The sequence below is a fragment of the Nonomuraea sp. KM90 genome (assembly GCF_052246675.1).
Lineage (GTDB): Bacteria > Actinomycetota > Actinomycetes > Streptosporangiales > Streptosporangiaceae > Nonomuraea.
In genome coordinates, this window is the sequence record NZ_JBQQCB010000080.1 from 1 (window position 1) to 51,196 (window position 51,196).

Annotated in this window: 37 protein-coding genes and 1 pseudogene; 29 read left to right on the forward strand and 9 right to left on the reverse strand. The window is 72.7% G+C overall.

What is annotated here, in order from left to right; translation table 11 throughout:
- The coding region (locus ACTWPW_RS44280; RefSeq protein ID WP_443172248.1) for a phosphoketolase family protein at positions 1-1,686 on the reverse strand (1,686 nt) is incomplete at its 3' end.
- Between the two features lie 53 nt (positions 1,687-1,739).
- On the opposite strand from ACTWPW_RS44280, the gene ACTWPW_RS44285 reads away from it, so the two are divergent.
- From ACTWPW_RS44285 to ACTWPW_RS44310, 6 genes are all read left to right on the forward strand, one after another.
- Entirely contained in the window at positions 1,740-3,446 is a 1,707-nt protein-coding gene (locus ACTWPW_RS44285; protein ID WP_443172249.1) for an IlvD/Edd family dehydratase, read from the forward strand.
- Positions 3,447-3,555: 109 nt separating this feature from the next.
- Positions 3,556-5,187 (forward strand): glucose-6-phosphate isomerase, encoded by a 1,632-nt coding sequence (gene pgi / locus ACTWPW_RS44290; RefSeq protein ID WP_375108529.1) that lies wholly within the window; start codon positions 3,556-3,558, stop codon positions 5,185-5,187.
- Between the two features lies 1 nt (position 5,188).
- Positions 5,189-6,568: a glucose-6-phosphate dehydrogenase gene (zwf, locus tag ACTWPW_RS44295; protein WP_443172250.1), complete on the forward strand. Its 1,380-nt coding sequence runs from the start codon at positions 5,189-5,191 to the stop codon at positions 6,566-6,568.
- A 199-nt stretch (positions 6,569-6,767) separates the two neighbouring features.
- The gene (locus ACTWPW_RS44300; protein ID WP_443172251.1) at positions 6,768-7,112 is read left to right on the forward strand and encodes a spore germination protein GerW family protein; all 345 of its coding nucleotides are present in this window, start codon (positions 6,768-6,770) and stop codon (positions 7,110-7,112) included.
- Between the two features lie 18 nt (positions 7,113-7,130).
- Positions 7,131-7,670, forward strand: coding sequence for a hypothetical protein (locus ACTWPW_RS44305; protein WP_375108527.1), 540 nt, complete (start codon positions 7,131-7,133; stop codon positions 7,668-7,670).
- On the forward strand, positions 7,667-8,293 hold the full coding sequence (locus ACTWPW_RS44310) for a LysE family translocator (RefSeq protein WP_375108526.1): 627 nt from the start codon (positions 7,667-7,669) through the stop codon (positions 8,291-8,293). The genes ACTWPW_RS44305 and ACTWPW_RS44310 overlap by 4 nt, the downstream gene beginning before the upstream one ends.
- Before the next feature lie 164 nt (positions 8,294-8,457).
- Here the strand turns inward: ACTWPW_RS44310 and ACTWPW_RS44315 are convergent, their stop codons facing one another.
- Entirely contained in the window at positions 8,458-9,180 is a 723-nt protein-coding gene (locus ACTWPW_RS44315; protein WP_375108525.1) for a VIT1/CCC1 transporter family protein, read from the reverse strand.
- A gap of 292 nt (positions 9,181-9,472) precedes the next feature.
- On the opposite strand from ACTWPW_RS44315, the gene ACTWPW_RS44320 reads away from it, so the two are divergent.
- From ACTWPW_RS44320 to ACTWPW_RS44330, 3 genes are all read left to right on the forward strand, one after another.
- Entirely contained in the window at positions 9,473-10,378 is a 906-nt protein-coding gene (locus ACTWPW_RS44320; protein ID WP_443172252.1) for a Gfo/Idh/MocA family protein, read from the forward strand.
- Between the two features lie 223 nt (positions 10,379-10,601).
- Positions 10,602-11,609: an NAD-dependent epimerase/dehydratase family protein gene (locus ACTWPW_RS44325; protein ID WP_443172253.1), complete on the forward strand. Its 1,008-nt coding sequence runs from the start codon at positions 10,602-10,604 to the stop codon at positions 11,607-11,609.
- 38 nt (positions 11,610-11,647) lie between these two features.
- Positions 11,648-12,703: a dihydrodipicolinate synthase family protein gene (locus tag ACTWPW_RS44330; protein WP_364126354.1), complete on the forward strand. Its 1,056-nt coding sequence runs from the start codon at positions 11,648-11,650 to the stop codon at positions 12,701-12,703.
- 155 nt (positions 12,704-12,858) lie between these two features.
- Here the strand turns inward: ACTWPW_RS44330 and ACTWPW_RS44335 are convergent, their stop codons facing one another.
- A complete protein-coding gene (locus ACTWPW_RS44335; protein ID WP_375108521.1) occupies positions 12,859-14,064 on the reverse strand; it encodes a hypothetical protein in 1,206 nt (401 codons plus the stop codon).
- A gap of 46 nt (positions 14,065-14,110) precedes the next feature.
- On the opposite strand from ACTWPW_RS44335, the gene ACTWPW_RS44340 reads away from it, so the two are divergent.
- The 5 genes from ACTWPW_RS44340 (at position 14,111) to ACTWPW_RS44360 (ending at position 19,504) form a co-directional block, all read left to right on the forward strand.
- Complete coding sequence (locus tag ACTWPW_RS44340; protein WP_443172254.1) at positions 14,111-15,412, forward strand: DegT/DnrJ/EryC1/StrS family aminotransferase; 1,302 nt, start codon at positions 14,111-14,113, stop codon at positions 15,410-15,412.
- Positions 15,413-15,498: 86 nt separating this feature from the next.
- Positions 15,499-16,749, forward strand: a complete 1,251-nt coding sequence (locus tag ACTWPW_RS44345; protein WP_375108519.1) for an ABC transporter substrate-binding protein — start codon at positions 15,499-15,501, stop codon at positions 16,747-16,749.
- A 56-nt stretch (positions 16,750-16,805) separates the two neighbouring features.
- Positions 16,806-17,672, forward strand: coding sequence for a carbohydrate ABC transporter permease (locus ACTWPW_RS44350; RefSeq protein WP_364136503.1), 867 nt, complete (start codon positions 16,806-16,808; stop codon positions 17,670-17,672).
- A gap of 2 nt (positions 17,673-17,674) precedes the next feature.
- On the forward strand, positions 17,675-18,535 hold the full coding sequence (locus ACTWPW_RS44355) for a carbohydrate ABC transporter permease (protein ID WP_375108862.1): 861 nt from the start codon (positions 17,675-17,677) through the stop codon (positions 18,533-18,535).
- 69 nt (positions 18,536-18,604) lie between these two features.
- Positions 18,605-19,504 carry a dihydrodipicolinate synthase family protein gene (locus tag ACTWPW_RS44360; RefSeq protein ID WP_443172255.1) on the forward strand — a complete coding sequence of 300 codons (900 nt, stop codon included), beginning with the start codon at positions 18,605-18,607 and terminating at the stop codon, positions 19,502-19,504.
- Between the two features lie 56 nt (positions 19,505-19,560).
- Here the strand turns inward: ACTWPW_RS44360 and ACTWPW_RS44365 are convergent, their stop codons facing one another.
- Genes ACTWPW_RS44365 through ACTWPW_RS44375 form a run of 3 tightly spaced genes read right to left on the reverse strand, consistent with a single transcriptional unit; the run spans position 19,561 to position 23,091 of the window.
- A complete protein-coding gene (locus ACTWPW_RS44365) occupies positions 19,561-21,540 on the reverse strand; it encodes a PQQ-binding-like beta-propeller repeat protein (protein ID WP_443172256.1) in 1,980 nt (659 codons plus the stop codon).
- Between the two features lie 43 nt (positions 21,541-21,583).
- Positions 21,584-22,312: an amidohydrolase family protein gene (locus ACTWPW_RS44370; RefSeq protein ID WP_375108516.1), complete on the reverse strand. Its 729-nt coding sequence runs from the start codon at positions 22,310-22,312 to the stop codon at positions 21,584-21,586.
- Positions 22,309-23,091, reverse strand: a complete 783-nt coding sequence (locus ACTWPW_RS44375; protein ID WP_443172257.1) for an amidohydrolase family protein — start codon at positions 23,089-23,091, stop codon at positions 22,309-22,311. The genes ACTWPW_RS44370 and ACTWPW_RS44375 overlap by 4 nt, the downstream gene beginning before the upstream one ends.
- A gap of 79 nt (positions 23,092-23,170) precedes the next feature.
- Between ACTWPW_RS44375 and ACTWPW_RS44380 the strand changes: the two genes are divergently transcribed.
- The 4 genes from ACTWPW_RS44380 to ACTWPW_RS44395 are packed head-to-tail and all read left to right on the forward strand — an operon-like array spanning position 23,171 to position 27,890.
- Positions 23,171-25,246 (forward strand): PQQ-binding-like beta-propeller repeat protein, encoded by a 2,076-nt coding sequence (locus ACTWPW_RS44380; protein ID WP_443172258.1) that lies wholly within the window; start codon positions 23,171-23,173, stop codon positions 25,244-25,246.
- Positions 25,247-25,255: 9 nt separating this feature from the next.
- Positions 25,256-25,942, forward strand: coding sequence for an amidohydrolase family protein (locus ACTWPW_RS44385; RefSeq protein WP_375108513.1), 687 nt, complete (start codon positions 25,256-25,258; stop codon positions 25,940-25,942).
- Positions 25,939-26,655 carry an amidohydrolase family protein gene (locus ACTWPW_RS44390; protein ID WP_375108512.1) on the forward strand — a complete coding sequence of 239 codons (717 nt, stop codon included), beginning with the start codon at positions 25,939-25,941 and terminating at the stop codon, positions 26,653-26,655. Before ACTWPW_RS44385 ends, ACTWPW_RS44390 begins: the two co-directional genes overlap by 4 nt.
- A 35-nt stretch (positions 26,656-26,690) precedes the next feature.
- The gene (locus ACTWPW_RS44395; protein ID WP_375108511.1) at positions 26,691-27,890 is read left to right on the forward strand and encodes a DegT/DnrJ/EryC1/StrS family aminotransferase; all 1,200 of its coding nucleotides are present in this window, start codon (positions 26,691-26,693) and stop codon (positions 27,888-27,890) included.
- A gap of 33 nt (positions 27,891-27,923) precedes the next feature.
- On the opposite strand, the gene ACTWPW_RS44400 is transcribed toward ACTWPW_RS44395, so the two are convergent.
- Both ACTWPW_RS44400 and pulA read right to left on the reverse strand, forming a co-directional pair.
- Positions 27,924-28,568 carry a hypothetical protein gene (locus ACTWPW_RS44400; RefSeq protein WP_375108510.1) on the reverse strand — a complete coding sequence of 215 codons (645 nt, stop codon included), beginning with the start codon at positions 28,566-28,568 and terminating at the stop codon, positions 27,924-27,926.
- A 157-nt stretch (positions 28,569-28,725) separates the two neighbouring features.
- The gene (pulA, locus tag ACTWPW_RS44405; RefSeq protein WP_443172259.1) at positions 28,726-31,464 is read right to left on the reverse strand and encodes a pullulanase-type alpha-1,6-glucosidase; all 2,739 of its coding nucleotides are present in this window, start codon (positions 31,462-31,464) and stop codon (positions 28,726-28,728) included.
- Positions 31,465-31,823: 359 nt separating this feature from the next.
- Here pulA and ACTWPW_RS44410 point away from each other — a divergent pair, with 359 nt between their 5' ends.
- From ACTWPW_RS44410 to ACTWPW_RS44455, 10 genes are all read left to right on the forward strand, one after another.
- The gene (locus ACTWPW_RS44410) at positions 31,824-33,110 is read left to right on the forward strand and encodes an extracellular solute-binding protein (RefSeq protein ID WP_443172260.1); all 1,287 of its coding nucleotides are present in this window, start codon (positions 31,824-31,826) and stop codon (positions 33,108-33,110) included.
- A gap of 3 nt (positions 33,111-33,113) precedes the next feature.
- Complete coding sequence (locus tag ACTWPW_RS44415; protein ID WP_375108507.1) at positions 33,114-34,118, forward strand: carbohydrate ABC transporter permease; 1,005 nt, start codon at positions 33,114-33,116, stop codon at positions 34,116-34,118.
- Positions 34,112-34,966 carry a sugar ABC transporter permease gene (locus ACTWPW_RS44420; protein WP_443172261.1) on the forward strand — a complete coding sequence of 285 codons (855 nt, stop codon included), beginning with the start codon at positions 34,112-34,114 and terminating at the stop codon, positions 34,964-34,966. The genes ACTWPW_RS44415 and ACTWPW_RS44420 overlap by 7 nt, the downstream gene beginning before the upstream one ends.
- 104 nt (positions 34,967-35,070) lie before the next feature.
- Complete coding sequence (locus ACTWPW_RS44425; RefSeq protein WP_443172262.1) at positions 35,071-37,332, forward strand: hypothetical protein; 2,262 nt, start codon at positions 35,071-35,073, stop codon at positions 37,330-37,332.
- Positions 37,333-37,396: 64 nt separating this feature from the next.
- On the forward strand, positions 37,397-39,553 hold the full coding sequence (locus ACTWPW_RS44430; RefSeq protein WP_443172263.1) for a hypothetical protein: 2,157 nt from the start codon (positions 37,397-37,399) through the stop codon (positions 39,551-39,553).
- A gap of 49 nt (positions 39,554-39,602) precedes the next feature.
- Positions 39,603-42,998, forward strand: a complete 3,396-nt coding sequence (locus ACTWPW_RS44435; protein ID WP_443172264.1) for a phosphodiester glycosidase family protein — start codon at positions 39,603-39,605, stop codon at positions 42,996-42,998.
- Between the two features lie 153 nt (positions 42,999-43,151).
- Positions 43,152-44,048 carry an amidohydrolase family protein gene (locus tag ACTWPW_RS44440; protein ID WP_443172265.1) on the forward strand — a complete coding sequence of 299 codons (897 nt, stop codon included), beginning with the start codon at positions 43,152-43,154 and terminating at the stop codon, positions 44,046-44,048.
- Positions 44,049-44,072: 24 nt separating this feature from the next.
- A complete protein-coding gene (locus tag ACTWPW_RS44445) occupies positions 44,073-44,306 on the forward strand; it encodes a hypothetical protein (RefSeq protein WP_443172266.1) in 234 nt (77 codons plus the stop codon).
- A 42-nt stretch (positions 44,307-44,348) separates the two neighbouring features.
- Positions 44,349-45,698 carry a M20 metallopeptidase family protein gene (locus ACTWPW_RS44450; RefSeq protein ID WP_443172267.1) on the forward strand — a complete coding sequence of 450 codons (1,350 nt, stop codon included), beginning with the start codon at positions 44,349-44,351 and terminating at the stop codon, positions 45,696-45,698.
- A gap of 33 nt (positions 45,699-45,731) precedes the next feature.
- Positions 45,732-48,506: a glycoside hydrolase family 2 TIM barrel-domain containing protein gene (locus ACTWPW_RS44455; protein WP_443172268.1), complete on the forward strand. Its 2,775-nt coding sequence runs from the start codon at positions 45,732-45,734 to the stop codon at positions 48,504-48,506.
- Between the two features lie 98 nt (positions 48,507-48,604).
- On the opposite strand, the gene tuf is transcribed toward ACTWPW_RS44455, so the two are convergent.
- The gene (tuf, locus tag ACTWPW_RS44460) at positions 48,605-49,777 is read right to left on the reverse strand and encodes an elongation factor Tu (protein WP_443172269.1); all 1,173 of its coding nucleotides are present in this window, start codon (positions 49,775-49,777) and stop codon (positions 48,605-48,607) included.
- A gap of 321 nt (positions 49,778-50,098) precedes the next feature.
- On the opposite strand from tuf, the pseudogene ACTWPW_RS44465 reads away from it, so the two are divergent.
- A pseudogene (locus ACTWPW_RS44465) lies at positions 50,099-51,196 on the forward strand (hypothetical protein); the annotation flags it as partial.

The following is a 51,196-nucleotide window of genomic DNA, read 5'->3' on the forward strand; positions in this document are numbered from 1 at the left end:
CGGCTGCTTGCCGGCGACGATCACGTTGACGTAGTCGCGCGAGCGCAGGCAGTGGTCGCCGACCGAGAGCAGGGTGTTGGCGTCCGGCGGCAGGTAGACCCGCACCACCGACGCCTTCTTGTTCGCCACGACGTCGAGGAAGCCGGGGTCCTGGTGGCTGAAGCCGTTGTGGTCCTGCCGCCACACGTGCGAGGACAGCAGGTACGTCAGCGACGCCACCGGCCGCCGCCACGGGATCTTCTGCGACGACTCCAGCCACTTGGCGTGCTGGTTGAACATCGCGTCCACGATGTGGATGAACGCCTCGTAGCAGTTGAACAGCCCGTGCCGCCCGGTCAGCAGGTAGCCCTCCAGCCAGCCCTGGCACAGGTGCTCGCTCAGCACCTCCATGACCCGCCCGCCGGCCCCCAGGTTCTCGTCCGTCGGCAGCAGCTCGGCGTCCCAGGCCCGGTCGGTGACCTCGAACACCTCGGACAGCCGGTTGGACGCCGTCTCGTCCGGGCCCATCAGCCGGAACGTGCTCGGATTGGCGGCGATCACGTCGCGCAGGAACCCGCCGAGCACCCGCGTGGGCTCGCTCGACTGCTCCGCCGGGGCCTTGACCTCGACCGCGAGCCGCCGGAAGTCCGGCAGCCGCAGCGGCTCCAGCAGCTCGCCGCCGTTGGTGTGGGGGTTGGCGCTCATCCTGCGCGGGCCGCTCGGCACCGTGTCCAGGATCCCGGCGACCGGCCGGCCGTCGGAGCCGAACAGCTCCTCCGGCCGGTACGAGCGCATCCACTCCTCGAGCATGCCCAGGTGGGTGGGGTTCTCGCGGACCTTGGCCAGCGGCACCTGGTGCGCGCGCCACGTGCCCTCGACCGGCAGGCCGTCCACCTCGCGGGGCCCGGTCCAGCCCTTGGGCGTGCGCAGGATGATCATCGGCAGTCGGGCCGCGTCGCCCGCCTTGTAGGCGGCCATCTCCTCGAACGCCAGGTCCAGCGTGCCGGCCATCTCCTCGTGGTCGGCGCCGACGAGGTGGGGGCGGTAGCCGTAGCCCTCCATGAGCTTGATCAGCTCCGGCTCCGGGATGCGGGCCAGGACGGTCGGGTTGGCGATCTTGTAGCCGTTGAGGTGCAGGATGGGCAGGACCATCCCGTCGCGGCGGCGGTCCAGGAACTTGTTGGAGTGCCAGCTCGCGGCCAGCGGGCCGGTCTCGGCCTCGCCGTCGCCGATGATGCAGGCCACCACCAGGTCGGGGTTGTCGAAGGCGGCGCCGTACGCGTGCGCGAGCGCGTACCCCAGCTCGCCGCCCTCGTGGATCGAACCGGGCGTCTCCGGCGCGACGTGGCTCGGGATGCCGCCGGGGAAGGAGAACTGGCGGAACAGCCGCCGCATGCCCTCCACGTCCTGCGACACGTCCGGATACCGCTCGGAGTACGACCCCTCCAGCCACGCGTGCGCCACCGCCGCCGGGCCGCCGTGGCCGGGGCCGGCGATGTAGATCATGTCCTGGTCCCGCTCGCGGATCACCCGGTTGAGGTGCGCGAAGCAGAAGTTGAGGCCGGGCGTCGTGCCCCAGTGGCCGAGCAGGCGCGGCTTGATGTGCTCCGGCCGCAGCGGCTCCGTCAGCAGCGGATTGTCCAGCAGGTAGATCTGCCCCACGGACAGGTAGTTGGCCGCCCGCCAGTACGCGTCTATATGGTCCATGCCCCTGCTGATTCCTCGACAGGGCGGAATGAATCCCCGATAAGGTGCCGAACATGGAGTTCAGGAGCTCGCGCTGGTATTCAGGCAACGACCGGAACTCCTACATACACCGGGCATGGATGCGGCGCGGCCTGCCGCAGGAGGCGTTCGAGGGCGGCAAGCCGCACATCGCGATCGCCAACACCGCCTCCGATCTCACGTCCTGCAACTCCCACCTGAACGAGGTCGCCCGGAGCGTCATGAACGGCGTGTGGGAGGCCGGCGGCGTGCCGCTCAACCTGCCCGTCGTCTCCCTCGGCGAGACGAACGTCCGCCCCACCGCGATGCTGTGGCGCAACCTGGCCGCCATGGCCACCGAGGAGATGCTGCGCGCCAACCCCATCGACGGCGTGGTGCTGCTCGGCGGCTGCGACAAGACGATCCCGTCGCTGCTGATGGCCGCCGCCTCCGTCGACCTGCCCGCCCTCGTGGTGCCCGGCGGGCCCATGCTGACCGGGCACTTCCGCGGGGCGCCGCTCGGCTGCGGCACCGACGTGTGGCGGCTCAGCGAGGAGGTGCGCGCGGGCACGCTCTCCCGCGAGGCGTTCCTCCGGTCCGAGTCGTCCATGATCCGCAGCCGCGGCCACTGCAACACGATGGGCACCGCCTCCACCATGGCCTGCATGGCCGAGGCGCTCGGCATGACCCTGCCCGGCACCGCCGGCACCCCGGCCCCCGACAGCCGCCTGCTCGAACGCTCCCACGAGAGCGGCCGCCTGGCCGTCGAGCTGGTCAAGGAGGGCCGCCGCCCGAGCCAGGTGATGACCAGGGCTTCCTTCCTCAACGCCATCGTCACGCTGGCCGCCGTCGGCGGCTCCACCAACGCCGTCGTGCACCTGCTCGCCATCGCCGGCCGGCTCGGCGTCCAGCTGGACCTGGACGACTTCGACCGCACCGGCTCCGGCGTGCCGCTGCTGGTCGACCTGCAGCCGGCCGGGCGGCACCTGATGGACGACCTGTTCAGGGCCGGGGGCCTGGCGGCCGTGCTGAAGGAGGTCGAGGACCTGCTCGACCCGGCCGCGATCACCGTCACCGGGCACCCGCTGGTCGAGCACCTCGCCGGGGCCGAGATCTGGGACGAGGACGTCATACGGCGGCGCTCGGCCCCGCTGCTGCCCGACGCGGGCATCGCCGTCCTGCGCGGCAACCTCGCGCCGGGCGGGGCGGTGATCAAGCCCGCCGCCGCCTCGCCCGAGCTGCTGCGCCACCGCGGCCGGGCCGTCGTCTTCGACAGCGTCGAGGACGTCCACGCCCGCCTCGACTCGCCCGACCTCGACGTGGACGAGACCTCGGTGCTGGTGCTGCGCGGCTGCGGGCCCAAGGGCTATCCGGGCATGCCGGAGGTCGGCAACCTGCCGCTGCCGGCCAAGCTGCTGGAGAAGGGCGTGCGCGACATGGTACGCATCAGCGACGCCCGCATGAGCGGCACCGCGTACGGCACGGTCGTGCTGCACGCCGCGCCCGAGGCCGCCGCCGGCGGGCCCCTGTCCCGGGTGCGCACCGGCGACCCGATCGTGCTCGACGTGGCCGCCCGCCGCCTCGACGTGGACGTCCCCGACGCGGAGCTGGCCGCCAGGGAGCCGGTCATGACCGGGCACGCCCGGCCCGTACGCGGCTGGGAGCGCCTCTACGTCGAGCACGTCACCCAGGCCGACCGCGGCGCCGACCTCGACTTCCTGGTCGGCTCCGGCGGCGACCACGTGGGCCGCGAATCTCACTGAGGGGCTTAAAGACTCCGCTCCGCCATGCGCGGAATCAACCGCGGGGGGTACGGGGTTACGGGACGATGGAACCAGGCATGATCGGGTTGGCGACGCGAGGAGGAAGAGCGTGAACGGCGACATCACCCAGAGCCAGGAGTGGGCGGCCCTGGGCAAGCACCACGAGGAGCTGGCGGGCAGGCATCTGCGCGAGCTGTTCGCGGACGACCCGGGGCGGGCCGGGCGCATGACGGTGACCGCCGGCGACCTCTACCTCGACTACGCCAAGCACCGCGCCACGCAGGAGACCATCGACCTGCTCACGGCCCTGGCCGAGCGGGCGGGGCTGCGCGAGCGCATCGCGGCCATGTTCGGCGGCGAGCACATCAACGTCAGCGAGGACCGCGCGGTCCTGCACGTCGCGCTGCGCATGCCGCGCGAGGCGAAGCTCGTCGTGGACGGGCAGGACGTCGTGGCCGACGTGCACGCCGTGCTCGACAAGATGAGCGCCTTCGCCGACCGGGTCAGGTCCAAGGAGTGGAAGGGCGCCACCGGCAAGCCGATCGAGACCGTCGTCAACATCGGCATCGGCGGCTCCGATCTCGGCCCCGCCATGGCCTACGAGGCGCTGCGCGACTACGCCGACGCCGGCATCTCGGCCAGGTTCGTCTCCAACATCGACCCGGCCGACATCACCGGCAACCTCGCCGGCCTCGACCCGGCGACCACGCTGGTCGTGGTCAGCTCCAAGACCTTCACCACGCTGGAGACGCTCACCAACGCCAGGGTCGCGCGCCGCTGGCTGGTCGAGGCGCTCGGCGAGGACGCGGTCTCCAAGCACTTCGTCGCCGTCTCCACCAACGCCGCCAAGGTCGCGGAGTTCGGCATCGACACCGACAACATGTTCGGTTTCTGGGACTGGGTCGGCGGCCGCTACTCCTACGACGGCGCCATCGGCCTGTCCCTGATGATCGCGGTCGGGCCCGAGCGGTTCCGCGAGATGCTGGCCGGCTTCCACACCATGGACCAGCACTTCCGCACGACCCCGTTCGAGGCCAACATGCCGGTCCTGATGGCCCTGCTCGGGGTGTGGTATACCGACTTCTTCGACGCCGAGACCCGCGCCGTCCTGCCCTACAGCCAGCGGCTGCACCGCTTCCCGGCCTACCTGCAGCAGCTCACGATGGAGTCCAACGGCAAGTCCGTGCGCGCCGACGGCACCCCCGTCACCGCCCGCACCGGCGAGATCTTCTGGGGTGAGCCGGGCACCAACGGCCAGCACGCCTTCTACCAGCTCCTGCACCAGGGCACCCGGCTCGTGCCGGCCGACTTCATCGGCTTCGCCGAGCCCCACGAGGACCGCGAGGGCATGCACGACCAGCTCGCCGCCAACCTCTTCGCCCAGACCACCGCGCTGGCGTTCGGCAAGACGGCCGACGAGATCGCCGCCGAGGGCACCGCGCCGGAGATCGTGCCGCACAAGGTGATGCCGGGCAACCGCCCCACCTCCACGATCCTCGCCCCCAAGCTCACCCCCTCCACGCTGGGCCAGCTCGTCGCCCTCTACGAGCACATCGTGTTCGTCGAGGGCACGATCTGGGGCGTCGACTCCTTCGACCAGTGGGGCGTCGAGCTGGGCAAGAAGATGGCGCTCGACCTGGCGCCCGCGCTCACCTCCGACGAGCCGCCCACCGCCTTCCCCGACGCCTCCACCGAACAGCTGATCCGCAAATACCGGGAGCTGCGCGGAAGGCGCGCCTGAGATGGCGCACGACAAGGAGCAGGCGGGCGCGCTGGTCCTGTTCGGGGTCACCGGTGACCTCGCCCGCAAGATGCTCCTGCCCGCGCTCTACCACCTGACCGCCGACAGCCGGCTCGACCTGCCGGTCATCGGCGTGGCCAAGACCGACCTCGACCTCGACGGGCTGCGCGAGCACGCCCGCGAGGCCTGCGGCGGCGTCCGCGACGCGGCGTTCGAGAAGCTGGCGGGCAACCTGCGGCTGGTCGCCGGCGACTACCGCGACCCCGGCACGTTCGCCCGGCTGCGCGACGAGGTGGCGGGCAAGGGCTTCCTGGTCCACTACCTGGCGGTGCCGCCGTCGCTGTTCGCGCCGGTCGCCGAGGGCCTTTCGGGGGTGGGCCTCAACCGTGACTCGCGGCTCGTGGTGGAGAAGCCGTTCGGGCACGACCTCGACTCGGCCCGCAGCCTCAACGACGAGCTGCTCAAGCACTTCGACGAGGACCACCTGCGCCGGGTCGACCACTTCCTGGGCAAGGAGCCGGTCGAGGACCTCATGGTCTTCCGGTTCGCCAACACGCTGCTGGAGCCCATCTGGAACCGCTCCCACATCCGCAGCGTGCAGATCACCATGGCGGAAGACTTCGACGTACGCGACCGGGGCGCCTTCTACGACGCCAACGGCACCATCCGGGACGTGGTGCAGAATCACCTGCTCCAGCTCCTGGCCATCCTCGCGATGGACCCGCCGCCGTCCACCGACGCCCGGGCCCAGCTCGACGAGAAGTGGCGGGTGCTGCGCGCCGTCCAGGCCATCGCGCCCGCCGACGTCGTACGCGGCCAGTACTCCGGCTACCTCGACACCGACGGCGTGCGCCCCGGCTCCACCACCGAGACCTACGTCGCCCTGCGCGCCTACATCGACAACTGGCGCTGGGCCGGGGTGCCGTGGTGCATCCGCTCCGGCAAGGGCCTGCCCACCACCGACCTGGAGATCGTCGCCGAGCTGCGCAGGCCGCCGGTGACGATGTTCGGCAACGGCGGCGCCCCCGACAGCCCCAACCTCGTCAGGTTCCGGCTCCAGCCCGACGCCGGGGTGACGTTCGACCTGCTGGCCAAGGAGCCGGGCAAGCAGCACACCCGGCCGGTGCCGGTCAGCGTCGACTTCACCAAGGTGCTCGGGCCGATGGAGGCCGCCTACGAGCGCATCCTGGCCGACGCCGTCAGCGGCGACCCGCGCAGGTTCGCCAGGTTCGACCTGGTGGAGGAGTCGTGGCGGATCGTGCAGCCGGTGCTCGACCTGACGGACGCGCCGCTGCCGTACGCGAAGGGGTCCTGGGGGCCGGATCGGGCGGCGGAGATCCCGCCGGACGGCTGGCACGAGATCTCCACGACGTTCGACTGACCGCCTCCCACGCCCCTTCTCCCGCGTGCCCGGCGCCTCCCCTTCGCCCCCTACCTGATCGTCGCTCCCGGAGAAGACCTTCACCGGAGTGCGGTGGGTAGGAGGAGAGGGCGGGAGGTCCGGGAGGCCCGTGAGCAGGCGACGACCAGCGGCGTTCGACGGGGCGGCGTCCCGGGGTGACGATGGGGGGATGGACATCATGGAGTTGGTGGAACAGTCGAAGGACGCCGCGACCGTCAAACGCGTCTTCGGCGAGCCGATCCAACACGGCGACGTCGTCGTCATCCCGGTCGCCAGGGTCGCCCAGGGCGGCGGCGGGGGCCAGGGCCAGAACCGGGGCGAGAAGGGCGAGGAGGGCGGAGGCAGCGGCGGCGGCTTCGGCTTCGGGGCCACCCCGGCGGGGGTGTTCGTGCTCAAGGACGGCGACGCCCTGTGGCGGCCGGCCGTCGACGTCAACCGCATCGTCATCGGCGGGCAGCTCGTCGCGGTCGTGCTGCTGCTGACGCTGCGGGCCATCTTCACGAAGCGGCGCCGCAAGCGCTGACGAGCCGAGACGGCACACGTGCTGACCGACCTGCTCGACGACGCGGAGCTGCCCGGCCATGCCTTCCTGATGCCCGGGTCGAACCTGCCGGTCCGGGTGGCCCGGCTGGACGGCTCCGCGACGCTCGTACGCTTCCCGCCCGGCTGGGCCCGGCCCGAGCACGGCCACTACCTGGCCGGGGAGGAGTTCGTGCTGCTGGCGGGCGAGCTGCACGTCTCCGGCATCACCTACCTGCCGGGCCAGCACGGCTGGCTGCCCGCCGGCGCCCTGCGCCACTCCGGGGCCGCGCCGCGTGGCGCGCTGGCGTTCATGGCCTTCTCCGGCCCGGCCACCTGGGTGCGCAGCGAGCTCGACGAGCCGGACGGGCCCTCCCAGCGCACGCCGCTGGAGACCGTCGTCATCCCGAGCGGCGGCCTGCCGCTCACGCCGCACTCCGCCCTGCTCGACATTCCCATCCCGCTCGACCGGCCCGCCGAGATGATCACCGTGCCGACGTGGACGTGGGAGCGGTCCGCCTTGATCCCCGAGGGGAGGGTGCTCGTAAGGTGGACGCCATGACCTCTATGGCGCAGATCGCGGCTTTCGGTGGAGTGGTGCTGCTCGGGGCGATGTCGCCCGGCCCGGACTTCGCGGTGGTGGTACGCCGCTCGGCCGTCTCGGGGCGCGGGCCCGGCATGGCGGCCGCGGCGGGGATCGCCGTGGGCGTCTTCGCCTGGGTCGTGGCGGCCGCCACCGGCATCGCGGCCCTGCTTGCCGCCTCGGCCCTGGCGTTCACCGTGGTCAAGGTGGCCGGCGCCGCCTACCTGCTCTACCTCGGGGTCAGGGCGCTGCGCTCGGCCTGGCGCGGGGGCGGGGAGCTGCGGCTCGACGTCCCCGACCCGGGCGGGCGCGGCTCGTGGGCGGCGTTCGCCGAAGGGCTGCTGACCAACGTCCTCAACCCGAAGGCGGCGCTGTTCTTCGTGGCCCTGGTGCCCCAGTTCCTCAGCTCGGGAGCGTCCGCGCTGATGCTCTCGGGGGTGGCGCTGGCGGGCACGGTCGCCTGGTTCCTGGTGGTGGCCAACGTGGTGGGGACGCTGCGCAGGGTGTTCGCCCGGCAGGCCGTACGCAGGGCGGTGGACGGACTCACGGGCGCCGCCCTCATCGGCCTCGGCATCAAACTGGCCGCCTCCAGCCGCCCCTGACCTCCGGCTGCCCATGACCTCCGGCTACCCCTGACCTCCGGCCGCCCATGACCTCCGGCTGCCCCTGACCGCCTGCCGTTCCTTAGTGTCGGCCGTTCCTGACCGCTGACCGCTCCTGAGCGCCGGCCCGCGCGCACTATGCGGCGCGCGTTATTCGGCGCGCGTCATGCGATGGTCACGCCGAGCAGGTGGCCCAGCGCGAAGGTGACGGTGGCCGCCCCCACGCCCAGGGCGAGCTGGCGCAGGCCGCCCCGCCACCACGGCCGCGCGGTCATCACCGCCACGGCCGACCCGAACCCGAACAGCGCCACCACGCTCAACACCAGCGCCACCACCAGCCCGGACGCCCCGAACAGGAACGGCACCAGCGGCACCAGCGCCCCGACCGAGAACGCGCAGAACGACGAGCCGGCCGCCAGCAAGGGGGAGGGCAGGTCATCCGGGTCGACGCCGAGCTCCTCCCGGACGTGCACCCGCAACGCCTGCTCCGGATCGGCCGACAACCCGTCGGCCACCCGCTCGGCCAGCTCGGCGTCGAGCCCGCGCGCCCGGTAGAGCGCCGCCAGCTCGGCCCGCTCGCCGACGGGGTTACGGGCCAGCTCGCGCCGCTCGACGGCGATCTCGGCGCGCATCAGCTCGGTCTGGGACTTCACCGACGTGTACTCCCCGGCCGCCATGGAACAGGCCCCGGCCAGCAGCCCGGCACACCCGGCCAGCACCGCCCCCTGCCCGGCCCCCGCCGCGCCGACGACCCCGGCGATCAACGCGAAGTTGGACACGAGCCCGTCCATCGCCCCGAACACCGCCGGCCGCAGCCAGCCGCCGGTAACGTCCCGGTGGCTGTGGTGCTGCTCGGGGGGATGCGGGCGGGCGAGCTCGATGGTCATGCAATTCCTCCGTATATATACCCCTCTTTCTAGAAATGTGGCATATGCGGCCAAGATCCGCAACGAAGGAGAGGCTTCCCTGACCTGCGGAAACCCGGCCACAGGACCGCAGAGTGCCGTGCGGGCCAGGGCCGGCTCGCTGCCGGTCGTGCCGCTCCGGGAGGCGATCTGCCCAGCCGACTATAACGGTCCTGACCGTAAATAGGCGATTGTCGTACCGTCAGGACCCTTGCCGTTCGGCCGGAGGGGCGCTGCGATGATGGCCTCCCTTCCTGACAGATCGGAGACGACCGTGCGCATCGCCCTCGCCGGGCTGGCCACCAGCCATCCCTTCACCGACGCCCGCACCCTGGCCCGCCACGCCGAGCTCGTCGTGTGGGAGCCGGATCCCGAGCGGCTGCGGCGCTTCACCGCGGAGAATCCCGCGGCGAAGGTGGCGGGCAGCCTGGAGGAGGCGCTGGCGGGCGGGATCGACGGGGTGGTGCTGACCGTGCCCAACCCGCAGGTGCCGCTGGCGCTGGCCAGGGTCCTGGAGACGGGCGTGGCCTGCTTCGTCAACAAGCCCGCCGCCGCGGCCCGGGCCCAGCTGGACGAGCTCGACCGGCTGCCCATCCACGACCGCGTGCTGTCCGGCTCGGTGCTGCGCTTTGCCCCGGCCTTCGCGGGCGCGCGGGCCGAGCGGAGCGAGGTGCTGGCCGTGCGCGCCACCGTACGGCACGACGTGGGGATCTGGGCGACCGGCTACAACGCCTGGCAGGACACGCCGGGCGAGGGCGGCGGGACGATGGTGACCATGGGGATCCACGGCGTGGAGCTGCTGGTGGCCCTGCTGGGTCCCGCCGTCCGGCTGGTGGGGGCGGCCGGGGCGAGGCGGCACTACGCGTCGCTGCGCTCGGAGGACACCGGGGTGATGGCGTTGCGCTGGGACGACGGCATCACCGGCACGGTCGAGATCCTCGGCGTCTCGGAGTCCGAGTCGTACGCCGTCACCCTGCACAAGCGGGACTCCACCGAGACCATCGTGATCGAGGGCGGGGACGATCCGGTGAGGGGGCTCGGGTACGAGGGAACGATCGAGGCATTCCTCGCCATGGTGGGCGGGGCGCCCAGCCCGGTGCCGTGGCAGGAGACCAGGGCCGTGCTCGACGTGATCGTTTCGGCTCGCGAAAGCGCGCTCCCCGCCCGCGAGAGCGCCTGACCCGCTCCCAGGAAGCACCCCTGGCCGGGGCCGTCGCGGCGCCTGGCCCGAGCCCTTGGCCGGGCCGCAACGGCGCCTGGCCCAAGCCCCTGTCCGGGCCGTAACGCGCCTGGCCCGAGCCCCCGGCCGGGCCGTAACGGTGCCTGACCAGGTCGTGCCCGTTGACAGCCGGAGCTCCATCCGGTTACGGTCTGGACCGTAAATAAGGGATGGAGGAGACCGCGTGCGGACGACAGCGGAACTCGAGGAGCGGCTGGCACGGCCGAGTGCCGGGCTCATCGACGATCTGGGCAGGCTCGACGGCGACATCATGATCCTGGGCGCCGGTGGCAAGCTCGGCCCGAGCCTGGTGCGGCTGGCCCTGAACGCCGGCCGGGGAGACCGGCGGATCATCGCGGTGTCGCGCTTCTCCGAGCCAGGGCTGGCCCGGACACTCCAGGACGCGGGCGCCACCGTGGTGGCCGCCGACGTCGCCGACGACCGCGCCCTGCGCGAGCTCCCCGACGCGCCCAACGTCGTGTTCCTGGTGGGAGCCAAGTTCGGTACGCAGGGCCGCGAGCACGCCACCTGGTTCACCAACGCCTACCTGCCCGGCCGGGTGGCCGACCGCTTCGCCGGCGCCAGGATCGCGGCACTGTCCACCGGGAACGTCTACCCCCTCGTCCCCGTGGGCGGTGGCGGCAGCACGGAAGACTCGCCCGTCGGCCCCGTTGGCGACTACGCGATGAGCTGCCTGGGCAGGGAACGCGTGCTGACGCACTTCGCCGAGACGAACGGCACCCGCCTGTCGTTGATCCGCCTCAACTACGCGGTCGAGCTCCGCTACGGGGTGCTCGTGGACCTGGCCCAGAAGGTGCTCGCCGGCGAGCCCATCGACCTGGCAACGGGGCAGGTGAACGTGGTCTGGCAGGGCTACGCCAACGAGGTCGCGCTCCGGTCCCTGCTGCTGGCCGACGTACCGCCGTACGTGCTCAACGTCACCGGGCCCGAGCTCGTCTCGGTGCGCAGGGCGGCGCTGGACCTTGGCGCCGCGCTCGGCAAGGAGCCGGTGTTCACCGGCGAGGAGGCGCCGACGGCGCTGCTCTCGAACGCCTCCAGATGCCACCGCCTGTTCGGCTACCCCGAGCTGACCCCCGCCGAACTCATCGAGCACACGGCGCGCTGGGTCGCGGACGGCGGCCCGCTGCTCGGCAAGCCCACCAAGTTCGAACGCCGCGACGGGCGTTTCTGATCCGCGTGCTCACTTCAGCAGAAAAGAGGGGGACCCACGTGCTCAGCACGGCTCCAGAGGCGCAGACGTCCGTGCGCGACCTGTTCAGGCGTGGCCTGGTGATCCCGGCTCATCCCCTTGCCCTGACCGGGGACAGGCGGCTGGACGAGCGCCGCCAGCGTGCTTTGACGCGTTACTACGTGGAGGCCGGGGCCGGCGGGCTGGCGGTGGGCGTGCACACCACGCAGTTCGCCATTCACGGCACCGACCTGCTGCCGCCCGTGCTCGAACTGGCCGCCGCCACGGCCGGCGAGTTCCGGCGCAAGGTGGTGCTGGTGGCGGGCGCGACCGGGCCCACCGCGCAGGCGGTGGCGGAGGCCGAGCTGGCCAGGTCGCTGGGGTATCACATGGTGCTGCTCAGCCCGTACCGGGAGCTGGACGAGGACGGGCTGATCGAGCGGGCCAGGGCCGTGGGCGAGGTGCTGCCGGTGATCGGTTTCTACCTGCAGCCCGCGGTGGGCGGGCGCGCCCTGTCACGGGAGTTCTGGACGCGGCTGGCGGCGATCGAGTCGGTGGTCGGGATCAAGGTCGCCCCCTTCGATCGTTACCGCACGCTCGACGTGCTGCACGGCGTCGTACGGGCGGGGCGGGCCGGCGAGGTGGCGCTCTACACGGGCAACGACGACCACATCCTGGCCGATCTCATCACCTCGCACCGGGTGGTCGTGGACGGGCGCGAGGTGGAGGTGGAATTCGTCGGCGGGCTGCTCGGCCAGTGGGCGGTCTGGGTGCGGCGGGCCGTGGAGCTGCTGGAGGAGGCCACGCTGGCCCGCTCCGGCGACGACGGGGCGGTGCGCAGGCTGCTCAGCCTCGACGGCCACCTCACGGACGCCAACGCGGCCATCTTCGACTCGGCGAACGGCTTCCACGGGTGCATCCCGGGCATCCACGAGGTGCTGCGCCGGCAGGGCCTGCTGGCGGGCCGCTGGTGCCTCGACCCGGCAGAGGAGCTCTCGCCGGGCCAGCTCGCGGAGATCGACCGGATCTGGGCGGCCTACCCGTGGCTCCGCGACGACGACTTCGTGGCCGAGGGCCTGGACCGATGGCTCGCCTGACCGCCCAGGCGCCCCTGAACCACCGGGTGCCCCTCAACGGCCGGGCGTTCCTGAACGGCTGGGCACGCTATGACGGCCCGGCGCCCTTCAACGGTCCGGCTCGCCTGAACGGTCCCGACCGGTCGGCGGACGTGCCCCGGGAGGGGGCGCCGGGTCTAGAGGGTGAGGCGGTAGAGCGTCAGAGGGCGGCCGCTGGAGCCGCTGGTGAGGTTGCCGGTGCGTTCGGCCAGCCCCGCCAGCTCCAGCCGGTGCAGCATCCGCCGCGCCGTGCGCTGCTGGACGGCGAGCCGCTCGGCGATCTCGCGCGTGGTCAGTGCCTGCCCGCCCGCCGCGTCGCGCGCCTCCAGCAGCTTCTCCAGCGTCGGCACCGACAGCCCCACCCGGCGGGCGAGCACCGACAGGCTCTGCTCGCCGGCGGATTCGTCGGCCACCGACTCCAGCACGATGTCGGTGTCGGCGCGCAATGACAGCACCGCGGCCACGCTCCCGATGCGCCGGGCCCTGGCCAGCGCCCGGCGGGCCAGGCTCTCGGCCTCGGCGGCACTGCGCCCGAGGCCGAAACCCACCCGGGCCACGGCGCTGTGCGCGGTGAGCCTGGTCAGCATGGGCAGCCCGGTGAAGCCGCCGGTGGCGTCGTGGAGGGGGCCCCGGGTGGTCACCAGCAGGTGAGTGCCGCCGCGGAAGGCGGCCAGCGTGCCGCCGAGCGCGCCGGCCTCGCGCAGCAGTCCCTCCTCGCCGTCCATCTCCACCAGGCCGAGCGCGATCTGCGCGTCCTCCTGCGCCTGACCCTCGGCGGTCAGCAGGAGCTGGCGCAGCGCCACGCGGACCGAGTGCACCGACGGCGCCAGTCGCAGCACCTGCATCTCGCCGCGCAGCGCCTCGTGCACCGAGCTGAGACAGGTGATCACGGGATGCGTCGGGGCGCGGCGGTGGAAGGCGATGACCTTCTTGGAGGTCTGCTCCGGGCGGTAGCCGAGGGTGCGCAGCTGGTCGGTGGGCAGCCCGGCCTCGTGGAAGGTGGCGGTGACGTCGGCGGGGGAGATGGTGTCGATGGACAGGCGGGTGATGTCGTGGCCCTCGTGCTGGAGGCGTACCAGGGCGCTGAGCAGCGTCGCGCCCGAGTAGTCGACGAAGGCGGCCGGACGCGACAGCACGTCGGCGGCGCGGGCCAGCATGTACGGGACGATGCCGGTGAACAGCCAGCCCTCGACCGAGGTGGTGTGCGCCTCGACGATGGCCGGGGCCTGCGACTCGTGATCGTAGTCGAGCCGCAGCGCGCTGACCCCCGGCTGCTCCTCGCAGGTGGCCGCGACGTCGTCGACCAGATCGTGCGGGCCGACGACTCCGATGACGATACCCACCCGCGCCTCCTCTTCCTTAATACGGTCTAGACCGAAAGGTTATCCGGTGACCCTGCACTTTCCCAACATGGCCGAACCCGCGGGCCGCACCCTCGGCGACGAGGAGATGGCGGCACTGGAGCGGGTGATCCGCTCCGGCATGCTCAACTCCGTCTGGGGGACCGAGGCGCGGGCGCTCGAACGCGAGGTCGGCGAGCTGTACGGCTCGCGCCACGCGATCGCGTGCAGCTCCGGCACCGCGGCCCTCCACCTGTCGGTCGTCGCGGCGGCGCCGGACCCCGGGGACGAGATCATCACGACGCCGATCACGGACTTCGGTACCGTGGCCCCCATCTTGGCGCAGAACGCCGTTCCTGTCTTCGCGGACGTCGACCCGTCCGACGGCAACCTCGACCCGGACTCCGTGGCCGGTCTCATCGGGCCGCGCACCCGCGCGATCATGGCCGTGCACCTGTTCGGGGCGCCGGCCCGGATCGCCGCGCTGCGGGCCCTGGCGGACGAGCACGGCCTCGTGCTCATCGAGGACTGCGCCCAGGCGTGGCTCGCGGAGCTGCCCGCCGGGCAGGCCGGCCGGCCGCCTGGCGAGCAGGCCGGCGGGCCGTCTGACGGGCAGGCCGGCGGGCAGCCTGGTGAGCTTCTCGGTGAGCTGCCCACCAGGGGCTACGCGGGCACGGCCGGCCACGTGGGGACCCTGAGCCTGCAGCAGTGGAAGCACATCACCTGCGGCGACGGCGGCGTCGCGATCACCGACGACGACGAGCTGGCCAGGCGCATGCGGCTGTTCGCGGACAAGGGCTGGGACCGGGCCGCCGGCCGCTCGCACGAGAGCCTCGGCCTGAACTACCGGATGACCGAGCTGCAGGCGGCGGTGGCCCGGGCGCAACTGGCGAAGCTGCCGGGCGTCGTGGAGTCGAGGCGCCGCACCGCCGGACAGCTCATCGAGGCGCTGCGCGGCCTGGACGGGGTGCTGGAAGCCGGCGAGCCGGCCGGCGCGGGGGAGGGGCGCGGCGTGATCCGGCTGCCCCGCCCTGACGGGCACGCCTGGTGGTTGTTCCCGCTCGTGCTGCCCGGCGGCGACGCCCCCGAGCTGGCCGCGCACCTGAGCGCGGCCGGGATTCCGGCACGGGCCGGATACCTCAAGGAGCCTCTCAACCGGGCCCCGCTGTGGAAGGGGCCGATCTACGGCGCCTCGGACTATCCCCTGGAGGGCTATCGTCCCGCCGGCTGCCCGGCGGCCGAGCGGCTGGTCGACAGCACGCTCGTGGTCATCGACTGGAACGAACACTACACGTCGGAGCACGTGGCGGCGATCGCCGACAGTGTCCGGCGCTATCCCGGAAGGGCCTAGTTACGTTCATGTATCAAGCATTGACCGGCCGCTCGCCGCTCACTAGGTTTCGGTCAGGACCGGTATTCGGGAAAGGAAAGCCACCGATGAGGAAGCTAACGGCAGCCGGAGTCGTGGCCGCCCTGAGCGTCGTGATCGCCGGGTGCGGATCCGGTGGCGGCTCGGGCTCGGACAAGAGCACGGTCACCCTCTGGATGTACCCCGTCATCATGGACCAGGCCAAGCACAAGGCCTTCTGGGACAAGGTCGAGAAGGACTTCGAGGCCGCGAACCCCGCCATCGACGTCAAGATCGACCAGCAGCCCTGGGACGGACGCCAGGAGAAGGTCACCACGGCGCTGGCTTCCAGGAAGGGCTTCGACCTGGTGGTGCTCGGCCCGGACCAGATCCCGCAGTACGCCCAGCAGGGCACGCTGGAGCCCGTGGACGACGTGGTCGCCCCCGCCAAGGCGAGCTATCTGCCCAACGCGCTCACCGCGCTGACCGTGGACGGCAAGCTCTACGGCGTGCCGATCTACCAGACGATCACCGCCCCCATCTACAACAAGAAGCTCTTCGCCGACGCGGGCGTCACCAAGGTGCCCGAGACGCTGGCCGAGCTGAAGGAGGCCGCGCCCAAGCTGGCCGCCGGGAAGGTCGCGGTGCTCGACTACCCGGGCAAGCCCGAGGTCTCGCTCAACCAGAGCTTCTACCCGATCCTATGGGCCAACGGCGGCTCGGTCTTCGCCGCCGACGGCAAGAGCGTGACCGTCAACAACCAGCAGGGCATCGACAGCCTGCAGCTCCTGCTGGACCTCAAGACCGCCGGCGGCCTGCCGGAGAACACCGCCAGCAAGGGCAACGACATCGAGGGCGGCGCGCTCGCCTCCGGCAAGACCGCGATGTACCACGCCGCCACGGCGCTCCAGGCAGACCAGCTCGGCGCCGCCATCGGCGCGGAGAACGTGGGCATCGGCCTGCCGCTGGAGGGCTCGAAGCGGGTCGCGTTCGGCATCCCGGGCGGCCTGGTGCTGGCCAAGCACTCCGAGAACAAGGACGCGGCCAAGAAGTTCGCCGCCTACGTCGCCTCTCCCGAGGTGGCCGGGCCGCTGGCCAAGGAGTCGGGCTTCTTCTCCGCGCGTACCGACGTGACCATCCCGGACCAGTCGGCGACGTCCAAGGAGTTCGCCAAGTCGCTGGAGTTCGCCTTCCCCGGTGACACCCACCCCAAGGCCCGCCAGGTCATGTCGATGATCGCGGCGCACGTGCAGGCGGCGCTGCTCGGCAAGGAGGACGCCAAGACGGCTCTCGACGCGGCCGCGAAGGAGGGCAACGAGCTGCTGGCCGGCGGCAGCTGACACGATCGGGGCCTCCCCGCGTGGAGGCCCCGTTTTCTGGAAAGGTGTGAACCCCGGTGCGTCATCGCCTGCGCGATCCGATCACGGGACTGCTGTTCGTCCTCCCCATGCTCGTGCTGTTCCTGATCTTCAAGATCTTCCCCACGCTGGGCGCGGCGGGCATGAGCCTGACGAACTGGAATATCGGCGGCGAGTGGAGCTTCATCGGCGCCGACAACTACACCCGGCTCGTGAACGACCCCAACTTCTGGTCGAGCCTGCGCGCCACGCTGGTGTACACGGCCATCTACGTGCCGCTGGTCGTTCTGGTCTCGCTCGGCACCGCGCTGCTGCTCAACTCGATCGTCTTCCTGCGCGGTCTGTTCCGCGGCATCCTCTTCCTGCCGTACGTGACCAGCTTCGTCTTCGCCGGCCTCATCTGGCGCTGGATCTACGAGTTCGACGGCCTGATCAACGGCATGCTGGCCAAGCTGGACCTGGGCCCGGTCGCCTTCATGGAGCGCTCGGAGCTGGTGCTGCCCGCGCTGGCCCTCGTCTCCTGCTGGAAGGGCTTCGGCTACTCCATGCTGATCCTGCTGGCCGGCCTCAAGGCCATCCCCGGCTCCTACCTGGAGGCGGCCCGGGTGGACGGCGCGAGCGCCTGGCAGCGCTTCCGCTCCATCACGCTGCCCCTGCTCAAGCCCGCCCTCTTCTTCGTGCTGGTGATCGAGACGATCGCCTCGTTCCAGGTCTTCGACACGATCTACGTGATGACCGGCGGCGGGCCGGCCAAGGCCAGCTACACCCTCATCTACGGCATCTTCGAACGCGGCTTCAGGTTCTGGGAGTTCGGCTACGCGGCCACGTGGGGGATGGTGCTCTTCGCCGTCGTCCTGGTCGTCTCGCTGATCCAGCGCCGCTTCGTCGGCAAGGAGAACACGTGACGATGACGGCCGCGCGTCCCGCCACGGCCCGGGCCGGCGGGCGGACCGCCGCGCCCCGGCGCCGGGGCCGCAAGTGGGCGCTGTACACGCTGCTCTCGGTCATCTCGCTGCTGACGATGGGCCCGTTCATCGCGATGCTCGTCGTGGCCCTCTCGCCGAGGGGCGAGCCGACCCTGCCCGCGCAGTGGCCCGACTCGCTCACCCTCGACAACATCACGCGGGTCCTGAGCGCCTCCGGGTTCGCCGAGTGGACGATCAACTCGCTGGTCTACTCGGCCGTGTCCGTCGTGATCATCCTGCTCACGGCGTCGATGGCCGGGTACGCCTTCGCCAAGAAGCGCTTCCCCGGCCGCGACGCCATGTTGTGGACCTTCCTGGCCACGATGATGGTGCCGTTCCAGGCCACGCTCATCCCGCTCTACGTGCTGGTGTCCGACTTCGGCGGGGCCGACACCTTCTGGGGGCTGATCGTCCCGACGCTGGCCAACTCGCAGGCGGTCTTCCTGATGCGCCAGTTCATCCTCGGGCTGCCGGACGAGCTGTTCGACGCCGCCAAGGTGGACGGGGCCTCCGAGCTGCGCGTCTACTGGACGATCGTGATCCCGTTGACCAAGCCGATCCTGGCCACGCTGGGCGTGTTCGTCTTCCTGTGGCACTGGAACGACTTCCTGTGGCCCCTGGTCATCTCGCAGAGCGACGCCACCCGCACGCTGACCGTGGGGCTGACGGTGCTCAAGACGGAAGAGCTGCAGTGGGCGACGCTGATGTCGTCGGCCGCCGTCTCGGCGGTGCCCTGCCTGCTGGTGTTCTTCCTGCTGCAGCGCTACCTGGTCAACAGCATCGCCATGACCGGGCTGAAGTGACCCGGAGCTGAGCGCCTACGCTTGTCGCCCAGACCGTCTGATGAAGGCCATCCGGTGAGGGGAACAACGATGAGCACGATGAGCGCGCCGATCGACCCGCGGGCCGCGCGGCTGCGCGATCGACTGCGGGGCGCCCTGGTGGCCGCCGCCGCGACGCCGATGACCGCATCGGGCGAGGTGGACCTCGACGTCGCCGAGGCGTACTTCCGCGGCCTGGCCGCCGCGGGCGCCGACGCCCTGGCCGTGCTCGCCCACACCGGCCGCGGCCCCTTCCTGCCGCCCGACGTCCGGGCCGGCCTGATCGGGCGCGCGTGCCGTACGGGCCTCCCCGTGATCGCCGGCGTCGGCGGGGGCTCGACTCCGGCGGCCGAGGAGGCCAAGGTGGCCGCCGAGCTGGGGGCCGACGGCGTGCTGGTGTTCCCGTCGGAGGGCGACCGGGCGGCGCTGCACGACGAGGTGTGGGCCGCGGCCGGCCTGCCGATGATCGCGTTCGACCTGTACACCGCGCCGTGCCCGCCCGCCGTGCTGCGCGCGATCGTCCGGCACCCCGGCGTCGCCGGGCTCAAGACGGCGCTGCTGTCCGACGCGATGGGCTGCCAGGAGGCGATCGCCCGGACCCGCGAGGCGGACCGGCTGGCCATCACCGGCGAGGACCGGATGTTCGGCCCCTCGCTCCTGTGGGGGGCGCAGGCGGCGCTGGTGGGCATCGCGGCCGCGTCGGTGGAGACGACGGCGGCGGTGCTGCGCGCGTTCGAGGGGGATGATCTGCGGGGGTTCGAGCGGGCGTCCGCGCGGCTGGACCGGCTGGCCGCGGCCACGTTCACCGCGCCCATGGAGGGTTACGTGCAGCGGATGCTGTGGGTGGCCGCCGCGGAGGGGCTCATCCCCGAGTCGCACGCCGTCGACCCGTACGGCCCCGGCCTGCCGGACGGCGAGCGCGCCGGGGTCCTGGCGGCGGTCCCGGGCTGAGGGGCCGCCCCCAGCCCGGTGCCCCGGTCAGTTCAGGGGCCGGTTCGCCGCCGGGCTCAGAGGGCGATCCGGATCAGGTTGCGGCCCTTGAGCCCGTACAGCGCCTTGCGCGAGGGATCGATGGCGAGCCGGGAACCGCCGCCGAACCAGTCGCTCGCCAGCCCCTCCACGAGCCTCCTCGAGGTGAAGGCGACCAGGTCGATCTCGTAGACCGCGTTCTCGTCGCTGGTGTAGGCGTTGCGCCCGGCCAGCACCAGGTCGCCGCCGCGCTCGCAGACCTTCAGCGTGCGGGTGACCTCGCGCCCGCGCGGGTCGAACTCGAACAGGACTCCGTCGCCGGTGATGCCGTACAGGGCGAGGGTCGTGTGCTTGAGGCTCGTGACGCTGCTCGCGCCGGCCACCGGCTCGACCTCCCACCTCACCTCACGGGTACGCAGGTCGAACGCCGCCAGCCGGGCCGTCGACGTCACCGGCGGCGACCCGAGGCCCTCCTGCGTGCTGGTGCCCAGGTAGACGGTGCCCAGCCGGGCGGTCAGCGAGAACACCGTCTGGCGCTCGACCACCGGGCGGTAGGTGTCGAGCCGGCCGGTCCTGGGGTCGTAGACGTCGAGCGCGCCGTTCTGGTGACCGGGCTCCGGCTGGGTGGACATCACGATCAGTCCGGTCAGCCTGTCGTGGCACAGGTCCTTGGGCCGGTCCTGGTTGTGGCCGGTGCGCAGGAGGAGCTTGGCCTCGGGGTCGCCCGCGCGGTGGGAGTACAGGGCGGCCTGGGTGTAGACCCCGAGGTAGGTGGTGTGCCCGGCGGTGATGATGGTCTTCGGCTCGCCGGGGATGGGCAGCCGGGTGACCTGGCCGGTCGCCAGGTCGTGCAGGTCGCAGCCGCCCTTGCCGCCGACGTAGACGAGCCTGCCGTCGGAGTGCACGGACATGGGCTCCTCGGGGGCCGCCCTGAACCCCTTCTGCACGTGACTCACGTAGTCGATCGCGCCGGTGGCCGGGTCGTAGACGAAGATGCCCGGCTCCTGGACGCCATAGATCCGGCCGCCGTGCTCCAGGATCCGGACGGTCTGCGCCTCCGGGAACGGCACGCCGAGGACCTCGTACGTGCCGTCCTCGATGCGGTAACGGTAGAACGTGCCGGACGGGCGGCCGGCGAAGTACACCCATCCGTCGTGGATCAGCACCGAGACGATGTACTTCTCGCCCGGCGCGGTGGCCTTGACGATCTTGTACGCGGCCGGGTTCGCCTTCTCCAGCACCAGCAGCTCGGCCAGCGAGTTCATGCCGCCGGCCACGTGCGTGCCGCTGATCGACATGCTCGACACCCAGTCCCGGTCGGCCACCTCGGCGGGCAGCAACTCGCGCTTCTCGCCCGTCCGGCGATCGATCGCGACGAGGTGGGCGTTGCTGCCGACCCCGGCGTAGACGTGGGTGTCGTCGGCCTGGATGCTGCGCACGTACGCCTCGCCGGGGGCGGGCTGGCCGAGGTCGCGGCTGGCGCCGGTGGCGGGGTCGTACTCGACCACGCGTCCCGGCTGGGACATGCCCATGTAGACCTTGCCGTCGGGCGAGGCGGCCATGGTCCAGATGTAGGGGTCGGGGTACTGGGCTACCTTCGTGGTCGTGCCGGTCAACGTGTCGATCCGGTACAGGTCCGACCTGGAGTGGGTGCCCACGTACACGTCGGTGCCCACCTTGCACATCGCCCAGATGCCCACGCCGGTGGGGATCTCGAAGTGGGCCGTGACCTTGTCCTGGGCCAGATCCCAGGCGCCCACGACGTTGGGCGCCAGGCCGCGCGAGCCCAGGTACAGCACGTCGCCGACGAACTCGGCGTTGCCCAGCGGGCTGGTGACGCTGGCCGGGCCGAGATCGGTGATCGTGCCCTCGGGCTCGCGCCCCGAGGCTGTGGCGGTGGCTGCGGCTGTAGCGGTGGCGGTGGGTGTGGCGTGGGCGGGGCCGGTGGCGAGGGCGGGGATGGTGGTCGCGGCGGCCGAGGCGGCTGCGGCCTGGAGGAAACGGCGGCGGGGGATCATTCGCTGATACTCCTCGGGAAGGTTGGCCGCACGTTATTACGGCCTAGGCCGTAATGTCCAGATCGAAGAGCCGCGCGGCGTTGCGCCACGCCACCAGTTCGGCCGTCTCGGCGTCCAGGCCCGCGGCCGCCACCGCGCCGTACGCCGAGGCCGGGTCGATGAGGGTCGAGTCGGTGCCGAAGAGCAGCCGCGTGCGGTCCACCCCGGCGGCCACCTGGGCGATGCGGCCGGCCGGCGCGTGGGAGTAGCACGGCTCCAGATAGAGCCGGTCGCAGGCGTTCGCGGCCTCGATGGCGTGGGCGAAGCCGTCGGCGCCCATGTGCCCCGCGATGACGCGCAGGCCGGGCGTGTCGAGGCAGACCTGGGCCAGGTCCAGCACCGTGGTCCCCCAGGTGTGGACCAGCGCGGGCACCCCGGCCGCCGCGACCATGGCCAGCGCCTCGCGCGTCTGCGGCGAGGAGGCGGGCGACCCCGTGTAGTCGGTGTGGATCTTGACGCCCGCGAACTTGCCGGTGGGCAGGTATTCCCGCAGGTCCCGCTCGCCGTCGGCCGGCCTGCGGGGGTTGATCGTGACGTACCCCAGGTGGCGGTCCTGCGTGGCCAGCCACTCGGCCAGGGCCCGGTTGCCCGCGCGGGCGTCGTAGATCACCGCCTCGGTGGCCGACACGATCGACAGATCGATGCCGAAGCGGTCCATGGTGGCGAGGTTCGCCCCGGCCACGTCCATGGAGAAGAACCACGGGCCCCAGTGGGCGTGCACGTCGATGATCATGCGAACAGCCTCCTCGCGTTGCCGCCCGCCACCGCGGCGATCTCGTCCGGCTTCAGCCCGCCGGTCGCCAGGCGCAGGAGGGGGACGACGGGCTCGTAGTGGGGGGTGCGCGAGCCGTAGAGAAGCCGGTCGGCCGGTACGGTCTCCAGCGCGTCGGGGGAGTTGAGCAGGCGGGTCGAGGTGTGGAACCCGGGCTCGTCGGCGGCGACCACCAGGAAGTCGCCGAGGTGGTAGAAGTGCGTGTCCAGGAAGACCACCTTGGCGTCCAGGCCGGCGAACGGCTGCCAGAAGCGCCGCACGTCGCCGCCGGTCAGCACCACGAGGCCGAGCGCGGCGGCCCTCCTGGCGACGTGCCGGACCGAGGGGAAGCCCGCCTCGACGCCTTGCTCGTCGGGGAACAGCCTGATCGCCCGCACGCCCAGCGGCGCCAGCCGGTCGATCTCCCGCACCGCGCCGATGGGGTCACGCAGATCCACGGTCCCGACCGGAACCACGCCGGCTGGGGTGCCCCCGTCCGGGCCCCCGTCCGTGCCGTCTCCCGGCGCGAGCGGGCCGCCGGAGAGGGCCAGGACCTCGTCGTTGCCGGAGCGCATGTCGAACAGGGCCGCCCGCAGCGACGCCACCGCGCCCGCCCGGATGCGGTGCGCGGCCAGGGCCTCCAGGACGGATCCCGGCGTTCCCGGCGGTCCGTCGCGGTCGGGGTACGCCCCGACCAGCACGTCCACGTCGAGGGTCACCTCGAGCTCGCCGACCAGTTCACGCGCGTCGAACGCCGTCACACCAGCCTCCATTGACTAATCCTGCTCAGAAGATTACGGTCTGGACCAAAATTGGGCAACAATGTGCGGAGGTGCGGTCATGCCGCGCAGTCCCCTCGTGGTGTCGGCGGCTCTGGCCGCCACCTTGCTCGTATCCGCGATCCCAGCCTCGGCAACCACGGCGTCGGCAGCCCCAGCGTCGGCGGCCCCCGTGCGAGCGGCCGCCCGGAGCCTCGCGCAGGGGGCGCCGTCGTGTGCCGGGCAGCGCGTGGAGACGTCCGGGCCGGCGTCGGTGACCGGCGCGATCGTGGGCGCCGTCGTCCACGAGGGCAAGGGCTACGTCGTCACCCGCGGCCAGAAGCCGCCCGTGCTGGCCGAGATCGACCTGGCCACTCGCAAGGTGGTCAGGAGCGTACGCCTGCCCGACGCCCCGGCCACCGGGGAGCCGGAGGGCGGCTGGGCCACGGCGGTGTCCGGCGGCAAGGTCTACGTCGGCACCTACCCCGTGCCCGACCTCTACCGCTTCGACCCGGCCACCGGCGAGGTGGCGCACCTCGCCTCGTTCGGCCGCAACGGCGGCTACATCTGGTCCCTGGCCGTGGCGCCCGACGGCACGCTCTACGCCGGGACCTATCCCGACGGCCGGGTCAGGGAGTACGTCCCGGCCACCGGCGCGGTGCGCGACTTCGGCGTGCTGGCCACGGGGGAGCGCTACGTCAGAGCGGTCGCGGCCGACGCCGACAACGTCTACGCGGGCCTGCTGGACAAGGGCAGGCTCGTCGCCATCGACCGGAAGACGGGCGCGGTCAGGGAGCTGGCCCAGGGGGCGGGCGGCATCGGCGTCGTGGCCGAGCACGGCGACCGGATCCTCGCGGTGAGCGGGCCGGTCCTGATCGACGTGCGCAAGGACGGCACCGACGCCAGGCGGGTCTCCCTGGGCTCCGGCAGCCTCGACGCGCTCACGGTCGCCCCCGACGGCACGGTCTACGGCACCTCGCGCCCAGACGGCGCCGTCCACCGCTACCGTACGGGCGACAGCGCGCTCACCAAGGTCGCCGGCCCGCCGTCGCAGGAGGACGAGACCAGGCGGCTCGCGCTCGTCGACGACCACACCCTGGCCGGCTTCTCCGGCAGCGGCGGCATGTGGTGGCTGGACCTGCGCACCGGCGAGTCCGAGTTCACCGACCTGATCGAGGCCGGACTGCCGGCCGGCGCCGAGCGTCCGCAGAGCATGCTGCTGGTGCCCGGCCGCGCCGTCTACGTCGGCGGCCACTTCTTCATGGACGTCCGCGACCTGCGTACCGGCGCGCAGCGCAGGTTCCGGGTGCCCGGCGAGCCCAAGGACCTGGTACGCCGCGGGAACAAGATCTACGCCGCGATCTACCCCAGCGGCCAGATCATCTCCGTCGACCTGCGCACCGACCGGATCCGCAGCCTGGGCTACCTGGGCCACGACCAGCAGCGCCCCTGGGACATCGAGTACGACCCGGTGACCGACAAGCTGCTGGTCGCCTCCGCCCCGCTGGGCGGCAAGCTGGAGGGCGCCCTGACGATCGTGGACCCGGACACCGGTGAGATGGACGTCCACCTGGGCGTCATCCCCGGCCAGAGCCTGATGAGCCTCTCGCTCGACTCCCGCGCGGGGGTCGTCTACCTGGGCGGCGACGTGCTCGGCGGCGGCGGCGTCCCGCCGGTGCGGACCGCGGCCTCCGTCGCGGCGTTCGACCTGAGCTCCCGCACGGTGCGGTGGCAGGCGGACCCGGTTCCCGGCGCGCGGACGTTCCAGGACGTCAAGGTGCACGACGGCCTGCTCTACGGGGTCTACAAGCGCGACTCCGGCACCTGGATCGCCCTCGACCTGGCCACCGGGACGGTCAGGCACCAGGGCACCCTGTCCGGGTACGGCGAGCTGACCGTGCACCGCGGCCGGGTGTTCGTCTCGACCTTCTTCGGCGGCGGCAACGCCTACGAGCTGGGCACGGACGAGCCAGGCCCCGGCGCGCTGGGCGCGGCCCGGCACCTGGCCACCGGGCTGGGCGACGAGTGGTACACCAACCCGCAGCTCCACTTCGAGCCCGGCTCCTGGAAGGCGTGGGCCCTGAGCGGCCGGCACCTGGCGAGGATCGACCTGAACCCCGGCTGCCCGCTCTTGACCGTCACGCCACCGCAAGGCTAATTTCGGTCTGTGCCGAAATTAGTTCTGGACGCCCACCGGCTCATCGGCCCCGTGCCCTTCGACGACCTGCCCCGGGACCCGCTGCCGGAGATGGACCGGCTGGGCGTTCACCGCGCCTGCGTGACCCACACGCTCAGCCTCTACTCCGACGTCCACGCGGGGAACGAGGCGCTGCTGGCCCTGAGCGACCCCCGGCTGATCCCGGTGCCGGTGCTGCTCCCGGAGGCGTTCGGGCCGGCGCCGGACTGGGACGTCCCCATGGTCCGGCTCTGCCCGGCGCGCCACCGGTTCGAGCTCACCGGCCCCACGGCCGTGCGCCGGCTGGCGGACCTCGGCGCCATCGCGGCCATCGAGCTGGACGAGACCTCACCGGGAGAGCTCCTCGCCCTCGCCCGCCTGCTGCCCGGACAGCGCATCCTGCTGCTCAACCCCGGCTACCGGCGGCTGCGCGCGATCGGCGAGCTCATGACCGAGATCCCGGACCTCTGGCTGGAGATCGGCACCGTCAACACCCAGCGCGGCGTCGAGTGGCTGGCCACGCACTACGGCGCGGAGCGGCTGGTGTTCGGGACCGGTGCCCCGGTCATGGACGACTGCGGGCCGCGCTTCCTGCTCGACCACCTCGAACTCCCGGAGGCCGACATCGACCTGATCGCCTCGGGCGGCGGCCTGTTCGGGCAAGGAGAGCGCCGATGATCCTGGACGCGCACGGCCACCTCGGCCCGTGGCCGGACTTCCTCATCCCGGACCAGTCGGCCGGCGGCATGGTCACCCTGATGGACCTGCTCGGCATCGAGGCGATCGGCATCAGCCACCTGCTCGCCGTCGGCCCCGACGCCGAGGAGGGCAACCGGCTGGCGTTCGACGCGGCCGAGCGCCATCCCGGCCGGTTCGGCGTCTGGCAGGTCTACAACCCCCACCAGCGCAACCGGCTCACCGGCACGGGCGTCTGGGGCGTGAAGCTCCACCCGGACGTGCACGAGTGCCGGCTCGACGACCGCCGCTACGATCCCGTCTGGGAGCTGGGCCTGCCGGTGCTCGCCCACGGCCAGACGGGTTCCCCGTGGAGCGACCCCGAGCAGTTCGTCACCGTGGCCCGGCGACACCCGGACGTGCCGTTGCTGCTGGGTCACGCCGGGCTCTGGCCACACGGCTTCGCCCGCGCCGCCGACCTGGTGGGCGGGCACCCGAACGTCTTCCTGGAGATCTGCGGCTCCAGGATGACCGGCCGCTGGATCGCCCGCCTGGCCGGCCTGATCGGCGCCGACCGTGTGGTCTACGGCTCCGACGCCTGCTTCCTCGACCTGCGGATCGGCTTCGGGCGCGTGGCCCTGGCCCCCCTCGACGACGCCGACCGGGCCCTGATCCAGGGCGGCAACCTCGCGCGGTTGCTGAAAAGAGCCCTGTGACGGCGCCTCCGACGACTGCTGGAAGGACCCCATCCATGACGCTCGCCCTCCACGGCGGAGCCCCCGTACGCACCACGCCCTGGCCGGCCTGGCCGCCGCCGCTCGACGAGGCCCAGCGCGAGCTGGTCACCACCGTGCTGGACAGCGGCCAGTGGGGCGCCACACAGGGCGGATCGATGTGCGCGGACCTGGCCGCCGCGCTCGCCCGCCGCTCCGGCGTCGAGTACGGCGTGACGGTCGGCAACGCCACGCTCGGCCTGTTCGCCGCGCTGCGCGGCCTGGGGGTCGGGCCCGGCGACGAGGTGATCGTCCCGGCGTACACGTTCGTCGCCTCGGCCACGGCCGTCCTGCTGGCCGGGGCCACGCCGGTGATCGCCGACGTGGACCCGGCCGACCTGCACCTGTCCGTGCCCGCGGCGCGGGCGGCGCTCACCCCGCGCACGGTCGCGATCATGCCGGTGCACCTCGCGGGCAGCCCCGCCGACATGGACCCCCTGAACGCGCTCGCCGCGCGGCACGGCCTGGCCGTCGTCGAGGACGCCGCGCAGGCGCACGGCGCGGCCTACCGGGGGCGCCCGGTCGGCGGGCTCGGCGACGCCGGCGTCTACAGCTTCCAGGCGAGCAAGGCGATGACGGCGGGGGAGGGCGGCCTCGTCGTCTGCCGGGAGGAGGCCGTCCACGACGCCGTCTGGTCGGTCTGCAACCTCGGCCGCCAACGGGGCGGCGCCTGGTACGGCCACCCATCCGTCGGCTGGAACCTGCGGCTGACCGAGATCCAGGCCGCGCTCCTGCTGCCCTGGCTGGACCGGCTGGACCAGGAGATCGACCGCAGGAACGCCTTCTGCGCCGCCGTCGAGCGCGAGCTGGCCGCCATCCCGATGCCCGCCGGCCACGACGGCGAGCGGACCTCCGGGCAGCGGCCGGTGACGGTGGTCCCGCAACCGCCGGGCACCACCCGAGACTCGCGGCACCTGCTCATGCTCCGCCTGCACGTGCCTTTCGACCGGTCGTTCCTGCTGGCGGCCCTGGCGGCGGAGGGCGTCCCGCTCGACGGCGGCTACCCGCCGCTCGGCACCATGGCGGCGCTCACCGGGGCGGGCGCCCGGCCGGAGCCCTGCCCCGCCGCAGTGGCGGCCGCCCGCGAGGTGATCTGGGTACGCCAGTCCATGCTCATGGACGATCCCGCCAACGCCGCACAGATCGCCGAAGCCCTGGCCAAGGTCCTCACGTCGTGAGGTGAGCGGCCACGAGCCGGGACGTGAACCGGGTCAGGCGTGGATCGGGGACGCGGGGACCGGAGCGGCGCTCTCCTGGGTGCGGATCAAGGCGTCGCAGTCCGCGATCGTCTCCTCCAGCAGCGTGCACAGCAGCGCGTCCGGGTCCGGTACACACGCTTGCACGATCCCCACCACCGCCAGCTGCACCGCGTTCGGCGCCGCGTACCGGCGGAAGCCCTTCTCCGTGATCCGGGCCGCCCGGCTGAAGCGCCTGGCCTGCTCGGTCGCCTGCGGGACCTCCTCCATCGCGCGCCGGCTGCGCTCGCTCAGCCGCCCCGACGGCGCTCCTTCGAGCCTGGCCAGCATCTCCTCGGCGGCCAGCACCGACACCGCCAGCGCGAGCTGGCGCTCGGCCGCCGCCACCGGCAGGGCCGTGGTGGCGCAGCGCAGCGCGATGTGCGCGTCCACGCGCAGGTCGTCGCTGGCCAGGCCGATGATGGAGGGGACCAGCCGGACGAGCTTGGCCCGGCTCTCGTCGCTGGTGTTGTCGTTGACCAGGCGGGCGAGTGCGGCCAGCAACGGGTGTGTGCACGCCGGATGGTCGCTCCAGCGTTCTCCGGCCAGGTAGGAGGCCAGTTCCATGAAGCAGGCCCCGCGCTTGGGGTTGCGGTGCCTGCCACGGGAAAGGACCGGCATGTGATCAAGGTGATTGTCCACGGGTGCTCCACTGCTCCGCGCGATCGCCGTCTGTCCAGTCTGTCCAGTCTGCGCCGTAGTGCCGTTCAATTCCAGTGATGTGGTGCCGGTGATGTGATGAACGTTCCCTCTACCCCGGCACGTCACACTCAGACACTCATGTCCGCACGAATACCGCGACCGTGCGGGCCGGGACGGTGAGCGTGCCGGTGGCGGGGTCGAAGGCCGACTCCTGGACGACCGGGTCGTCCGAAGCGGCCTGTACGGGATGCAGCGCCACCTCCTGCCCCGCCAGCGACGGCATCGCCTGCGGGTGCGCCGACGGCGTCGCGTTGAACACGACCGTGACCGACTTCCAGCGCGGGTCGAGCCCCGAGGTGTCCACGTGCATGGCGATCACGCCCTCCGCCGAGTCGGGGAACGTCAGCCGCCGCCGCACCTCCTCCAGCGACCCCAGCGCGAACGCCGGCGACGACGCCCTGATCCGCAGCAGCTCGCCGTACCTGGCCCGGCCGGCGTTGATGTCCGCGCAGCCGGGCCGCAGCGCGGGGTCGGCGAGCAGCGGCCGGGCGTAGGGCCACCTGTCCTCGTTCCCGGCCCGGGGCGGCAGGCCGGCGCCGAAGCCGTTGCCCTGCGCGCAGTCCCACAGCAGCCGGTTGAACCAGTCGCCCGAGTCGTAGGAGTTGCGGTCGAGCGACTTCGAGCGCAGTCGCTCGCTGCCCGCGTGCACGAACGCCGTCCCCTGCGACAGCACGGCCGTGGCCAGCGACAGCGCCTGCATGCGCACCCGGTCGGCCATCGGTGTCGACTGGGGCAGCTTGTACGCCAGCGCGTCGAACAGCGTCTCGTTGTCGTGCGCGTCCACGTACGTCACCACCTCCCCGGGCGCGGCCGCGTACCCGGCGGGCGAGCCGTTGTAGTCGACCTCCGAGCCCCGCTTGCCCGAGGGCAGCACGTAGCCGGCCAGGTTCCCGGTCAGCCCGACCCGGATGAGGTCGGCGTAGCCGGCCAGCCGCTCCCGCTGCTGCTCGGCCGTGCCGTTGGCCGGGGAGCCGTTGGGTGCCCCCGCCAGCCCCGAGCCGAACCCCTGCACGCGCGGGTCGGCGTCGAACGGGCCGCCGCCGCGCACCGCGTCCCGCAGCCGGTCGCTGAAGGTGCCGATGCCGGTCCCGGCCAGGTTCGCCTGCGTGGCCTGCTCGAACCGGGCCCCGTCGGCCACCTCGCCGAAGTTCCAGCCCTCGCCGTACAGGATGATCGACCTGCCGTCCACGCCGTCCTGCTCCACGGTGAGCGCGTCGAGGGCGCGGCGGACGGCGAGCATGTTCGCCTTCGGGTGGTGGCCCATGAGGTCGAACCGGAAGCCGTCGATCTTGTACTGCCTCGCCCACGTGACGACCGAGTCGACCACGAGCTTGCCCATCATCGTGTGCTCGGGCGCGGTGCCGGCGCAGCAGGTGGAGGTGGCCACGGTGCCGTCGTCCAGGAGCCGGTGGTAGTAGCCGGGCACGATGGGGTCGAGCACGCCGGTGGAGTGGGTGTGGTTGTAGACCACGTCCATCACCACGCGCAGCCCGGCCCGGTTGAGGCCGGCGACCATGGCGCGGAACTCCTTGATCCGCTCGTCCGGGTCGGTCGCGTACGAGCCCTCCGGCACCGTGTAGTGCAGCGGGTCGTAGCCCCAGTTGAAGGAGTCCTTGGCGGCGGTGCGCGCGACGCACTCCTGCTGCCGCTCGGAGTCGGGCGGCAGCGCGGCCAGGTCGCAGCCCGGCTCGGTCCGGTCGGCCTTCCGCTCCGGGATCGTGGCGAGGTCGAACACGGGCAGCAGGTGCACGTGCGTCAGCCCGTCCTCGGCGAGCGCGCGGAGCGCGCGCATGCCGGCGGAGTCGAGCCCGAAGGCCGCGTACGTGCCGCGCAGCGCGGCCGGGACGCTCGCGTCGGAGGCGGAGAAGTCGCGCACGTGCAGCTCGTAGATCGAGGCCCGGTCCTGCGGCACGGCCGCCGGCTTGGCCGCCCGGTCCCAGCCGGGCGGTTTCAGCGCGGCGCCGTCGAGGCTCACGAGCCTGCTGCGCACCCCGTCGGCGGTGACGGCCAGGCTGTAGGGGTCGGTGACCTCGTTCGTCACGACCTTCCCGGCGGCGGGGGAGTAGACCGTGACCAGGTAGGTGTACTCGCGGCCCAGCCACGTCGGCAGGCCGTGCACCGACCACACTCCGCTGTCGTCGTCGCGGCGCATCCGGTGCACGCTGCGGCCGGGGCCGTACAGGGCCAGCTCGACCTTCTGCGCGGTCGGCGCCCACAGCGCGAGCCTCGGGATCGTCCGGCCCGACGGGCCGAGGGTGGCGGTCGCGGCCTCGGCGTAGAGATCGTCCAGCACGCCGGGGATCTGCACCCCCGTCGCGGCCAGCAGCGTGCCGGCGGCGTCCCGCTCCACGGCCACGACCTGGCCGCGCAGCGCCTGCCGCACGAGGCCGGCGTCGCGCGGGTCCACCTTCAGCGCCGGGTACGCGGCCAGGTGCGGCCACCTCCGTTTCTGCTCCTCGCTCAGCGTGCCCGGGAGGAGCCGGATGAGCCGCAGGTCGCCGGTCAGGTCGCCGTTGCCGCAGGCGTCGTCGTACGCGATGTCGCCCCTGGCGCTGAAGGCCAGCGAGTGCCGCAGCGACGGCCCGCCGCGCCAGGCCACGGTGTCCCGGTCGATCCAGTGGGCCCTGGCCTTGCGCAGGTCGGCGTCCGCGCCCGTGGCGGCGGGCAGGTCCTGGTCGTCGCCCTCGTGGATGATGTGACTCAGGCTCTTCGCCCCCTCGGCGAGCGGCACCGTGAACACGGCCCCGAAGCCGTCTGTGCCCGACGGCCGCAGGGGCGAGGCCCGGTCGGCGGGCGCGGCGGCGCCGCCCCACACGTGCGGTCCCCCCGCCCTCGTCGTTCCCGTCCGGGCGGTGGTAATGCAGGACGACCGCGTTCCCGGCCGCCGCCAGGTTCCTGAGCGGGACTCGCCAGGCGGGCGTTTGCAGTCCTTTCTGGAAATTTCTGAAATGCCGGGGAACCACTTCCTGGCGGGTGCGCCAGCAGACGTGGCCTGGTCAGGGGTCCACAATGGGGACCGACCTGCGCTGATACGGGCTCCGGCGGCGCAAGGGCGGCGGGCGGCGATCAATGTAACAACTTGCAGAAACCTTACGAACCCATCTACCGGTGAGCGTCACGTCGGCGTAACCTCCGGCTTACTCCGACCTCGACCGAGCTGTGAGGTGAAGGATCATGCGACGAAACTTACCGGCCGCAGCCGCCGTTGCGGCATTCGTTCTGGCGCTGTCCGCCTGTGGCGGCGGAGGCGGGACCCCCGCGCCCGCGGCGTCGGTCTCCGACCCGTCGAAGGTGAGCGGCGAGCTGACGTGGTGGGACACGACGCGCCCGGAGAGTGAGGGGCCGACCTTCCAGGCGTTGATCAAGGAGTTCCAGGCGAAATATCCGCAGGTCAAGGTCAACTATGTGAACGTGCCGTCGGACCAGGCGCAGAACCAGTTCCAGACGGCCGCGCAGGCCGGCACGGGCGCGCCCGACGTGATCCGCTCCGAGGTGGCCTGGACGTCGCAGTTCGCGTCGCTGGGATATCTGCAGCCGCTGGACGGCAGCCGGGCGGTGGACAAGCCCGAGGACTTCCTGCCCGGGCCCTTGAGCAGCACGAAGTTCAACGGCAAGACCTATGCCGTGCCGCAGGTCACCGACACGCTCGCGCTGATCTACAACAAGCGCCTGCTGAAGGAGGCCGGGCACGAGGAGCCCCCCAAGACGATCGCGGAGCTGAAGCAGACCGCGCTCGACGTCAAGGCCAAGACCGGCGTGGCCGGGCTCGCGCTGAACGTCGACTCCTACTTCCTGCTGCCCTTCATGTACGGCGAGGGCGGCGACCTGCTCGACGTGGCCAACAAGAAGATCGTGGTCAACTCGCCCGCCAACGTGAAGGCGATGGAGACGGTCTCCGACCTGATCAGCTCCGGCGCGGCCCCCAAGCCGGCCACGACCGAGAGCTACGCCAACGCCATGACCGCCCTCAAGGAGGGCAAGGCGGCGATGATCTACAACGGCCCGTGGGCGCTGTCGGAGATCTACCAGGGCAAGGAGTTCCAGGACAAGGCGAACCTGGGCATCGCGCCGGTCCCGGCCGGGTCGGTCAAGGCCGCGGCGCCCACCGGCGGCTGGAACCTGGCCATCTACGCCGGCTCGAAGAACATCCCGGCCGCGTACGAGTTCGTCCGCTTCATGACGACCGTCGAGGCCCAGGCGAAGATCGCCAAGGAGATCAGCCTCCTGCCCACCCGGACCTCCGCGTACGCCGACCCGGACGTGGAGGGCAACTCGGACGTGGCGGTGTTCAAGCCGATCATGGACACGGCCGTCCCGCGCCCGTGGATCCCGGAGGGCGGCCAGCTCTTCCAGCCGCTGCTGGAGGGCTACCAGTCGCTCGTCGGCGGCAAGTCGGGCCCCGCGGACATGCTCAAGAAGGTCGACGAGCAGTACCGCGGGATCATGAAGGACTGGGGCTGACCGGTGGCGGTCTCGACCGGACGGTCGAGCGGTGGTCCGGCCGCGGACGAGTCCGCCCGCGGCCGGAGCCGTCGCCAGGACAGGCCGGGACGCCTGCGGCGCTCGATCGCCACCCACTGGTACGCGTGGGCCATGGTCGCGCCGGTGCTGGCCGTGATGCTGGTGCTGATCGGCTGGCCGCTGGTCCGGGGCGTCTACCTGTCGCTGACGGACGCGACCGAGGCGAACATCGGCCGGACCATCGGGGTGAACGTCATCCCGTCCACGTACGAGTTCGTCGGCCTGGACAACTACTTGCAGATCCTGACCAGCAGCCTGTTCTGGGACAAGCTGCTCTGGACCGTCGTGTGGACGGCCGTCTGCGTCGGCCTGCACTACGGCATCGGGCTGGGTCTGGCCGTCATGCTCAACCGCCGCCTGCGCTTCCGCTCGGTCTACCGGGTGCTGCTGATCCTGCCGTGGGCGGTGCCGGCGTTCGTGGCCGCGTTCATCTGGCGCTACCTCTACAACAGCGACTACGGCGTGATCAACGGCTTCCTCAAGCTGGCCGGGATCGGCGGGGTCGGCTGGCTGGACGACCCGACCACGGCGAAGATCGCGGTGATCGCGGTGAACGTGTGGATCGGGGTGCCGTTCATGATGGTCGCCCTGCTGGGCGGGCTGCAGTCGATCCCGGCCGAGCTGTACGAGGCGGCCGAGGTGGACGGCGCCGGCCCGTGGCAGCGGTTCAGGGCGATCACGCTGCCCGGGTTGCGGCAGGTGTCCGGCACCGTGCTCCTGCTCGGCACGATCTGGACGTTCAACATGTTCCCGATCATCTTCCTGGTCACCAGGGGCGGGCCGGGCAGCGAGACGGAGATCCTGGTCACCTACGCCTTCCGGGAGGCGTTCACCGGCATCCGCAACTACTCGGGCTCGGCGGCCTGGGGCGTGATCATCCTGGCCATGCTGATCGTGCTGGCCGTCGGCTACCGGCGTACCCTGCGCAGTCAAGGAGACCCATGGTGAGCACCAGAACCCGGCCGCGCGGCGAGCGCGGCCCGCTGGCCTCCGCCGGCCTGCACGCGGGCCTGCTCCTCGCGGTCGCGATCTCCCTCTTCCCGGTCGTCTGGCTGGTGCTGACGTCGCTCAAGCCGCGCGACAGCTGGCTGTCGGCCGAGCTGCAGCTGTTCAACGACTCCTCGCTGGACAACTACACCCGCGTGCTGACCGCCACGCAGTTCCCGCAGTGGCTGCTCAACAGCGTGTTGACCGCCGGGCTCACCATGGTCCTGGGCGTGTTCCTGGCGGCCACCACCGGCTACGCGGTCAGCCGGTTCCGCTTCCCCGGCCACCGCTCGGTCATGTGGCTGCTGCTGATCACCCAGATGTTCCCGGTGGCCATCCTGATCGTGCCGCTGTACAACCTGATGGCCGGGCTCGGGCTGCTCAACCAGATCCCCGGCCTGGTGATCGCGTACATGACGATCGCGGTGCCGTTCTGCGCCTGGATGATGAAGAGCTACTTCGACACCGTGCCGATCGAGATCGACCAGGCCGGGATGGTGGACGGGCTGACCCCGTTCGGGGTGTTCTGGCGGGTCGTGCTGCCGCTGGCCCGGCCGGGGATCGCGGTGACCGCGTTCTACTGCTTCATGACCGCCTGGGGCGAGGTCGGCTACGCCACCGTGTTCATGTCCCAGGAGGACAAGCGCACGCTCGGCGTGGGGCTGCAGCAGTTCGTCGGCCAGCACTGGTCCGACTGGGGGCTGATGACCGCCTCGGCGGTGCTCATCGCCATCCCGGCCGGCGTGGTGTTCCTGCTCGTCCAGCGCCACCTGATCACCGGCCTCACGGCCGGCGCCACCAAGTCCTAGCCCCCGAGAGGAGCTCATGAGCAGGGACGGGGCTTACGCTGCTCACGTTTGAGTAATCGTTTCATAACTGTACGTGATGGGGGTTGCCGCAGGATCCTGGTGTCATGGACGGATTCCTCGACGAGACCTGCGGAGGAGTGACGGAGCTGCGCGTGCACGGAGTCTCCGGCACGCCCCCGGCCGGCATCCTGAACCACCCCCATCCCCGGCTCGTCGCGGGCGACGGCACCACCGGGTTCTACCGCCGCTGGTGGGCGGGCGGCAGGCCGGCCGGCGGCCACCCCGACGTGCCGGGCGTCCGCCACCGGGAGGCGTACGCCTGGGGCAACCTCACCTCCGGCGGCCGGACGATCGCGCTCTGGCTGCTCCTGCTGCCGTTCTCGCTGGCGAACCTGTCCTACTTCATGCTCCCCAGGCCGGCGGGCGGGGCCCGGCTGCGGCACGTGACGGAGGCGGCGCAGCGGCTGTTCGCCCTGTTGCTCACCGGCACGCTCGTCGGCGCCGTCACCCGGGCCGCCGTCGACCTCGTCGGCTGGCAGTGCACCGCCGCCGGCCGGGCCTGCGCGCAGGACACGGCCCCGGTCTGGGTGCACTGGCTGGCCGCGCTGTGGGGTCACGAGCCGTCCCGGCGGCTGGCGGTCACCGCGCTGGTCCCGCTGCTGGTCGTCGTCCTGCTGTGGTGGATCGCCCGGCGCACCTGGCAGCGCGACGAGCGCACGGTCGTACCGGCCCCCGGCAGGCCGGCCGAGGGGGCGCCGCGCGACGGCGGGCCGCTGGCCCGGCCCCGGCTGTGGCACGGCGGCGCGCCGGTGTGGCGGCTGCGGGTCGTGCACGTGTCCTTCGCCGTCGCCTCCATCGGGGTGGCCGTGGCGGCGCCGTTCGCGGGCACGGCCCGGGGGCTCGTGCTGACCGTGGCCAACGCCGGGGTGCAGCTGGCCGCGGCCGTGCTGGCGGCGCTGCCGTGGATCGCCCGGCGGCTGGACCCGCACTCGGGGGAGCGGGAGCCGGAGTGGCTCACGTTCGCCTGCCGGGCGCTGCGGGTGGCGGCGCCGCTGGTGTTCGTGGCCACGATCGGGGCGGCCCTGGCCGGGTTGCCGCCCGCCGCCGTGGCCGCGGGGTCCGCGTGGCAGCTGCCCGGCGTGGGGATTGGAGCGTTCCAGCTCGGGCTCACGGTCGGGCTCGGCCTGTTCATTCTCGTCGCCACCTGCGTGCTGGCGCGCATGGACCGGCCGGGCCCCGGCGGCGGGCGCTGCGAGCGGCGGGCGATGGGCGGGCTGGCCGCCTGGTTCGTGCTGATGGCGGCCGCGGGCAGCGCGAACGTCCTGGCCCTCGGCGTGCTGTTCTGGACCGCCACGTTCTTCGGCGTCCCGGGGACCTCCGCCGACCCGGGGCCGCCGGGCCGGCGGTTGTTCCTCGACGACGCCGTCTGGTGGACGGCGGCCCTGGTGCCGCTGCTGGCGCTGGGCCTCGTCGCCCTGGCGGGCGTGCTCCACCTGATCCGCAGGGCCGAGGCGGCGCGGCTGGTCCCCGGGCTGAAGGCGTACTACGGCCAGCGCGACGACGCCGAGGTGGTCGCCGCCAAGTGGGCGCTGGCCTCCCTCACCGACCGCGCCGGGATCGTGCTGGGCGTGCTCACCGGGATCGGGGTGGCCGGGTCCGTGGTGGTGACCGTGATCCACCGGCTGCGGCTGTTCACGCCCGACGGGGGGATCACGGGGCTGCTCGCCTCCGTCGGGAGCTGGGCCATGGTGGCGATCATCGCAGGGCTGGTGCTGCTCGGCCGCCGCACGTACAGCGACTCCCGGCTGCGCAGGACGATCGGCATCCTGTGGGACGTCTCCACGTTCTGGCCCCGGGCCATCCACCCGCTGTCGCCGCCCTGCTACACCGAGCGGGTCGTGCCCGAGCTGATGGCCCGGGTCGGCCGGCTCGCCAGGACCGAGCGGGACGAGGTCGTGCTGTCGGGGCACAGCCAGGGCAGCGTCATCGCCGCCGCCCTGGTGCTGCAGCTCGATCCCGAGCTGCGGGCGCGCGTCAGGCTGCTCACGCACGGCTCGCCGCTGGGCCGCCTGTACGCGCCGTACTTCCCCGCCTGGTTCGGCGGCGCCGGACCCGTGGCGGTACGCGACGCCGTGTCCTGGTGCAACCTCTACCGGCTGAGCGACCCCATCGGTGGGCCCGTCTTCCGGCCGGCCGACCCCTTCGCCGGGGAGCGGCAGGACGAGGTGGACCGGTTCTGCTGGGACCCGGCGCGGCCCGGTCCCGGGGAGCCGCTGCCCGAGGCGCGATGGCACTCGGACTACTGGCTCGACCCGCCCTACGACGAGGCCCTCAACCGGTTGATCACCGTCAAACCCGCCGCCTGAGCGGCCGGGCGGGTAGGGTTTCCCGCGTCCCGGGTCGATCGCCATGTCCGGATGGGGGCTGACGATGAGATGGGTGCTGCTGCTGGTCGCTTCGGCGCTGTGGTGGTCGTTGCCGGTCGCCGCCCGGGCGGACGACACCGCCACGGGTGAGGCCGGGGGGCGGGTGGCGTTCATCGGGGTGCCGGGGCTGCTGTGGGACGACATCGATCCCCGGGACACGCCGCGCCTGTGGGAGCTGGCCGGGCAGAGCGGGCTCGGGTCCGTCTCCGTCAAGACCGTCGGCACCGTGACGTGCCCGTACGACGGGTGGCTGACGGTGTCGGCGGGCGTGCGCTCGGCCGTGGGCCGGCGCTGCGGGCTGCCGCCCGAGCCGATCGCGCAGGGGCAGGGCGCGATCGTCCCCGAGGTGCGCGAGCTGCTCGGCACCCGCGACGGGACCTACGCGGGCACGCTCGGCACCGCCGTGCACGCCGCCGGTGAGTGCACGGCCGCCGTCGGCCGGGGCGCGGCCCTGGCGCTGGCCGACAAGGCGGGCCAGGTCGACCTGTACGCCTCCGAGCCGGCCGCGCTGGGCGACTGGGCGCGCTGCCGGGTGCTGGCGGTGGACGTGGCCGCGCTCGTCGAGCCGTACCTGGAGGACGGCAGGCTGCCGCAGGACCCGGAGGCGATCTCGCCCGAGCGGCGCCGCGACCTGGCCCGCCAGGCCGACTCCGAGGTGGCGGCGGTGCTCGACCGGCTGCCCGCCGGCACCGAGGTCGTGCTGGCCGGGATCGGTGACCACGGCTCCGTGCCGCACCTGCGGGTGGCCATGTGGAAGCGCCCCGGCATCACCGACCGGACCGGCGGCGCCGGATCGCCGGGCGGCGAGGGGGCGGCCGGCGGAACGGGCGGATCGCCCCCGGGGGAGGGGCCGTCGATCGGGACGAACTCCACCCGCCGTGACGACCTCGTGGTGCTGCCCGACATCACGCCCACGATCCTCACCGCCGCCGGCCTCGCGCCGCCCGCGACCGTGGTGGGGCTGCCGTGGCGGCTGGGCGACCCCGTCACCCCCGCCGACCTGGTCAGGGCCGACACGGCCGGGGTCAGCGTGCGCGGCACGACGGGCGTCTTCTTCACCGCCTTCGCGATCCTCCAGGTCGGCTTCTACGCGGTGGCGTACTTCCTGCTGTCGCGCCGCAGGCGGCTCGGCCTGGTCGGCACCGCCGCGATCGTGCTGGCCTGCGTGCCGGTCTCGACGTACGCGGTGAACCTGCTGCCGTGGGACCGAAGCCCGTACGTGGTGGTGACGCTGATCGGCGGGGTGCTGGCGGGCACCGCGCTCATCGCCGCCGTCGCGCTGCTGGGCCCGTGGCGGCGCGACCCGCTCGGGCCGCCCGCCGCCGTGGCCGCGATCACCGCCGCGGTGCTCGCCGGTGACCTGCTGACCGGGACGACGCTGCAGTTCAACAGCCTCATGGGCTACACGGCGGTGGTGGGCGGGCGCTACTACGGGCTGGCCAACATCCCGTTCGCGCTGCTGGCCACCGCCGTGCTCATGGTCACCGCCATCGCGGCCGAGCTGCTCGTCCGCGCCGGGCACCGGCGGCCGGCGGTGGCCGGGGTGGCCGGGCTGGGCGTGGCCGCGACGCTGCTGGCGGGCTGGCCCGGCGTGGGCAGCGACTTCGGCGGTGTGATCGCGTTCGTGCCGGGCATCGCCGTCACCGCGCTGCTGGTGGCGGGCCAGAAGGTGTCGGTGCTGAAGCTGGCCGCCTTCTGCGTGCTGGGCGGGGTGCTGGTGTCGGTCATCGCCGTGCTCGACCACCTGCGCCCGCCGGCCGCGCAGACGCATCTGGGCCGGTTCGTCGGTCAGGTGCTCGACGGGACGTTCCTGCCCATGATCGCGCGCAAGCTGGGCGCCATGCTGAACACCCTGCTCTCGCCCAACCTCATGCCCATCGTGCTGGCCGGGCTGGCCTTCCTGGTCTTCGCCGTGCTGCGGCCGGGGCAGGTGAGCGCGGGTGTGGTGCCCAGGGCGTTCGCGCAGGCGCCGATGCTGCGGGCCGGGCTCGTCGGGGCGCTGGTCAGCGGCGTGGTGGGGATGCTCGTCAACGACTCGGGCACCGCCGTGCTGTCCATGGCGGTGGCGCTGGCCGTGCCGCTGGTGCTGCACGCCGGGGTGCGCTCGTCGGAATCGCCCGCGGGAGAGGCCGAACGGCCAAGATCTGAAATTTTCTTTTAGTTCACTCTCAAGTCTTGAAAGTTATATCCACGAGCGATTGAGTTCGGTCGTGCAGACCCTCCGATTGCTGGCCGCCGCCGCGCTCGTGTTAGGCCCCATGGCCCTCAGCGCGCCCGCGCAGGCCGACCCCGCTCCCCCCGCAGAGGACGCCCTGGAGGCGTCCTCTTATCCTGCGCCGTCCACGCTGCTCGCGCGGGCCACCGCGGCCCAGCCGCGGCTGGAGACGGCCAAGAGGACCCGCCCGGTCGCGCCGGGCATCTCGCTGACCTCGTTCGACACCTATGACGCGCTCGGCTGGTTGCGCGCGGACGCGGTCACCGCCGACCTCGGCGGAGCCAAGGCCGACTACGTGTTCTCGGGCGAGGTGTCCAAGACCGAGCCGCTGTCCGGGCCGGCCAGGCGCTCGCGCGCGGTCGCGGCCGTCAACGGCGACTTCTTCGACATCAACAACTCCGGCGCCGCCCAGGGCATCGGCGTCCAGGACGGCAAGCTGATCCAGTCTCCGGTCACCGGCCACGAGAACGCGGTCGCGGTCACCGGGGACGGCGTCGGGCGCGTGCTCCAGATGTACTTCGAGGGCACCGCCACCCCGGCGGGGGGTTCGCCGATCACGCTGACCCAGTTCAACCAGATCGTGCGCAGCGGCGGCGTGGGGCTGTTCACGCCGCTGTGGGGCTCCTACAGCCGGGCCCGCGCCGTCGAGGGCGCCACGTCCGTCGCCGAGGTCGTCCTGGTCGACGGGGTGGTCTCCGAGGTACGCACGTCCGCCGGCACCGGCCCGATCCCCGCGGGCACCACGATCCTGCTGGGCCGCGACGCCGGGGCCGCCGCGCTGTCCGCGCTGAGGCCCGGCGACAAGGTCGACGTGAAGTACCAGCCCAAGCCCTCCGACGGCAGCTCGGTCAAGGCCGCCGTGGGCGGCAACTGGGTGCTGGTCAAGGACGGCGTGGTGCAGAACTCGACCGACCCGGCCGCGCACCCGCGTACCGCCGTCGGGTTCTCCGCCGACGGCCGGAAGATGTACCTGCTGACCGTGGACGGCCGCCAGGTCGACAGCCGCGGCGTCACGCTGAACGAGCTGGCCGCCATGATGGCCGACCTCGGCGCCGCGAACGCGCTCAACCTCGACGGCGGCGGCTCCTCGACCATGCTGGCCCGCGAGCCCGGCTCCGCCGACGTGCAGGTGGAGAACAGCCCCTCCGACGGCGGCGAGCGGCACGTCCCCAACGGCCTGGCGCTCTACGCGCCCGAGGGCAGCGGCAAGCTCAAGGGCTTCTGGCTGGAGACCGCGAGCGACCCCGCCAAGGCGCCGGGCGTCGGGCCCGTGGCCGGCGGCCGTCCCGAACGCGTCTTCCCCGGTCTCACCAGGCGGCTGACCGCCGCCGGTTACGACGAGACGTACGGCCCCGCCGCCGGCACCCCGTCGTGGCGGGCGAACCCGGCCGTGCACGGCGTCGTGCGCGACGGGCGCTTCCACGCCCTGATCCCCGGCCCGACCACGGTCACCGCCTCGCGCGGCAACGCCAAGGGCAGCATCGACCTGACCGTGCTGCAGCCCCTGGAGCGGCTCGGCTCCACCGCCGACCGGCTCGGGATGGCCGGCGAGGGCGGCGTGGCCACGTTCGGCGTGGTCGGCTACGACCGCAACGGCAACTCCGCGCCCATCGAGCCCGGCGACCTCACGCTCGACTACGACCGCGACCTCTTCGAGGTCACCGCGGCCGAGCAGGGCTACTTCACCGTCAAGGCCAAGCAGGCCACCGGCTCCGGCCTGATCACCGCCAAGGTCGGCAAGCTCGGCACCGCCGTGCCGGTGACGGTCGGGTTCGAGGCCAAGCCGGTCGCCGACTTCGAGGACGCGGCCACCTGGACGTTCGCCGCCGCCCGCGCCACCGGCTCGCTGTCGGCGGCGCCCGGGCAGAGCGGGGGCGGGCTCAAGCTCTCGTACGACTTCACCACCTCCACCGCCACCCGGGCCGCCTACGCCAGCCCGCCGCAGCAGATCGTGGTCGAGGGGCAGCCGCAGGCGTTCGGGCTCTGGATCAACTCCACCGGCAAGGGGGAGTGGCCGAGCCTGGAGTTCTACGACGCGCTCGGGCAGTCGCAGATCCTGCGCGGGCCGTACATGACCTGGACCGGCTGGAGGTACGTCGAGTTCACCGTGCCGCCCGGCGTCAACTACCCGCTCAAGCTGCGGCGCTTCTACGTGGCCGAGACCAAGGCGGACGTGAAGTACACCAACGAGATCCTCATCGACGGCCTGGTCGCCAAGGTGCCGCCGTCGGTCGAGGCCCCGGCCGTGCCCAAGGTGGCCGACCCGGTGGTCAGGAGCGAGGTGTCGAAGATGCCGTGGCGGTTCGCGGTCATGTCGGACGCGCAGTTCGTGGCCAGGGACCCGGACAGCGACATCGTCAGGAACGCGCGCCGCACGCTCCAGGAGATCAAGGCCGCCAAGCCCGACTTCCTGGTGATCAACGGTGACCTGGTGGACGAGGCGTCGCCCGAGGACTTCGCGCTGGCGAAGAAGATCCTCGACGAGGAGCTCGGCGGAACGGTGAAATATCACTACATTCCGGGCAACCATGAGGTCATGGGCGGCAAGATCGACAACTTCAAGGCCGCCTTCGGCGACACGTACGGGACCTTCGACCACAAGGGCACTCGCTTCATCACCCTGGACACCTCCCGCCTGAACCTCCGGGGCGGCGGCTACGACCAGGTGGCCATGCTCCGCTCCGAGCTGGACGAGGCGGCCGAGGACGCCTCGATCGGGTCGGTCACCGTGCTGTTCCACGTGCCGCCGCGCGACCCGACGCCCGGCAAGGGCAGCCAGCTCGGCGACCGCAAGGAGGCCGCGCTCGTGGAGGGCTGGCTGGCCGACTTCCAGCGCACCACCGGCAAGGGGGCCGCGTTCATCGGGGCGCACGTGGGGACGTTCCACGCCTCCCACGTGGACGCGGTGCCGTACTTCATCAACGGCAACTCCGGCAAGAACCCCGCCACCGCCCCCGGCGACGGCGGGTTCACCGGGTGGTCGCTGTGGGGCGTCGACCCGGTGACCCGGGCCGAGGCCGAGCACGTCAGGCGGAACTGGTTCGCCGACGCGCCCGACTGGATCGGCACGCAGGTCAGCCCGCACGTGGACGACCTCACCCTCACCGTCCCGGCCACGGTCGCGGTCGGCGCGCCGGCCACGGTGACGGCCGCGGTCGAGCAGGGCGTCAGGACGGTCCCGGCCGCGTACCCCGTGTCGGTGAAGTGGTCCGGCTCGCCGAACCTGCACGTCGGCCCGCGCAAGACGGCCAAGCCGTGGCACGTGGCCGTCCTCGACCCCGCGACCGGCACGCTGACGGCGCTGCGCGCCGGACAGGTGACGGTGGCCGTCACGGTCAACGGCGTGACGCGGCAGGCGGGCGTGGCGGTGAGCGCCAGGGCCGCCGCCTGACCGCAGGTCCACCAGGGCCCCGCGGGACGATCTCCGTCCCGCGGGGCCCTTCCGTGTTCGTTTCCGTGTTCGTCTCCGTGTTCGTCCCGCCGGGTCGCGGGAAGGGGGCCGGGGTACGAGGTCGTGGGAAACGTCACCGGGGGAGGATGACCGATGTCCGTCGAGCTCGATCTCGTGCCCACCGCGCTCACCCAGGCCATCGACGAGCTGCCGCTGGTGGACCACCACGTCCACGGGGCCAGCTCGCACGACCTGTCGCGCACGGCGTTCGAGGAGCTGATCACCGAGTCCGACCGGCCGGTGCCGGAGTGGATGACCCAGTTCGACTCCCAGATCGGGTTCGCCATCCTGCGCCACTGCGCGCCCGTGCTCGGGCTGGAGCCCTTCTGCGCGCCCGAGGAATACCTGGCCCGGCGCGCCAGGCTCGGCGCCGCCGAGGTCAACCGGCTGCTGCTCGGCGCCAGCGGCATCGGGCACTTCCTGGTCGAGACCGGCTACCGGGGCGAGGAGCTGCTCGGGCCGTCCGGGATGGCCGAGGCCAGCGGGTCGCCCGCCGACGAGGTGGTGCGGCTGGAGAGCGTGGCCGAGCAGGTGGCCGCCGCCGGGTGCCAGGCGGGCACGTTCGCCTCGCGGTTCGGGGAGGCGCTGCGGGAGCGTACGCGGACGGCGCGCGGGCTCAAGACCATCGCCGCCTACCGGTGCGGGCTCGACTTCGACCCCGCGCCGCCCTCCGCCGAGGAGGTCACCTTCGCCGCCGGGCGGTGGCTGGCCGACGGGGGCGGGCGGGTGCGCGACCCCGTGCTGGTGCGGCACATCGTCTGGGCGGGGCTGGAGCGGGGGCTGCCGCTGCAGTTCCACATCGGTTTCGGCGATCCCGACGTGGACCTGCGGCGGGCGGACCCGCTGCTGCTGCGCGGGCTGATCGAGCTGGCCGAGCCGACAGGGGTGCCGCTGGTGCTGCTGCACTGCTATCCGTACCAGCGGCAGGCGGGGTTCCTGGCGCAGGCGTACCCGCACGTGTTCTTCGACGTGGGGCTGGGCGTCAGCTAAACGGGGGCGCGGAGCGCGGCGCTGGTGGCGGAGAGCCTGGAGGTGGCGCCGTTCTCGAAGCTCCTCTTCTCCTCCGACGCCTTCGGGCCGGCCGAGCTGCACCACCTGGGCGCCCTGTTGTGGCGGCGGGCGATGGCGCGGGTGCTGGGCGGGTTCGTGACCGACGGGGAGTGGTCGCTCGACCAGGCGCTGCGGGTGGCCTCCATGGTGGGGGGCGGGAACGCGCGCCACGTCTACGGCCTCGGGGCCGGGGGATGAGGAAGGACGCGTTGATGGGGTCGTTTTCCTAGAGGTGGATGGATGAACGTGGACGGGCACCGTACGGGTGCGGACGGGAGCCGGGCGGACGCGGAGGAGGCGTTGCGGGCGGCGCTGAGCCGGGAACTGCCCGCCGCCGTGGCGCTGAGGCGGGAGCTGCACGCCCTGCCCCGCGTGTCGGGGCATGAGGGGCCGACGCTCAAGCAGGTGCTCGACGCGCTGCCCGGCGGGGCGGTCGAGCACGTGGCGGGCACCGGCGCCGTGCTGCGGATCGGCGGGCCGGGGCCGGCGGTGGGGGTGCGCGGGGAGCTGGACGCGCTGCCGATCGTCGAGCGCACCGGAGTGCCGTGGGCGGCCACCAACGGCGCCATGCACGCCTGCGGCCACGACGTGCACCTGGCCGCCGTGGTGGCGCTCGCCCGCGCCGTCGCCGCCACCGGGCCGGAACTCGCCACCGACCTCGCCATCGGCCCGGAGTCCGCCATCGGCCCGGAGCTCGCTCCCGAGCCGGAGCCCGTCCCCGGGATCGGGGCGCGGGCGGTCGCGCCGCTGCTGGTCGTGCTGCAGCCGCGCGAGGAGACCTACCCCTCCGGCGCGCTCGACGTCGTCTCCTCCGGCGTGCTCGAACGGCACCGCGTGCACGCCATGATCGGCGCCCACGTCCAGCCCGTGCTGCCCGAGGGCACCATCGCCTGCACCCCCGGGCCGGTGAACGCCTCCTCCGACGAGTTCAGGGTGACCGTGCGAGGGTCGGAGGGGCATGCCGCGTACCCGCACCTCACCCGCGACCCGGTCCTGGCCATGGCGCAGGTGATCGTGGCCGCGCAGCAGCTCGTCAGCCGGGCCGCCGACCCCATGACGCCGACCGTGGTGACGTTCGGCACCGTCACCGCGGGCACCACGCCCAACGCCGTGCCCGGCGAGGCGGTGGCCAGGGGCACGCTGCGGACCATGTCGGAGGGCTGGCGCGAGCGGCTGCACCGCCGGTTCACGCAGGTGGCCGAGGACACCGCCAGCGCGTACGGGTGCGTGGCCGAGGTCGAGATCCTGCCCGGGGAGCCGATGCTGGTCAACGACCCGGCGCTGGCCGTACGCGCGGGGGACAGGCTGCGGGAGCAGGGGTGGGCGGTGACCGACGAGCTGCGGTCGTGCGGGGCCGACGACTTCGCGCGCTACGGGGACGTGACGCCGTCGCTGATGATGTTCGTGGGCGTGGACATCGGGGACACCGGGGCCGGCCTGCACAGCCCCGGGTTCCTGCCGGGCGACGCCGCCGTGGGGGCGGTGGCGGAGGCACTGCTGGCCGGTTATCTCGCGTCGTCGAGAGCCGGGTGCACGTCCGTGCGGGACCTGCCCCCTTCCTCCCAGTACGGACACAAAACTCATCGCTGACGAAACCGCCTGGAACCTCTAGGCTCGGCGGAGATGGATCTCGAAACTTTCAGCCCCGGTTCGGGCCGACTCGAACCCAGGGCCGCACTCGATTCCGACGCGCCCGCTCTCGACCTCAACGGGACGTGGCGCTTCCGCCTCTCACCCACCGCGAACGCCCCCGAGGACTTCGCCGGGCCCGACTACGACGACGCGGCCTGGGACGACCTCCCGGTCCCGTCCCACTGGGCCCTGCACGGACACGGCGCCCCGGCGTACACGAACGTCTCCTACCCCATCCCCATCGACCCGCCCCGCGTCCCCGACGAGAACCCGACGGGCGACTACCGCCGCGCCTTCGACCTGCCCGAGGGCTGGACGGGCGGCCGGCTGCGGTTCGAGGGCGCCGAGTCCTTCGCCCGCGTCTGGCTCAACGGGCACGAGCTGGGCTTCTCGACCGGCAGCCGGCTGCCCGTCGAGTACGACGCCGGTCCGCACCTGAGGCCGGGCCGCAACGTGCTGGCCGTGCGCGTGCACCAGTGGTCGGCCGCCACCTACCTGGAGGACCAGGACATGTGGTGGCTGCCCGGCATCTTCCGCGACGTCACGCTCACCCGCTCCACCGCCGACGTCTTCGTGCGCGCCTCCTACGAGGACGGGCGCGGCACGCTGAGCTTCGACGGCCCCGGCACGCTGAGCGTCCCCGAACTCGGCGTCGAGGGGCTGGAGCCGGGCACGGAGGTCACGGTCGAGGTGGAGCCGTGGACGGCGGAGACGCCGCGCCTGTACGACGCGGCGGTGACCGCGCCGGAGGAGACGGTACGCCTGCGCGTCGGCTTCCGCACGATCTCCATCGTGGACGGCGTGCTCCTGGCCAACGGCCGCCCGCTGCTGCTCAAGGGCGTCAACCGGCACGAGTTCCACCCCGAGCACGGCCGCGCGGTGCCGTACGCGACGATGCGCGAGGACGTGCTGCTGATGAAGCGGCACAACGTCAACGCCGTCAGGACCAGCCACTACCCGCCGCACCCCGCCTTCCTCGACCTCTGCGACGAGCTGGGCCTGTGGGTGATCGACGAGTGCGACCTGGAGACCCACGGCTTCGGCCAGGTCGGCTGGCGGGCCAACCCCACCGACGACCCTCGCTACGCCGACGCGCTGCTCGACCGCATGCGCCGCATGGTCGAACGCGACAAGAACCACCCCAGCGTCATCATGTGGTCGCTCGGCAACGAGGCCGGCGTCGGCCGGAACCTGGCCGTCATGGCGGACTGGACGCGCGAGCGCGATCCGTCCAGGCCGCTGCACTACGAGGGCGACCGGTCGTGCGAGCACACCGACGTCTACTCCCGCATGTACGCCTCCCACGCCGAGGTCGAGGCCATCGGCCGGCACGAGGAGGACCCGCTCGAAGACGCCCGGCTGGACGAGCGGCGGCGCGGGATGCCGTTCCTGCAGTGCGAGTACGCCCACGCCATGGGCAACGGGCCCGGCGGGCTGGCCGAGTACCAGGAGCTGTTCGAGCGCTATCCGCGCCTGGCCGGCGGGTTCATCTGGGAGTGGATCGACCACGGGCTGGCGCATCCCGAGTACGGGTACGCCTACGGCGGCGACTACGGCGAGCCCGTGCACGACGGGAACTTCGTGATCGACGGGCTCGTGTTCCCCGACCGCACGCCGTCGCCCGGCCTGATCGACCTGAAGAAGGTGTTCGAGCCGGTCAGGTTCGAGTTCGGCGACGGGTTCGTGCGGGTCGTCAACGGCTACGGCTTCACGGACCTGTCCCACCTGCGGTTCGTGGCCACCGTGCAGGTGGAGGGCGAGACGGTCGCCGAGCACCGCCTCGACGTGCCCGCGGGCGGCGGCGAGTGCAAGCTGCCCGACACCGCGGCCGGGCCGATCGGCGAGTGCTGGCTGACCGTACGCGCGGAGCTGGCCGCCGACCAGCCCTGGGCGGAGGCGGGGCACGAGGTGGCGTGGGGGCAGGCGATGCTGGCCCGGCCCGAGTCCCGGCGGGTGGACACCCTGCTGGCGTTCGCGCGCGCCGGGGGCGAGCTGACCGCGGGCGACTGCGCGTTCGACGCGGTGACGGGGCGGCTCGTCCGGCTGTTCGGGCGGGAGGTGGACGGGCCCCGGCTCGACCTGTGGCGGGCCCCGACCGACAACGACCGCTACGGCGGCCTCGAGGCCACGTGGCGCGCGCTCGGCCTGCACCGGCTCACCCAGCGGGTGGACGACGTCTCCCTGGACGACGGGCTGACCGTGCGGACCCGCGTCGCGCCCGCGGCCACCGACCTCGGGATGTGGGCGACGTACCGATGGACCTTCGACGGCGGGTTGCGGCTGCTGCTGGACGTCGAGCCGGAGGGCGAGTGGCGCGACCCGATCCCGCGGATCGGGGTCACGATGTCGCTGCCGGGCAGCGTGGTGGACCGGGTGACGTGGTTCGGGTCGGGGCCCGGGGAGGCGTACCCGGACACGGGCATGGCCGCCCGCACCGGCCGGTGGTCGGCCACGGTCGAGGAGCTGCAGACGCCGTACGTCTACCCCCAGGAGAACGGGCACCGCGCCGACGTGCGGTGGGCCGAGCTGGGCGGGTTCAGGGTGTCCGGGGAGCCCACGTTCGGGCTGACCGCGCGCCGGTGGAGCACCGCCGAGCTGGCCGCCGCCCGCCACCGGCCCGACCTGGTGGCGGGGGAGCGGCTGTACCTCCACCTGGACCTCGCCCACCAGGGCATCGGCACGGCGACCTGCGGGCCGGGCGCGCTGCCGGGCTACAACCTGATGGCACGACGGGCGACACTCCGGCTCCGCTTCGACCCGGCGTGACCCCGAAGGGCCGGGCCCCACGCGGACGTGGGACCCGGCCCTCGGCCTTCGGTGCGTCGGCACCTTCCGGCACCTTCCAGCGTCTTCCAGTGGTTTTTTCAGTCCGGGACGGTGAGGACCGTGCCGGCGCCGACCGTGAGGCCGCCCTCACGGATGGCGAACCCGAGCCCAGGCTCGAGCGCGACCGCCTTGCCCAGCGCGACCGCCACCTCGACCGTGTCACCCGGCCGGGCGCTCTCGCCGTCGGGCAGGACGAGCTCCCCCGGCACGTCCGTCGTGCGCAGGTAGAACTGCGGCCGGTACCCGGACGCGATCGGCCGGCGCCGCCCGCCCTCCTCCGGAGTGAGGAGGTAGACGCGGGCGGTGAACGACCCGAGAGCCCGCTGGCTGCCCGGCTCGGCCAGCACCATGCCCCGCCGTACCTGCTCGCGGCGAACCCCGCGCAGCAGCACGGCGGCGTTGTCGCCGGCCTCGCCCCGCTCCATCGTCTTGCCGAACGTCTCCACCCCCGTCACGACGGCGGAGAAGCCGTCACCGAACCCGACCACCTCGACCGTGTCGCCGACCTGGACCGTGCCGCGCTCGATGGCGCCGGTCACGACCGTGCCGCGGCCGGTGACCGTCAGCACGTTCTCGACCGGCATGAGGAACGGCGCGTCCACGTACCGCACGGGCACGGGGATGTGCTCGTCCACCGCCTGGAGCAGCGCCTCGACCGACGCCGTCCAGACCGGGTCGCCCTCCAGCGCCCGCAGCCCGGACACCCGGACCATCGGGACGTCGCGGTAGCCGTGCTCGGCCAGCAGTTCCTGCAGCTCCAGCTCGACCAGGTCGGTCAGCTCCGGGTCGGCGCCGTCGGCCTTGTTGACGGCCACGACCAGGTGCTCGACGCCCACCCGCTTGGCGAGCAGCACGTGCTCCCTGGTCTGCGGCATGATCCCGTCGTGCGCGGACACGACCAGGATCGCGCCGTCGAGCTGCGCCGCCCCCGTGATCATGTTCTTCACGTAGTCGGCGTGGCCCGGCATGTCCACGTGGGCGTAGTGCCTGGTGGCGGTCTCGTACTCGACGTGCGAGATGTTGATCGTGATCCCCCTGGAGGCCTCCTCCGGGGTCCGGTCGATCCGCTCGAACGGCGTGTACGTGGCCTGCCCGCGCGCGGCCAGCACCTTCGTGATGGCGGCCGTCAGCGTGGTCTTGCCGTGGTCGACGTGGCCCATGGTGCCGATGTTGAGATGCGGCTTGTTCCGTACGTAGGCCTGCTTGGCCATGGTTCCTTCCCTCGAACCTGAAGTGGATGCGTGACCCGTCAGGGCCGGTCAACCTCCCCCCGCCGGGTCACTTCAGGACTTACGGGAAGAGGTCAGCGCTCCAGGCCGTCGCAGGCACGCCCGAACGCGCCCGGCAGTGCGGGCGTCGCGTGGTGAGCGTGCAGGAACATGAGGAACATAGTGCGGGCATTAGCATCCGACCGCAACGAATTATTCCGCGCCCCGAAACGCTCGCGACGTTGATCGTCTGTCGGAGGTTTCCCCTAGGCTTTCTGCCGGTCACGCAGACAGGCCGGGACAGATGGGGAAGGACGACGACGGATGACGACCGCCGCCCTCGACGGCATCGACGACATCGACTGGGGCTCCCTCGAGCACGCGTACGGCTCGGCGGAGGACGTGCCGCAGACCCTGCGGGACGCCGTCGGCGAGGACGACGGGGTGGCGGAGGAGGCGATCGACGAGCTGTTCGGCAGCGTCTTCCACCAGGGCACGCTGTACGGCGCGACGCCGTGGGCGGTGCCCTTCATCGCCCGGCTCGCCGCCGACCCGGGCACCCGCAGGCGCCATCGGCTCGTCCACCTGCTCGGCGCGATCGCCTCGACCGACGACGCGGCCCCCGAGGTGCTGGAGGACGTGAGCGCGGCCCTGGCCCGCGAGACGGGGCGGCTGCTGCCGCTGCTGGACGACCCCGACGCCGAGCTCCGGCACGCCGCCACCTACCTGCTCGGCAACCTGCCCCGCGAGTCGGCGGCCGAGGTGATGCCGGCGCTGCGGGCACGGCGCTCGCGGGAGAGCTCGCCGTACGTGCTGGCGGGCCTGCTCGCCGCCGCCGCCCGCCTCGACCCGCCGGAAAGCGCCGCCTGGCTCACCGCCGAGCTGACACCGGATCGGCCGTCCGCGGGCGGGGATGACGGGCGCCCCTTGGAGGGGCGGTGGGCGGGCGGGGCTGCGGAGGCCGCCTTGGACGGGCCGTCCCCGGTTCGGAACGGTGAATCGACGCCCGATCAGCGGGCCGCCCTCCGGGCCGGTGCGCTGTGGGCCATCGCCGACGCCGGGCTCCCGTGGCCGGACACGACCTCCGAGCTGCTCGTCGGCTACTGGTCGAACGGGGAGCAGCCGCTGAAGGGCTGGGTGTGGTCGGGCGACCCCTTCGGCGAGATCGTCTCGCACCTCGGCGGCCTGGCGTTCACCGAGGTCTGCGCCGCGCTGCTGGAGCGGGGGACCGCCGAGGCCGCCCGCGCCGCCGTCGACGCTGCCTACGACCGGGGCGCGCGGTCGCGCTCGGCCCGCGCGGAGCTGGCGCCCCTGCTGGCCGCCGCCGTCAGCCACCCCGACCTCACCGTCCGCACCGCCGCCGTGGCAGCGGTCAGGGACCTCTCGGCAGCCGCACCAGCGACCGTCGACATCCTGGCCACC

Excerpts from the sequence above, each read along its gene's own strand:
- ACTWPW_RS44285 (WP_443172249.1), top strand. The coding sequence starts at position 1,740 with ATGGAGTTCAGGAGCTCGCGCTGGTATTCAGGCAACGACCGGAACTCC.
- zwf (WP_443172250.1), top strand. The coding sequence starts at position 5,189 with ATGGCGCACGACAAGGAGCAGGCGGGCGCGCTGGTCCTGTTCGGGGTC.
- ACTWPW_RS44300 (WP_443172251.1), top strand. The coding sequence starts at position 6,768 with ATGGAGTTGGTGGAACAGTCGAAGGACGCCGCGACCGTCAAACGCGTC.
- ACTWPW_RS44310 (WP_375108526.1), top strand. The coding sequence starts at position 7,667 with ATGACCTCTATGGCGCAGATCGCGGCTTTCGGTGGAGTGGTGCTGCTC.
- ACTWPW_RS44315 (WP_375108525.1), bottom strand. The coding sequence starts at position 9,180 with ATGACCATCGAGCTCGCCCGCCCGCATCCCCCCGAGCAGCACCACAGC.
- ACTWPW_RS44345 (WP_375108519.1), top strand. The coding sequence starts at position 15,499 with ATGAGGAAGCTAACGGCAGCCGGAGTCGTGGCCGCCCTGAGCGTCGTG.
- ACTWPW_RS44355 (WP_375108862.1), top strand. The coding sequence starts at position 17,675 with ATGACGGCCGCGCGTCCCGCCACGGCCCGGGCCGGCGGGCGGACCGCC.
- ACTWPW_RS44360 (WP_443172255.1), top strand. The coding sequence starts at position 18,605 with ATGAGCACGATGAGCGCGCCGATCGACCCGCGGGCCGCGCGGCTGCGC.
- ACTWPW_RS44365 (WP_443172256.1), bottom strand. The coding sequence starts at position 21,540 with ATGATCCCCCGCCGCCGTTTCCTCCAGGCCGCAGCCGCCTCGGCCGCC.
- ACTWPW_RS44370 (WP_375108516.1), bottom strand. The coding sequence starts at position 22,312 with ATGATCATCGACGTGCACGCCCACTGGGGCCCGTGGTTCTTCTCCATG.
- ACTWPW_RS44380 (WP_443172258.1), top strand. The coding sequence starts at position 23,171 with ATGCCGCGCAGTCCCCTCGTGGTGTCGGCGGCTCTGGCCGCCACCTTG.
- ACTWPW_RS44390 (WP_375108512.1), top strand. The coding sequence starts at position 25,939 with ATGATCCTGGACGCGCACGGCCACCTCGGCCCGTGGCCGGACTTCCTC.
- ACTWPW_RS44395 (WP_375108511.1), top strand. The coding sequence starts at position 26,691 with ATGACGCTCGCCCTCCACGGCGGAGCCCCCGTACGCACCACGCCCTGG.
- ACTWPW_RS44400 (WP_375108510.1), bottom strand. The coding sequence starts at position 28,568 with ATGCCGGTCCTTTCCCGTGGCAGGCACCGCAACCCCAAGCGCGGGGCC.
- ACTWPW_RS44410 (WP_443172260.1), top strand. The coding sequence starts at position 31,824 with ATGCGACGAAACTTACCGGCCGCAGCCGCCGTTGCGGCATTCGTTCTG.
- ACTWPW_RS44420 (WP_443172261.1), top strand. The coding sequence starts at position 34,112 with ATGGTGAGCACCAGAACCCGGCCGCGCGGCGAGCGCGGCCCGCTGGCC.
- ACTWPW_RS44425 (WP_443172262.1), top strand. The coding sequence starts at position 35,071 with ATGGACGGATTCCTCGACGAGACCTGCGGAGGAGTGACGGAGCTGCGC.
- ACTWPW_RS44430 (WP_443172263.1), top strand. The coding sequence starts at position 37,397 with ATGAGATGGGTGCTGCTGCTGGTCGCTTCGGCGCTGTGGTGGTCGTTG.
- ACTWPW_RS44440 (WP_443172265.1), top strand. The coding sequence starts at position 43,152 with ATGTCCGTCGAGCTCGATCTCGTGCCCACCGCGCTCACCCAGGCCATC.
- ACTWPW_RS44450 (WP_443172267.1), top strand. The coding sequence starts at position 44,349 with ATGAACGTGGACGGGCACCGTACGGGTGCGGACGGGAGCCGGGCGGAC.
- ACTWPW_RS44455 (WP_443172268.1), top strand. The coding sequence starts at position 45,732 with ATGGATCTCGAAACTTTCAGCCCCGGTTCGGGCCGACTCGAACCCAGG.
- tuf (WP_443172269.1), bottom strand. The coding sequence starts at position 49,777 with ATGGCCAAGCAGGCCTACGTACGGAACAAGCCGCATCTCAACATCGGC.